Here is a 57,671-nt window from a genome sequence, read left to right as displayed (position 1 = left end):
CCTTCTACAATATAATTTGCTAGTCTTTCATCAAGCGTTAACGTTTCTTGCACAACGACATCTTTCTTTTTAGCAACTCGGTAAAAATTTGTAAATTCTTCCAATGTCTCTTTCGTCGTTTCAAACAGTAATGCATCTGCAAGTCGTTTTTCTTCCTCTGGAATCGACGCATAGCGTTCTAATTTTTCCGTATTCACAATCGCGTAATCTAATCCTGCTTTCGTAGCATGGTATAAAAAAACTGAATTTAATACTTCACGTCCAGCCGGTGGTAAACCAAATGATATGTTACTTACACCTAAAATCGTTAAACACTCTGGTAACGCTTCTTTAATAAGGCGAATTCCTTCTATAGTCGCTGCCGCTGAACCAATATATTCTTCATCACCTGTCCCTACTGGAAACACAAGTGCATCAAAAATAATATCTGACGGGCGTATCCCATACTTCTTTGTAAGTAATTCATAGCTTCTTTTCGCAATTTCTATCTTTCGTTCCGCACTAACCGCCATACCGTCTTCATCAATTGTTCCTACAACTATAGCGGCACCATACTTCTGAAGAAGCGGTGTCACTTTTTTAAATCGTTCTTCTCCATCTTCTAAATTAATTGAATTAATAACAGCTTTTCCTTGAATATAAGTAAGAGCTCGCTCCATCACATTTTCATCTGTTGAATCAATCATAATCGGTACTTTTAAAACTTTCGTAACTTCTGCTAAGAAGTTTTCCATATCTTCTATTTCATCGCGATCAGGATCTGCCATACAAATGTCAATAATATGAGCATTTTTCTTCACTTGCGCTCTTGCCACTTCAGCAGCCTCTTCAAATTTCCCTTCTGCTACTAATCGTTTAAATTTACGTGACCCAATAACATTCGTTCTTTCACCCACAAATAACGGTCTCATAGACTCATCATATTGCAGTGCTTCTAATCCACTAACTCCATGTCCTTCTCTCTCATGATGGTCACGAGGCTTAAGAGGTGCTAGCGCGGATTTCATTGCTTTTATATGTTCTGGTGTCGTGCCACAACAACCACCAATAATATTAACCCATCCTTCTTCAGCAAATCGCTTCACCTTTTCAGCAAGAGAAGATGGAGATTCATGATAATGTCCATCTTCATCAGGAAGACCTGCATTTGGATAACAAGAAATGTAACACTCCGATAAATCAGATAGTGAACGAATATGGTCCCTCATAAACTCCGGACCAGTCGCACAGTTTAACCCAACAGATAATGGTTTCATATGTTCTACTGATAAATAAAAAGCTTCAATTGTTTGCCCAGCCAGAGTCGTTCCCATTGGCTCAATCGTTCCTGAAATCATAATAGGAACCGTTTTTTTCAGTTCTTCAAATGCAGCTTGAATTCCAATATAAGCTGCTTTCACGTTACGCATATCTTGACTCGTCTCAACGAGTAATACATCAACTTCTCCTTTTAATAATCCTCGTGCTTGCCTTGTATAAGCCTCAATCAATTCTTCAAAAGTCACACCACCAGTAACACTAATTGCTTTCGTTGTTGGTCCCATCGCTCCCGCAACATATACTTCCTTCCCGCTTTCTTTAACAGCTTGCTTCGCCAAAAGTGCTGCCTTTTCATTTAGTTCTTCATCTAAATGAGACAGCTCATAATCACTTAGTACAATATTCGTTGCCCCAAATGTATTTGTTTCAATAATATCCGCTCCAGCTTCAATATAAGTTTTATGAATCTTTAAAATAACGTCTGGTCTTGTTTCTACTAAATATTCATTACAGCCCTCGTACTCTTCCCCTCCGAAATCTTCAGCAGTTAAATCCTCTTGCTGAATCATTGTCCCCATTGCACCATCTAATATTAAAATGCTATTTTTTAATTTTTCTTCTATACACTTCATCAATTAATACCTTCTTTCACTTCTTGCTTTTCTCTTACATATTTAATAAGATGTTCTGTAATTTCATACTTTAAAAATGGTGTAATAAGATAAATACCATTAAAATATTTCATCGCTGCGTCAATCAATTCTTGTGAAATGCGAATCCCTTCCTCAATTGCTGCCTCTTTCGTTTCATGTCCATCCATTCTCTCTCTTATTTCTTCAGGAAGAGTAATACCCGGCACCTCAAAATGAAGAAAATCTGCATTCCGCTTACTTACTAACGGCATAATTCCAATAAAAATAGGTTGTTCCAAATGCTTTGTCGCTTCATACACTTCTTCAATTAACTTGATATCATAAATTGGCTGAGTTAAAAAATACTCCGCTCCAGCATCTATTTTTCGTTCCATCCGCTTAACCGCTGCTTTTAAGTGCCTTACATGAGGATTAAATGCGCCGCCTACAGAAAACCTTGTCGCCGGTCCAATTGATTTCCCTAAAATTGAACGTCCACCGTTCATTTCTTTAATCATTTTAATAAGCTCAATAGAGGATAAATCATATACAGAAGTGGCACCGGGAAAATCACCAACGCGCGCTGGATCACCAGTTAAAGCTAACACTTCTTCCATCCCTAACGCCGATAAACCTAACAAATGAGATTGTAGTCCAATGACGTTATGATCTCTACACGTTAAATGCGTCAATACCGGGATATCATGCTTCGTTAATAACGCACCCATTGCCATATTAGAAACACGAGGTGATGCTAATGAATTATCTGCTAGAGTAATAGCATCTGCTCCCGCTCTTTTTAACGCTCTTGCTCCTTCAAAAAAACGCTGTGTATCTAACGTTTTCGGTGGATCTAATTCCACTACAACTGTCGTTTGTTTTTTCGCTTTCTCTGCTAGAGTGACGTGAGCCTTCGAGCGTTTCTCATGCGTATGAACGACTTTCGGCCTTTGAATCGTGTCTTTTTCTATTACAGGGGTAATATTCGCAACAGCGCGCTTCATACTTTGAATATGTTCTGGAGTCGTACCACAACAACCACCCAATAACCGAATACCTTGCTCAATAAATCTCGGTGTCATCGCTTCGAAATAAGCTGGGCTTCCCTCATATACGTAACGTCCCTCCACATAATTCGGGAGACCTGCATTTGGGTATGCTGATAAATAGCCATTTTGCGGAATCGATATCATTTTGAAAGCTTCCGTCATATGAAGCGGCCCTAGTTGACAATTCAATCCAACAACATTTGCACCGTAATCTATAAGTTGCTTTAATATTTCATTGACATCATTTCCATTTTGAGTCGTACCTGCTTCATGTAACGCTAATTGAGCAACAATTGGAATATTCGTTTGCTTACGCAATACTTTAACGGTATGAAGTAATTCAAATTCATCGTAAAAAGTTTCTAATAGTAATCCATCAACCTGTTCTTCTAGTAAAGCCTCCGCCTGTTCAAGTAACATAAACTCTCTTTCCATATCAGTCGTTGTAACAGCTCCGATATGTTTCATACCACCGATTGTTCCTAAAATTGCATTTTTATCTGCCACAGATGCTTTCGCCAGTTTTACTGCCGCTCTATTAATTTCTGTAACTTGATTTTCTAAACCATACATACGTAATTTCGCCTCATTTGCTCCATACGTATTCGTTTGAATTACATCTGCTCCAGCAGCTACATATTGTTTATGAATTGATATAATTAAGTCTGGATCAGATACATTCAATTCTTCAAAACTACTTTGCAAACCATGTGAATGCAATAACGTCCCAACCGCACCATCACCTATTACAATTCCTTTTGATAATAAATCTAGTAATTTCACGAATCTCCCTCATTTCTATCAATATAAAAAACCCCTCTTCACTTTGAAGAGGGGGACATAATCGTTCCTCCTCTTATTATGCAAAACATTCGTTTTGCAGGTATTAGCACCGTTTCAAACATTTCGTTTGAAGGTTGCCGGGTTTCACAGGGCCTTTCCCTCCACCGCTCTCAATAAGAGTTGTCTTTATTATTTTATTTATGTAGCTAAAAGGAAATGTGTTCCCCTTTTAACAATGTTTGTTAATTTTTTATAAATTTAGCATGCACAAAAGTAAAAGTCAATGACAATTGCGGAAAAATAAAAATTATTTAAAATAAAGTTGCAATTCAATTATCTTTTGTTGTAAAGTTAAAAACATAATAAAAATTTCATACGAACATTCTTATCTAGAGAGGTAGAGGGACTGGCCCTGTGACGCCTCAGCAACCATTAACATTTTGTTAATAAGGTGCTAATTCCAGCAAATTGTGAAAGATTTGACAGATGAGAAGAAGACTCTATTCAAACCGAAAGCCTTCTTCTTAGAAGGCTTTTTTTATTTTATATTCACTTAATGTTTCAATTTAAAAAGGAGGAATTTTCACATGTCAACAATCGAAACAAAACTAGCACAAATCGGAAATCGCAGTGAAACTAAAACTGGAACGGTTAATCCACCAGTTTATTTCTCAACCGCTTATCGTCACGAAGGAATTGGTAAATCTACTGGCTTTGACTATTCACGAACTGGCAATCCAACTCGCGGTCTTTTAGAACGGGCGATCGCAGACTTAGAATATGGCGAACAAGGTTATGCCTGTAGTTCAGGGATGGCGGCTGTTCTCCTCGTCCTTTCTCTATTCCGCTCTGGAGACGAACTTATTGTATCTGAAGATTTATACGGGGGAACGTATCGATTATTTTCTGAGCATGAAAAAAAGTGGAATGTTCGATGTAGATACGTAAATACACAGTCTATTAAACAAATTGAGCAAGCTATCACAACTGAAGTGAAGGCTATTTTCATAGAAACTCCAACTAATCCATTAATGCAAGTTACTGATATTGCTGCTGTCGCAACTGTAGCGAAAAGGCACGGACTACTTCTTATTGTAGACAACACATTCTACACACCTTATATACAGCAACCATTAACAGAAGGTGCTGACATTGTACTTCATAGCGCAACGAAATATTTAGGGGGACATAACGATGTACTAAGCGGGCTTGTCGTTGCAAAAGGAAAGGAACTTTGCGAGGAAATCGCTCATTATCATAATGCATCAGGTGCAGTTTTAAGTCCATTTGACTCATGGTTATTAATTCGCGGTATGAAAACGTTAGCGCTTCGCATGAGACAACACGAAGAAAATGCGAAAGCAGTTGTTGCGTATTTAAACGATGAAGACGGGGTAACAGATGTATTTTATCCAGGAAGAGGCGGCATGATTTCATTCCGCCTTAAAGATGAAGCTTGGATTAATCCATTCTTACAGTCTTTATCCTTAATTACATTTGCCGAAAGTCTTGGTGGTGTAGAAAGTTTAATGACTTATCCAGCAACGCAAACACATGCTGATATTCCTGAAGAAATTAGAACAGCAAACGGCGTATGTAATCGTCTTCTTCGATTCTCAGTTGGCATTGAAAATAGTAACGATTTAATTCAAGACTTAAAGCAAGCTATTAAACTCGTAAAAGAAGGTGTAAGAATATGAGCTATTCTATAGATACACTCTTACTACACAACCAATATAAACATGACTCGCAAACAGGCGCTGTGAACGTTCCTATTTATAACACATCAACTTTTCACCAGTTTGATGTAGATACGTTCGGAAAATATGACTATAGCAGGTCAGGAAACCCAACTCGTGAAGCTCTTGAAGATATCATTGCTTTATTAGAAGGCGGAACAAAAGGATTCGCCTTTGCATCAGGCATTGCAGCGATTTCCACTGCATTCCTCCTTCTTTCACAAGGTGATCACGTACTCATTTCTGAAGATGTATACGGAGGCACTTACCGAGTGATAACTGAGGTACTCTCCCGTTACGGTGTTTCACATACATTTGTTGATATGACCAATTTAGAAGAAATAAAACAAAACATTAAACCAAATACAAAGCTCTTTTATATAGAAACACCTTCTAACCCACTTTTAAAAGTGACAGATATTCGCGAGGTTTCTAAACTCGCAAAGTCTATTGGCGCTCTTACTTTTGTTGATAATACATTTTTGACACCACTATTCCAAAAACCATTTGAACTTGGAGCTGATGTCGTTCTTCATAGTGCTACAAAATTTATTGCTGGTCATAGTGATGTTACTGCCGGATTAGCAGTAGTAAAAGATGCAGAACTCGCTCAAAAGCTTGGATTTTTACAAAATGCATTCGGTGCTATTTTAGGGCCTCAAGATTGTTCTCTCGTACTTCGCGGTCTAAAAACATTACATGTACGCCTCGAGCATTCAGCTAAAAATGCCAATAAAATTGCACATTATTTACAAGAGCACGCTAAAGTACAAAATGTCTATTATCCGGGATTACAAACACATCTCGGATTTGATATTCAACAATCTCAAGCAACATCAGCTGGCGCGGTCTTGTCGTTTACTTTGCAGTCTGAAGATGCACTCCGCCAATTTTTATCAAAAGTAAAATTACCTGTTTTTGCAGTTAGTTTAGGAGCTGTAGAGTCTATTCTTTCTTATCCAGCAAAAATGTCACATGCAGCACTGTCGCAAGACGCTCGTGATGAAAGAGGAATCTCTAATTCATTACTTCGGTTATCAGTCGGTCTTGAAAATGTTAACGATTTAATATCCGATTTTGAAAATGCCCTTTCTTATGTAGAAGAACCTATAAATGCATAGAGAAAAAAGAAGATATGAGATTAGGTTTTCATATCTTCTTTTTATGTGGTTTAGTTATATTCATTTGAATTTCTTCTTTTCTTATAGTCCATAAAAAAATAAAAGTATATCATCTATTTCTAAATAATGGATTAATTGATATATTAAGAAATGAACAGGGGTGAAAATAATGGTTACTTGTGCAGATATTTTAATCGTTATCGATTTACAAAATGGCGTATGTTATAGCGGAGAGCATTTATTTGATTTACAGAACTTACTAACAAAAGTAAATAAAAGAATTTCTTCATACAGAAAATTAAATAAACCAATCCTTTTTGTTCAACATTGTGATGATGATTTAGTACCCGAGAAAGAACTTTGGACTATTCATACCGATCTAGATGTTCAAGAACAAGATTTTTTTGTAAGAAAAACACATGCAAATTCATTTTATAAAACAAACTTAAAAGAAATTTTAGATCAATTATCTGTAAATCGCATTGAATTTTGTGGTGCCCAAACAGAGTACTGTATGGATGCTACGATTAAGTTTGCCCACGGGCTGGGATACGAAAACTTTATGGAACAGAAAACAACCTCTACGTTGAATAATCCTTTTATGTCCGCAAAAGAGACAATTGATTTTTACGAGAACATATGGAATCACAGATTTTTAACGTTGCTAAAAGATGAATTTTAGAATAAATGACTACTGACTTGATTATCCTAAGATTTATCAGCCGTAATCAAATATTTCATTATCACCATAAAGAAGCGAATTACATTCAGCTTCTTTTCTTTTAACCTGTTTTATATTCTATATATATCATTATAATTCCTTTGTCATATTATTTTAAAAATTTAGTATATTCATTTGAAAGAATAAGAAAATCATGATAAAATTGTGTTACAAATATATTTATATCTTTCAATTTTTAAAACGCATCGAAATTTTCACCCAAAAATGTCATTTTACAAAAACGTGCTAATTTACCTATTTTATTTACATCAGGGTCTCTTTTCTTACAATTTCTTTACTTTAGGACTTTTTTTCTGCAACAACTATTTTCTTTTCTTTAAATTTTTGGTATGTATAGTATGGTATAATAGCTCACACGGAGGTGGAAAAGAACATGTTAGAAACCTTTCAAAAAGAATTAGAACTATATGAAAGTAATGCAGAATTATTAAAAGTGCTAGCTCATCCTGTTCGTTTATGTATCGTAAAAGGATTAATCGAGCGCGGTCCAAGCAACGTTTCTACAATGTATACTGGATTAAACATGCCACAATCTACAATTTCACAGCATTTAGCAAAATTAAAAAGCGCTAAAATCGTTTCTAGTGAAAGAAAAGGATTAGAAATTTATTACAAAGTAGAGAACGAAACAATAATTCAACTCGTTCGCGTATTATTAGGTTAGGGACTAATAATCGCAGAAAAAGAACGTATTCTATATTTTTTATCTCATATCTTTAATATAAATATATATCATGAGAGGAAATATATAATACTACATAAGTCGTATTAAAAAACAAGACACAGTATATACTGTGTCTTGTTTTTTATATTGTTACATACCGATCCAAATGTAAATGTTGCATATCTTTTGTATGTATAACAACATCAAACGAACTCCCTACTCCTCCATTTAAAATCATAGAACGAACTGCTCGATTTTGTTTTTGCGTTTCAGAAAAAGGATTCATATCTTGATGGCTCGTAAGCTGTTCTAATATCCCTGCAGCTAACAAGAACTCAGATTGTTTCTTATGCCATACTGCACTCATTCCTTGCATACTAAACATCTCCTTTAGCTCGTCCCAATGAATATGAGTAGTAAGATCCATTTCACCTGGATGCGCTAGTGGATTACGTATTAGCTTGTGCTGATAATACCCTCGCAAACTTCCTTCACGGTGTGCTGGATGCATCCATTCTTCTTTTGTGTATCCGTAATCAACTGTAATACATATACCTTTTTGAAACCATTTCGCAATTTCTTTTATATAATCCTCCATCACAATTGGTACTTCAAAACGTTGCCCTTCAGCAATATGAATATTATATTTCAATAAATAGCGACCAATTCTTTTATCTAACGGCCTACATACTTCCGAAAGGTTTCCTTCCTCTGTATATGTAATACGCACTTCATACAACATACCATTTCTTTTCTCAATTATTTCAACAGGAAATGCATCAAACAACTCATTCGAAAAAAGAATTCCCTCGAAAGAATCTCCCATTTCACTATAAGAGGTATAGTACGATACATTAGAAAATGAGCCAAGGTGCTCCTGCTGTAATTTTCTATGAAAAGGGCTCACTTCAATCATTGAATAGTTTAAATCAATAAAGGTTTTTGGAGATAATTGCTTCCATTCTTGTAAAACATCATAGGCAAACTTCCCTGTTCCTCCACCAATTTCACAAATATTCGGAGCAACTTCACCATTTTCAACAAGACGAATAAAAAGTTTAGCAAAAGTTTTTGCAAACACAGAGGATACGTTGCTACTTGTAAAAAAATCACCTTGTCTTCCAATCTTTTCACGTTCTTTCATATAATATCCATGACCTTCTGTATACAATACAAGGTTCATATACGTACTATATGAAATTGAATAATCCTTTTCTTTCCCCATCCATTCTCTTAAAATGAGATCCATTCCCATAATGACTCCTTATTGTAAAAACGGATTATTTTCTTTTTCAAAGCCAATGCTTGTTTCTGGACCATGTCCACATAGCACCGCTGTTTCATCTGGTAATACAAATAATTTCTCTTCAATACTTCCAATTAATTCAGCGAAACTTCCACCAGGTAAATCTGTTCTTCCAATGCTCATTTGGAACAATACATCTCCTGAGAATACAGCATTCGCCTCTTTACTATAATAAGAAATACTTCCTGGAGAATGTCCTGGTGTCTCAAAAATTTCAAAATTAAATGATCCAATTGTTAATGTACCTTCTGCATCAATAATATGATCCGCTGGTTTTGCTGTAATACTGCGGTTCATCATAAAAATTTGAGAGCCGTTTACAGTTGGATCTCCTAACCAATCTGCTTCTTCTTTATGTACGTACACAGGAATATGAAAAGCGTCTCTTACCGCATCAACAGCACCGATATGATCAAAATGAGCATGTGTTAATAAAACAGCCAATGGTTTTAATTGTTCTTCTTGTAAATATGTAACGAGCTTTTCACCTTCATGACCAGGGTCAAAGATAATGCACTCTTTTTGATCGTTCATTAAAATATAAGCATTTGTTTGTAATGGGCCTAACGGCATTTGTATCCATTTCATATGAAAATCTCCTCCAGTTATTAAACTTACTTTTAATGATACAACATTTCTTTCTCTGAGGAAAAGAAAGGCTGCTATCTCGACAATCATTTTTAAAACATGTACAATATAAAAGAGTAAATATTCCAAAAACTCATAATAAGAAATGGGTAGACAGAGGAGGATATTGTATGGGCCTTGTTATTATTTTTACACTTGTCACTCTGTTAGCTGTATTCGCTACGCTTAGAACACTTCGTGAAAAAAACTTTTTCGCAAGCGGCTTTGCAATTGCAACTGTACTCGTTTTCGGATGGTTTACGATCATGACTGTTCTATATAACGGGTATCCACCAGCAGCTTAATTCGTTTACACTTTATTCTTCATCGAGATTTCACACAAAAAGAGGAAGGGTTCCCCTTCCTCTTTTCATATTTCACAACTTATATCATCTTCGCTTCGTATTTGTGCTTTTTTACAAGCCAAGCTCCTCCGATAACACCTGCATCATTACCAAGTGTTGCAATAGCTAACTTCGTGCTCTTTACAGCACGTGAGAAAGCATATTGCTCGAAATAGCGTTGAATTGGTTCTAATAGCGCATCTCCAGCTTTAGACACGCCTCCACCAATAACAATTTTCTCTGGGTTCAACGTACTAGAAAGGTTCGCTACAGCTAATCCTAAATAAGAAGCTACTTTTTCTACTACTTCTCCTGCTAATTCATCACCTTGTCCAAGTGCTTCAAAGACATCTTTTGATGTAATACGTCCTTCTTCAGCTAACATAGAACGCAACATGCTCTCTTTATTAGTCTCTTGTATTTTTTGCATAGCAACACGTACAATACCTGTCGCAGATGCTACTGTTTCTAAGCAACCAGACTTCCCGCAATTACATGGGAAAGCATTTTCTGTAACTACTGTAATATGTCCAATCTCACCAGCAGCACCACTCACGCCGTGTACAATCTCACCATTGGCGATTACACCACCACCAACGCCCGTACCAAGTGTCATACAAATTAAATCTTTTGCACCTTCACCAGCACCTTTCCACATTTCACCAAGCGCTGCTAAGTTTGCATCATTATCAATAACAACAGGTAATCCTGTTTCTACTTCTAATAAATCTTTTAGTGGATAATTTTTCCACCCTAAATTAACCGCTTCATAAATCATTCCAGATGCCACATGTACAGGACCAGGAGCCCCCATACCAATACCAATTAACTTGCTCTTCAATTCGCCTAATTCTTCTAGCTTTTTATCAATTGCTTTCGCAACATCAAGTGTAATATGTTTTCCTTGCTCACCTGTATTCGTAGGGATTTCCCACTTATGTAAAATTTCACCGTATACATTAATAAATGCTAATTTAATCGTTGTACCACCAAGGTCAACACCAACTAACCATTTCTCTTCCATGTTGCTTACCTACCTTTATCTAATTCTTATTTAGCTCTTTTTGAATTTCTTGCTTCAATAAAAATAAAGCTGTTTGATAGTCTTGTGGATCGATTAGCTGTGATTGATTTAATTCACGCAATTCATCTTGCATTAATTGTAAATCTGCAATTCGATCTCCCGTATAAATAATCGTACCAAATTTCTTTAGCAATTGCTGAATATCATAAATAGATACCATTTCATCACCCTCTATACTCACTTACTATAAAAAATTATAATAAGAAAACGTTCACATATTTTATTATAATCAAGAAGAAAAAGTCTCGTCAATTTTTATTTGTCTATACAAGCTTATTTATAAGTATTGTTCCTTTTTCTGTAATAATTTTTTCTATGTTTTTATCAAATGGCTCTACCGGAATGTGTTTTACCATTTGAAAATCATACGCTAATGATAGCGTTTTCCCTTTATAATGCACGAGATAACGATCATAATAGCCACCGCCGTACCCAATTCGCTCTCCTCGTTCTGTATAAGCTACGCCCGGCACAATTTGAAGATCAATTTCATCCATATTCACTTCTTCCGTAAGCCCAGGAATCGGTTCACGTAAATTCATATACACCGTTTCTAATTGATCAAAATTATTAATTTGCCGGAAAGACATCGTTCTTGTTCCTTTATTACACTTAGGAACTACAACTTTCTTTCCTTCTTCCCAAGCTTTTTCGATAATAGGATATGTATTCACTTCATTTTCCATTGAAAGAGTAATTCCAATTGTTTTAGCTTCAACCCACTCTTTTTGCGCATACAACGAAAATGCAATCTGTTCTGATAAAGTTGTATACTGTTCTTCTGATAAAGAATTCATGTGTTCTATTATTTGTTTACGTAAACGTACTTTCTCTACTTTCACACACTCTCCCCCTTACAGTGACACTTTACTCTATGCTGATAGTGTATCACTTTTAACATAGGAATCGAATAAAAAAAGAAACAGTAGGAAAATATTCCTACTGCTTACTTTGTTTCACGGTGTAACGTAGACTTCTTGTCACGCTTGCAATACTTTTTAAGCTCGATACGCTCAGCGTTGTTACGTTTATTTTTCTTTGAGATATAGTTACGATCTCCGCATTCTGTACATGCTAGAGTAATATTCACACGCATTCTTATTTCCCTCCAGTACTAATAACTTAAATCAGACTATACTATAATACCACTTTTAAAATAAAAATTCTACACCTTTTGATATTGTCTAATTTTTTCTATAAGATTTTTCATGTTTTCCCTTGCTATTACTGGGTTTCTAGCATGTGAATACACCAAAAACTTTGGTTGTTTTGTGTCAGAAACGATATAAGACCACTCTTTTTCAGTATATTTGAACTGTACTCCTTCAAATATACCTTCTCCCTTCCTTTCCATATCATCCAATAATTTCCTCATAATTTCTCCTTTTTCATTCCATGAACATACCACTTCATCATAAAGTAAATAGAGCGGAGGTGATTGCTCTACTATGCTGAGAAACGTTTTTCCTTGCAATGCTATTAGCTCAAATAATTTTCCAATTCGATATAAAATATCTCGCTTCCACCTTACTTGAAACGACTTTCTTTCATCCTGCGTATAAAATAGAAGATAACATTCTCCTAACTTCAAAGACATTGGGTAAATATTTCCTGTCGATTCGAGTAAGAAATCCGGAATATCTACCTCTTCCAAATCTGTACCTTGGTAAATATTACTATGTTTATCGTATAACTCGAAATGATTTCCTTGCTCAGAAAACATAAGAGCCATATTCGCTTTACTTGATTTCATCAAAGCTTTCACATGATCTTTTTGTTCGCTTGCATAAATCCATGTAACTGTACAACCAAGTCTTTGCAGAAAGAGCATGAGTAAATGTTGCAACGTATCATTTCTCTTATTAATAAGAAGATGAAACTTCTGCATCTGTATTTTCTCGATATCAATATGCTCCAATATAACTTCTATATACTCATTCATAGAAACATGAACCAGCTTATTACGCCCCATTTCTTTCTCATGCACGTAATAAAACAATTCGGACATATATACTTGTTCTATCTCTTTTTGCTGCTTATACGTTAACGGCATGCCAGCTTGACCGTATAACTTTATAACAATCTCATTCCCATTCTCCACTTGAATGAAAACACCACCTGCACATTGCAAATGATGAACACTATATTGAAAAAGTGACTCGTTCATTTCTTTACATTCCATCGTATGAATCCCTATACCATGAATAGCATGTAAAAATAAATTTTTATAAGAGGTTGTTTCTATATTTTCTTGACTTCCAATTAATATACTTTCTCCTTTTGTAAAAAGAGAACCATACGCCATCGCAATCTTCACGATAAACTGGGGAGTAATTTCAACATTCCCTCTTCCTACAATGCGGCTTTTTTGTAACCACCCTGCACTCATTTCACTCTCTTGAATACCAGCCGCTCCTACTATCGAATGACTATCAATCGCCTTATAAGGCCATAGTTTTCCTTTTTGCTTAATTACCGTACTTCTCCCGATATGACAGTGATCCGCTACAACGCTTTTTTGAAACAGTGTAACATCATCTTCAACTATTGTACGCTCTCCTATTGTCGTTTCTAATAGTTCACAATACTTCCCAATGTGGGCATTTGCAAAAACAATACTCTTTTGAAGATGAGAATAATTTGAAACGATACTATTTTTCCCAATAATAGAATATGGCTCAATTACAGCTCCTGTACCAATCTTTGCTCCTTCTCCAATAAAAGAGGGGCCATGAATTTTCGTCCCTTTACCAATCGTCACCCCTTCTCCCATCCATACCATCGGTAATACTTCCGTATAAGGAATAGGTACTTGTAACTTTTTCGTTAACAAATCAAATTGTGCTTGTCGATATTGATTAAATGTGCCGATATCTAACCAATAACCTTCTGACAAATATGCGAATAACACATTTTTGTTTGCCAATAGCGGAAACACATCATGACTGAAATCAAAAAATTGCCTAGGCGGTATGTAAGAAAAGATTTCTGGTTCCATAATATATATGCCTGTATTCACAACATTAGATACTACCTCATTCCAGCCCGGCTTTTCTATATATCGTGTAACCTCCTGGTCTTTATTCATTACAACCAATCCAAATGAGAGTGGATTTTCTACTTCTTTCACAAACATTGTTACCATTCTTTTCTTTTGTTCATGAAACCCAATTCCTTCTGATAATTGAAAGTCAGTTAATGCATCCCCGCTTATCACAACAAATGTTTCATCTAAAAATTGTTCTGCTTGTTTAATACTCCCTGCTGTGCCAAGCGGAGGAGAGTCTTCAAAATAATACAAGTTAACTCCCCATTTACTACCGTCACCAAAATATTGCTTAATGGTCGTACTCATATATTGAACAGTAATTGCAATTTCACGAATACCATGCTGGCGTAATAACTCAATATTATATTCTAAAACTGGTTTTTCTAATAATGGTAACATCGGCTTTGGAGTATTACATGTTAATGGCCTAAGGCGTCTTCCTTTTCCTCCAGCTAAAATAACCCCCTTCATATACTTCAGCCTCCACTTATATAATGTTCAATAACTCCATATACCATATGTATATTCCCTATCCCACATGAACTAGCAGCATAAACTTGATTAGTTAAACAAATCCTCATTTAGAAGACCATATAATTAAATTTCTCACCTATAAAAACGTACGTTTCAAACAACAAGAAAGCGCTTACTATTAATTGTTAAATAATACTTATTAACGACAAACATATATACTAATTTTTCCATTATATTATGATACATCTTATCATCATAAACTAAAGGAAACAACGAGCTTTTTTTGTCATGTTTTGACTAAAAAAAGCAGGTGATTTCTCATCACCTACTTTAATTCCTACTCATTCAATAAATAATGCTTTCCTTTTACTAAATAAAAGACATTTTCAGCAATATTTGTAATATGATCTGCTACACGCTCAATATATCTCGCGACAAATGATAATTGTGTAATTTGCGTAATTGCTTCTGGTTGTTCCGGAACTGAAGATATAAACTCACGAATTGCTTTTCCATATATTTCATCAACGGAATCATCCATTTCAGCAATTTGTTTCGCAAAAGTTAAATTTTCTTGTTCATATGCTTCTAACGCTAAATGCAACATCTCATTTGCAACCGCAAACATTTCATCCAGGTTGTGCAAACTAACAGCCACTTCTTTTTCCCCAAGACGAATTGTAGCCTTTGCAATATTAACAGCATGATCTGCAATACGCTCTAAATCTGTCGCTGTTTTAATTGAAATAAAAATCCTTCTTAAGTCACTTGCTACAGGTTGCTGCTTCGTAATGAGCATAAGCGCAAGATCGTTTATTTCCTCTTCTAAATTATCCATGCGGTAATCACCATCAATGACCTCTAACGCTTTCTCTACATCCCTTGTATGCAGACCTTCCATAGCAATCAATAAAGCCGTATTTGCTAATTCTCCAAGCTCGATCACCTTTTGCTGTAACGCTTTTAAATCACCTTGAAACTGTTCTCTTACCATTTTTCTTCCCCCTCAATATTATGTGCCATTATATAAAAGTGAAACTTTAATCAACCCTCATCAATCGGGCTTTTATAGGCAGCAAGATCCCCTCCCTAACTTCTTTGCTTTCGCTAAATTTTAAGGTGGGGGCTTACTGCCTGCAAATAGCGGGGCAAATCTCCTACATAGCCTCTTGCGCTTGTAATAAACCTTAAGATAAGGAGAAGTATTACTTCTCTATTAACAGTAAGATAAAATAAGAAATGCCCTCTGTTAAGAGGGCATTTGCTCTTAGCTTTGAAACGATATCAACCAAAGCGACCTGTAATATAATCTTCTGTACGCTTATCTGAAGGAGTCGTAAATAATTTGTTTGTATCTGTATACTCCACAACTTCCCCGCTTAAGAAGAAAGCTGTTTTGTCTGAAATACGCGCTGCTTGTTGCATATTATGCGTTACGATAACAATACTAAAATCTTTCTTTAGCTCTTGAATTAATTCTTCTACTTTTAATGTTGAAATTGGGTCTAATGCCGATGTTGGCTCATCCATTAAAATAACGTCTGGCTCAATAGCTAAGCAGCGTGCGATGCATAGACGCTGTTGCTGTCCACCAGATAAACCATATGCATTATCGTGCAAACGATCTTTTAACTCATCCCAAATCGCTGCTCCACGTAAACTTTTTTCAACAATTTCATCTAATGCCTTTTTGTCACGAATACCATGGATTTTTGGACCGTATGCTACATTCTCATAAATAGATTTTGGAAATGGATTTGGCTTTTGGAACACCATTCCTACATGCGTTCTTAATTCTTCAACCGGATATGATTTATCAAATATATTGCGTTCTCTATACTCAATTACACCTGTAGTTCGAACGATCGGTACTAGCTCTACCATGCGATTTAATGTTTTTAAGTAAGTTGATTTACCACAGCCACTTGGACCGATAATGGCTGTAACTTCATTCTCATGAATACTTAAATTAATATCTTTTAAAGCATGGTCTTCCCCATACCATAAATTTAAGTTTTTCGTATCAAATACTACCTTCTTTGGCGCAGTCTCGATTTTCTCTTCGTTTTTCACCTGTACATTTACTACTGTTGCTACCATTTGAATTCCCCTTTCATCCACTTCCAACTTATTTTCGATTTCGTAACCATAAAACAAATATATTAATAAATAGCAACAAACCTAACAAAACAATCATCCCAGCTGCTGCTACATACTGAAATTCTTCTTTTGGCCTACTCATCCAATTAAAAATTTGAATTGGTAGAACTGTAAATCTATCAAACATACTAAATGGAACATAATTTGCAAACGCAAGTGCCCCAATAACTAATAGTGGTGCAGCTTCTCCAATTGCTCTTGATATCGCTAACGTACAGCCCGTTATAATCCCTGGGAAAGCATATGGCAATACAATTTGATACATCGTTTGCCACTTCGTAGCACCTAATCCGTAAGAACCCTCTAATAATACACTTGGTACTGATCGAATTGCTTCTTGACTCGCCACAACAACTGTTGGTAAAACGAGTAAACTCATCGTCAGTGCTGCTGCAACTATACTCTCTCCTAAATGAAGAGCATATACAAAAATAGTTAAACCAAGCAATCCAAATACAACGGATGGTACTCCTGCTAACGTTTGATTATTAATCACTATTATTTTTTTAAATAGAGATTCCTTCGCATATTGCTCTAAATAAAGTGCTGTTCCAACTCCAAATATAAAAGAAACAGGTATAACAATACTCATAAATAATATTGTCCCTGACAAAGCTGCAGCAATACCAGCTTCTTTCGGATTACGTGAAGCGAAATTTGTAAAGAAATCTATTGAAAGATAACTTATACCTTTTTCAACAATTTGAAACAGTAACAAAAACAAAATTACAATTGAAAATAAAATTGCTATATAAAATAACAATTTGTAAATTCGATCTTTTAAAAAGCGTGATGCCATGTTTTTTTGTATTTTTTTATGATTCAACATTCGCATATTATGTCATCCTCCTAAAACGGCGCATAATTGACTGCGAAATGATGTTCATAATAAAAGTAAACAAAAATAACGTTGCACCTACAGCATACATGCTGTAATACGTAATCGTTCCATGCGGAGCATCACCTAAACTTACTTGTACAATATAGGCTGTTAACGTTTGAATAGAATGTGTCGGATCAAGCGATACATTTGGTGTGGATCCTGCTGCAATTACAACAATCATCGTTTCACCAATTGCACGAGAAGCCGCTAATATAATTGCTGCCATAATCCCTGTAAAAGCGGACGGAAACACCACTTGTTTTACCATTTCAAACCGCGTCGCTCCGAGTGCTAATGAAGCTTCTTTCGTCCCTTTCGCCACAGCTCTCATCGCGTCTTCAGATAGAGATGCAACTGTAGGCATCATCATAAATCCGATAACGATTCCTGGACTAATCGCATTAAAAAACTGTAAGTCTGGTATAATCCTTTGTAAAAGTGGCGTAACAATTGTTAATGCAAAAAAACCATATACAATTGTCGGGATACCTGCTAATAGCTCTAACATCGGCTTTAATATTTTCCGTGCACTATTTGAAGCATATTCGCTTAAAAATACGGCACACGCTAAACCGATAGGAATTGCTACAAACATAGCAATTGCTGTTACAAGGAACGTTCCACATATAAGTGGTAATATGCCGAATTTAGGATCTTCAAAAAATGGTAACCATTCTTTCTCCGTCAAAAAGGAGTATAATGATATTTTTTGAAAAAACATGATTGTTTCATTAGAGAGCGTAAAAACAATTCCAAGTGTCGTCACAATAGAAACGCTAGCAATTATTTTTAGTAATAAAGGTACTATTCGATTGATTCGCTGCGTTTTTTTTCTTTGTTTTGTATTTCTTTCAATCAAATGTTGTACAGAAAATGTAATTTGACTTTTGTCATTATGAGCCAAAGATGAAAACCCCTTTCCACCCCGACATTACCTTTTTATTTCTGTTAACATACGCAGCTGTTCATTGTATTTTTCTTTTCGTAATTTTACATACCCGACCTCTTCAGCGAGGTTACCGACATGCTGAATCATAAACTCAACATAGTTTGCTACATTCATTTTATTTCGGATAGATGCATTATTCACATAAGCAAGTAGCGGCCTAGATAACGGCTTATACTTACCTGATTGAATGGTCTCTTTCGTCGGAAATACACCATTTACTTTTATTGCTTTCACCTTATCTCGATTAGCCATATAATAAGCATATCCTACAAAAGCAATGGCATGTTTATCATTCATTACCCCTTGCATAATAACTTGATCATCTTCAGACAAAGAGACTTTTTTTACAATGCGATGATTTTGTAAGATGACATTTTGAAAATAATCATACGTACCAGAGTCTACGCCTGGTGCATAAAACTTCACTTGTTCACGTGGCCATGTTGAATGAATTTGTGACCATCGCTTCTCTCTTCCATCTTCACTCCAAAGTAGTCGTAACTCGTCTACTGACATATCGTCTACCCATGTATTGTGGCGATTCACAACAATCGTAAGACCGTCGTTAGCAACCTCAAAAGGTGTGAACTGAATAGAGTTTTTCTTCATTTCATTTTTCTCGACTTGTTTCATTACTCTCGAAGCATTATTTATATCTACTTCTCCTTTACTGAAACGATTAAATCCTCCCCCAGTTCCAGAAATACTGATGGAAATTTTCACGTCTGGATGCACCTTTGTATATTCCTCCGCTACTGCTTCTATAATAGGAAAAACCGTTGAGGATCCATCAACTCTCACTTCTCCCGTATCATTTAAAGCAAATGCAGTAGACATTTCAAAACAGAGGAACCATATTGATAATACGAAAATTTTAATAGGTGTACGCATCCATTTCACGTGTTCTTCCTCCTAGAAGTAACCGGAAATAACAGGATTACAGATATAAGAATACTGCTAAACTATTAATTCGGTTTTAATTGTTTGTAAAAGTTTTGTAAAGTTCCACAAAAATCAATATACGATACAATTTTAATTCATTAGTAGCTATTCATTTCCTCTGATGATTTCCCTATAAAATATTTATCCCCTATCCCACCATATACAAGTATCATTTATACGGCCGCGCTTTTTCCAATGTTGTATACTTGTCCACATTTATTACACGATATGCATAAACCATAAAAAAAAGCACACTATCTTTTCAGATAGTGTGCTTTTTTACAACTTTTTTATTCATCATCTTAATCTTTATTTTTATTGTCTTTATCATCTTTTGAAGCTTGACCATTTACTTCTTTGTTTTTCAAATCAAAGTAAGCATCCATAATTTCACGACCAATATATCCATTAATACCAGTCTTATCATCATGTACCCACGGAACGACAACAGAGAATGCTACTTCTGGATCTTCAAGTGGCGCATAACCTACTAATGTTAAGTTATATGTTTCCACACGTTCACCGTTTGCCTTTCTACCAATCTCTTTATCTCCGCCATACACAGTTTGCGCGGTACCTGTCTTCCCTGCCGCTTTATATTTTGCACCTGTAAAGTATTTTGTAGCTGTACCACCCGAATCATTATACACTTGTCTAAATCCTTCTTGAACGCGTTTAATTTGCGATTCCGGCATATCAACACGATTTAATACTTTCGGTTCCATAGATTGAACAACTTTCCCAACTTCATCTGGTTTCACTGCCGGTTGACGAATTTCTTTTACAACTTGTGGTTGCATACGATATCCGCCATTGGCAATCGTCGAAATATATTGCGCTAATTGAAGCGGTGTATACGTATCATACTGTCCAATTGATAAATCTAGTAAGAAACCTGGTTGACTACTTCTACCCATCTGACCAGCAGATTCATTCGGTAAATCAATTCCTGTTTTTACACCAAGTCCAAACTGTCCGAAATAATAACGCATCGTATCAAATGCTTTTTGAGGTATATCTAACGTACCACCTCTCACATACTGAACACCGGCAATATTCATCGCTGTTTTAAACATATAAACGTTAGAAGACATTTTTAAAGCTGTAAGGTCATTAATATATCCCATCGTTTTCCAAGACGACTTCGTAGGTGTACCTTTTAATTTAATTGGTTCATCCAATTGTACTGCCCCTGGTTGAATCGCACCAGTTTGATATCCAGTAAGTACTGTTGCACCTTTTACAGTTGATCCCATCGGATAAGAACTTGTCATGGTACCTAATGCAAAGTCATTTACTTTCGTTTGGCCATCTTTGTTAACTAATTGTTTCCCCGCCATAGATAAAACTTCACCATTTTTTGGGTTCATCATTACAACGAATGCGCGATCTAAAAGAGGTTCGCTTCCTTTAAACCTCATTAAATTCTTCGCAAGAATATCTTCCACGCGCTTTTGTAATTCCATATCAATTGTTAAGTTCAGGTCATTACCACTTTGTCCTTTTGATACATTAATCGTTTCTAAAATATTACCGTTTTTATCTGTAACATTTCTAACTTCTGCTTTCGTACCGTGCAGACTATCTTCATACTGTTGTTCAAGATAACTTTTTCCTACTCGGTCATTTCGATTATAGTCACGAACAAGATAGTAATCTAGTCTTTCTCTCGGTAAGCCTTCATCAGATGTCGACACCCCACCAAGTACACTTCGGAATAAATCATCGTACGTATATTTTCGCTCCCAATCAACATTCGTATCTACACCTGGTAATGCTGCTAGGTTTTCACTAATAATCGAATATTCCTTTTCTGTAGCATCCTTTTTAATAACTTGAGGTGTCATTGCATATCCGCCGTCCATCTTACTTTTAATCGCTAGTATTTCTAGATCTTTTGCGGATAATTGATTAATCTCTTCTTCTGTTACACGACTTCTCTGACGCTCGTCTAATTCTTTATCATCAATTTTTTTATCTTTAAACTCTTGACGATCTTTATTCGTAATTTTTTCTTTAGCTTCCTCTTTATGCATAGCAAGCCAATAATCTTTTTTATCGCGATCTGTTAATTTATCTGTCGGTACTTCAATCAAATCTGCTAGCTTTTTCGCTGTTTCTAAGCGATCTTCTGCAGTTGATCCTTTCATTTTTGTAAATGTAATAGTACGAACGGCTGCATTATCTACTACAGGTCGCCCATAACGGTCAAATATTTTCCCACGCGGTACAGGATTACTTATCGTTGAGTTTTCTTTCTTCTCCACTTCATTCTTATATTCTTCACCGCGAACAATTTGTACATATCCGAGCCTTACAATAACCGCGGAGAACATTAAAAACACGCAGAAAAACAGCACGTTTAACCGAAAAGGAACGTGGGTCTTTTTCTTATTTTGCTTCTGCTTCTTGCTCATACAAACCCCCTCTACCAACAGCTATGTAATGTGAAAGGGACACCTTCTACAGGTGTCCTCACTGCTGTCTTACATCTTTTTCTATTCTAGCATAAAACAAACGAGAAGTTAACCTTCTGGTTCAGTTTGGTTTTGCGCGTTCCCTTGCGTTACAACACTTGTTTTACTCGCATTTCCCTCATCATATTTGACATTTTTAACTGCAAAATAAATAAGAAAATGTCCAGCACCTAAAATACATAATAAGTAAGGTAAACTTTTTTCAGGTGGAAAGAATAGTACAGCACATAAAAAACTTAAAATGGAACAGATTCTTCCGGCGTTTAACCACAGCTCCCGAACAACGACATATTCCACACGCCATTCTCTCGCATTTTTCGCTCTACCAATTACGTCATATGTCATTGATCCGTACGGAACAAGTAAAATAGGATATGCAACCGCAATACATGCCGCATAAATAAGTAATTTCGTGTATGTAACATTGAAAATGACTAAAAAGACGACAGCATATAAAATAATGCCCCCAAGTAAAATTGCTTTTTTTCGCCACTCTTTCTTTAACATACGAGCAACTAAGTAATAACATACAAAGGATACAGCAGAGTTAACTAAACTGTATTTTCCTAATGCGAACTCACTATTAGTTGCTAAATAAACATATACTGAAATGACAAAAATAAACGTTCCTTCTCTCAATCCTTGGAAAAAATGAGCTCGTGTAATCTTTCCCCAATTTTTATCAATCCGTCGTTCTTTCAATACTTGCACGATTTCATAACGCCCTTCACATTCTCTTTTAGATAAAAAGAAGCTTAAGACGACAGCAATTGCAAATAGAACTAATGAAAGAAAGAATATAACAGTATAACCACTCCATTTCTCCATACGTGAAATTGTGTATCCTGCTGCTATTGGTCCGATCATCCCAGAGAAGGATGTAAGAAGTCCAAGAAACCCATTAAAGAAATCTCTTGTTTCTGGTTCTGTAATTTCAAATGTCAATAAGTTAAAAGCCAACCAGTAAAAACCGTATCCTACTCCTAAAAGAGCCCCCATTAATAAAATATACTGAGAAGCACTTTTTCCTGCTACTAAGACAACGATAAAAAAAATTGCGAGCGTTCCTACCCCTATCCGTAATAAAATCGAGCGATCGATACGTTTCGCTAATTTCCCCCCTACAAGAAATGTGAGAGGCTGTAATACCACGCTGGCTAAATTATACAAGCCAAGATTCACATAATTTTGTGTTTGTTTCCATAAATAAATATTTACAAACGTATTCGATAAAGAAATTGCGAGCGTGTATAAACCTCCTATAAGGAGCAATAACACTAAATCCCGATTCACTTCAACGTCACCAATTATATGTTTCCATTTCATACACAACTCTCCTTTACTTCATGTTCTAGTCTTCCAAAGACAAGCCCAATTATGTAAAAGGAAAGCATAGAAAAAAGCTAGGGGCTCTCCCCTAGCTTTTTCTATATTTATTACAATTATTTTGCTTCTTGGTAACGTTTTTCAGCAGCGTTCCAATCTACAACGTTCCAGAATGCACCGATGTAGTCTGGACGACGGTTTTGGTAGTTTAAGTAGTAAGCATGCTCCCAAACATCTAAACCGATAACTGGCGTTTTACCTTCAGTTAAAGGAGAATCTTGGTTTGGAGTGCTTGTTACTTCTAACTCACCATTGTTTACTACTAACCAAGCCCAACCAGAACCGAAGCGAGTTGCGCCAGCTTTTGCGAATTCTTCTTTGAATGCATCGAAGCTACCGAATTTTGCTTCAATTGCAGTTGCAAGTTCACCTACAGGTTGTCCTCCGCCGTTTGGAGATAGGATTGTCCAGAAGAATGTATGGTTAGCATGTCCGCCACCATTGTTACGTACTGCTGTACGGATTGCTTCTGGTACTTCGTTTAAGTTCGCAACTAATTCTTCTACGCTTTTGTCAGCTAATTCTGCATGACCTTCTAAAGCAGCGTTTAAGTTTGTAATGTACGTGTTGTGATGTTTTGTATGATGGATGTTCATTGTTTCTTTGTCAAAGTGAGGCTCTAAAGCATCATACGCATAAGGTAAATTTGGTAATTCGTGTTTTGCCATTGTTATATTCCTCCCAGTTTATGTATTGCCACTTAAGTGACATACAACTTCATTCTACCCTAATTGCCATAGGGTGCAAACAAATAAATCACATTGTCTTGCTATCATTAAAGTAGCAAAATTCCCACTTCTTTTCAATTAAAATGCTCATATATTCCGTAAAAAAAGCTTCCTTCTACAAGGAAGCTTCCTGCTAACATAATAAACATGTGAAATGGATATGGACCCTGTAGGACTCGAACCTACGACCGGACGGTTATGAGCCGTCTGCTCTAACCAGCTGAGCTAAGGGTCCACAATTATGTATGTAACAACATATCAAATAAAGGAATTCCTATCGGATATGCCCTTTAAGAAAGGTAAGATAAATTTACCATATAGAAAAGAAAAGTGTCAATTGTATTTTTCTTATTTAAAAGAAGAAAGTTAATAAAAAGAAATTTAGTTATCTCCACTATATGTAAATATAATATATCTTGAGATTCTCTAGATTCCTACGTTACAATGATTTTATACATACATAAAGGAAGTGAATCTATGTCCATATTTACCCAATTCGTAAAAAGCATATACTCGCCTAAAGATATGGCGCTATTCCGTTTTCAAAAAATCGGTAAAACCATTTTGTATATTATGCTACTTTGCTTAATTACTACTATTCCAAGAACTTTTTTGTACGGTAGTTTTATCCAGGATGGTGTAGGCATGGTAAATCAAGTCATCGATAAAGATTTACCTGATTTTAAAATTGAAAATGGCGAACTAAAAGCCGATATTGATCAACCTATTGAAAAAGAAGAAGGAAATGCACTTTTCGTATTTGATCCAAATTCAACAGACCTAGAAAAATATCAAAATAAAACAGGTTTATTTGTTTTAAAAGATAAAGTAGTCTCTATGGGAAATGGTCAAACACAAACGTATTCTTATAACGATTTGTTAGGTGCATCTCTTGAGAAAAAAGATCTACAGGAATTTATTTCTTTATTCGATAATATTTACCCAATTTTATTATTTGTTATTGGATTTTTAGTGTACCTATTCCAATTATTCATCACTTTTGTAGGCGTGACTTTACTTGCGTTCATCGGTTCTGCTATGAGCGGTCAACGTAAACTATCCTATAAACAAGTTTGGACACTAACTGCATATAGCTACACAATCCCAACCATTTTCTTCATGATTATGGATTTATTCAAAATCGTCGTACCTGGGGCAACGTTCATTTATATCGCTGTTGTTTTAATCGTTCTATACTTAACGATTAAAGAGGTACCCAAACCGAAAGAAAAATAAAAAATGCCTAAATAGGCATTTTTTTTTTGGACAAGCATATATTCCTAGCAAAGGAGTGAAGAATATGAAGAGATTAGGTATATTCCTATTCGTGCTTGTTCTCGGTTATATATTTTATTACGATATAAAAATCGGTACTTTACCGATGTTAAGTGCATATAAAAAAACAACTACTGCTCAAACGATTAAAAAAGAAAACACAGACAGCCAACAAAATAAAGAGAACAAAACAGAAAAAGAAACGGATGTATCTTATAAAACAATTGAAGTAAAAACTGGTGAGACAGTTCTTTCTATTACAGAACAAATTAATAAGAAAAAAATTCCTTCCATAGAAAAAGTCATTGACGACTTTAAACAATTAAACAAAAGTACATCTGCTACAAAAATACAAATTGGAAAGTCTTATAAATTCCCCTTATATCAATAAGCTATCACTTAATCCTTGTCAATTACATAAAGGCGCTGATACAATAGTAAAAGTGAAACCGAGTACTTCGGTTTCTATAGCCCTATATCACGTATACTATCATTGATATGAGGGACTAAATAAGAAACTTCTTTTATAAGGAGAGCGATCTATTCGTGAATGAAATGACTCATCGTACAAAAACACGTCCAGTTAAAGTCGGTAATTTAACAATCGGCGGTAATAATGAATTAATTATACAAAGTATGACAACAACAAAAACACATGATGTTGAAGCAACAGTTGCTGAAATCAAGCGTTTAGAAGAAGCCGGCTGTCAAGTCGTGCGCGTTGCCGTTCCAGATGAACGCGCAGCAGATGCTATTGCTGATATAAAAAAACAAATCAACATTCCACTTGTTGCTGATATTCATTTTGATTATCGCCTTGCTTTAAAAGCAATTGAAGGTGGCATCGATAAAGTACGTATCAATCCAGGTAACATCGGTCGTCGCCATAAAGTAGAAGCTGTTGTAAATGCAGCAAAAGAGCGCGGTATTCCAATCCGTATTGGTGTAAACGCTGGTTCATTAGAGCGTCACATTTTAGAAAAGTACGGGTACCCAACTGCAGATGGTATGGTCGAGAGCGCGCTACATCATATTAAAATTTTAGAGGACTTAGATTTCCACGATATTATCGTATCTATGAAAGCCTCTGATGTTAACTTAGCAATCGAAGCATATGAGAAAGCTGCTCGCGCTTTTGATTATCCATTACATTTAGGTATTACAGAATCTGGAACATTGTTTGCCGGAACTGTAAAAAGTGCTGCTGGTCTTGGAGCAATCTTAAATAAAGGCATCGGAAATACATTACGTATTTCATTAAGTGCTGATCCAGTTGAAGAAGTAAAAGTTGCTCGTGAACTATTAAAATCATTCGGTCTTGCATCTAACGCAGCAACACTTATCTCTTGTCCAACTTGTGGTCGTATTGAAATCGATTTAATTAGCATCGCTAACGAAGTGGAAGAATACATCTCTACACTTCAAGTACCAATTAAAGTCGCGGTACTTGGTTGCGCTGTAAATGGCCCTGGTGAAGCTCGTGAAGCTGATATCGGTATTGCCGGTGCACGTGGAGAGGGATTATTGTTCCGTAAAGGGCAAGTCGTTCGTAAAGTACCAGAAGAAACAATGGTAGAAGAACTGAAAAAAGAAATCGACGTAATTGCTGCTGAAATGGCTGCTGAACGAGAAAAAGAAAAAGAGACGCAAGAACAATAAAAAGAAGGTTGCCACAATATTTGTGAGCAACCTTCTTTTCTACGTAAAAAAGCTCGTCAGTTATATAACCGACGAGCTTTTACTTTGCACATTTTGGACAACGACCATATATTTCAAACTTATGACCCGTTACTTCATAACCGGTAAAATCTTTATTCATAAAATCCATTGGGCAGGAAGTAATCTCTTTCGTTCCTCCACAATCCAAACAAATAAAATGATGATGATGTTCCATAATAGAACAAGTAAAACGAAAATGTTTTTCACCATTTAATTCCGTTTGTTCTAAAACACCAATCTCAGCAAAAACTGTTAAGTTACGATAAATCGTATCAAAACTAAGCCCTGGATAATCATCTTTCATATGCTCTAAAACATCTTTCGCAGTTAAATAACGATTATGTGCTGCAAATAATCTGAGCATCTCTTCTCTTTTTCCAGTATGTTTGTATCCTTTTTCTTTCATTAGGCGTAAAGCTTCTGTTAGATTCATACCTATCCCTACTTTATGCAGTTTTTTTCTTCTTCCATAAAATCGCACCGATTAAAATAAGAACTGCTATCATAACAATTGTACCACCTGGCGCTAGATCAAGTTGATACGAAGCAAACATTCCACCAATTACTGCAATTTCACCAAATAAAATGGAAAAGAAAATTGTTTGTTTAAATCCTTTAGCAATACGAATACTTGCTGCAACTGGTAACGTCATTAATGATGATACGAGAAGAACCCCTACTACACGCATTGATACTGCAATGACAAGAGCAACTAATATAATGAAAATAAAGTGAATCCATTTCGCTCTTAAACCAGTTGATACTGCGTATTCCTCATCAAATGATAATAGAAACAGCTCTTTATATAATAAAATAATTGTCGCAACAACAACAATTGCTACAATCCCAATAATAATTAAATCTGTACTTGTTACAGCACTGACACTACCAAATAAATAACTAAATAAGTCTGTGTTAAATCCATTTGCAAGTGAAATGAAAATAACTCCAACCCCCATCCCTGCCGAAAGGATAATCGGAATTGCTAATTCTTGATAGTGCTTATATACAGTTCGTAACTTTTCGATTAGTAGCGCTCCACCAATCGAGAAAATCATCCCCATATATAAGGGGTTTAAAAATCCACCTGTAAAAATGGTTTTTTCAAGTAATAAACTTGCTGCAATACCCGATAACGTCACGTGACTTAATGCATCCGCAATAAGAGATAAACGACGAATAACAACAAACACACCAATTAGTGGTGCAACAAGTCCAATTAAAATACCTGCGTATAAAGAATTACGTAAAAAGTCATATTGTAAAAAATCTTGTATCATTATATCCTCCCGTGATGCTCATGTTCGTGTTCTAAACGATGAACATGATGTCCATATAAAACGGACATTTCTGCATCTTCTAACTCTCGGAACTTCTCTACATTTCCATGAAAATGTAGATGTTGGTTTAGGCATGCAACATGTGTTACTTTTTCAGTAACAGCTCCCATATCATGAGTAACAAGAATTAATGTGATCCCGAGCCTTTTGTTTAAATCCTCTAATATTTCGTAAAAACTTTCCACATTTTTTACATCGATTCCAACAGTAGGCTCGTCCAAAATAAGCAATTCAGGATCACTAACGAGCGCACGAGCAATAAATACACGCTGTTGCTGTCCACCAGAAAGCTCTCCAATGTTACGACCTTGAAACTCACTCATCCCTACATCAGCAATTGCTTTTTCTACCTTTTTCTTATCCTCTTTTGTGAAAAAGCGAAAAAGCCCTTTTTTCGAAACAAGTCCCATTGACACAACTTCAGAAACAGTTGCTGGAAAACCAGAATTGAAACTATTTGCCTTTTGGGATACATAACCAACTTTGTTCCATTCCTTAAACTTCTTACTATCAACGCCAAACACGCGAATGCTTCCTTCTTTTGGCTTTAAAACACCTAATAAACACTTAAGTAAAGTTGATTTACCTGAACCATTCGGTCCCACTAAACCTAAAAAAGCTCCCTTCGGAACTTGCAAATTAATATTTTCTAACACATTCCGATCTTCGTATCGGAATGTTAAACCTTCAATTTCTAATATATTATTCATAGCATCTCACCTATTTTAATTCAGAATGATTCCGATTTATATCTATTTGAATTATAGTACAGCTTATTATAGTTGTAAACCAATCTGACTAAAATATATCTATTTTTTCAAGAAACCTTACTATTATAACAAAAAGCAGAGAAAAATTCTCTGCTTTCGAAAAATATTCCTATAAACTTTTTAGTGAATAGCCGATTTAAACTTACCACCATTTGTCTCTTGCGTGCTCATAATCGTAACAAACGCATTTTCATCAATTTCATGCACAATTGATTTTAACTTCGTCACTTCTAGACGCGTTACAACTGCATAAATAACTTCTTTTTCTTTATCCGTGTAACCACCTTTCGCTACAAGCTTTGTAGTTCCACGGCCAAGACGATGCAAAATCGCGTTTGATACTTCCTCATATTGATCAGATACAATTAAAACCGCCTTCGTTTCATCTAGCCCTTGAATTACTGTATCGATCGTTTTAAATGCGATATAGTACGTCATAACAGAATACATCGCTTGTTCCACACCAAACACAAATGCTGCCCATGCAAAAATAAATAAGTTCACAAACATTACGAATTCACCAACAGAGAACGGTAATTTCTTCGTTAATAAAATCCCCATAATTTCAGTTCCATCTAGCGATCCACCATGACGAATTACAAGTCCTACACCAAGCCCTAAAATAAGACCACCAAACACTGTCGCTAAAATAGGTTCTGTTGTAAATGGTGGTACCGCATGTAACGTTGACTCAATGAAAGCTAACGCTACAATACCAAATGTCGAAGATAACATAAATGTTTTTCCAATTTGCTTATAACCGGAATACATAAATGGGATATTGAGAACAACGACTAAAGTAGAAAAACTTAACCACCAAATGTTAGGAGTAAGATAATCTAATATAAGAGAAATACCAATAATTCCACCATCAATAATTTTATTTGGCATTAAAAATAGTTCAATTGCTACCGCCGCGCATGCTGCTCCAAAAATAATCATAACTAAACGATAAATGAGATGAATAACACTTTCTTTTCGATGTTGCTTTTGCTCCATAAGCCCTCCCTGTACTCTTTTTCTGTAGTTTCGTTCTTATATTATAACATACGCTTCTTTTCCTCATGAAAAAAGAAACTCCATACGAATATGTACAAGCTACATGCTCATATATTTCGATAGAAGAACGCGTGAAGGAGGATAACAAGATGAACCTCATTAAACAAATTGTTAATAAAAAATTAAATCATATTTCTACAAAAGAGTTATTAAAATATAGCAAAGAATACGAAGTTCCCATTACAGCAGCACAAGCTGATCAAATTGTTTTACTTATGAAGGGTAAAAATATTAATATTTACGATAACAACGAGCGACTAGAGCTCTTAAAACAGATCGCAAAAGTAACTTCCCCTGCCACTGCCCAACAAGTAAATACGTTATTTCAGCAACTACTAAAATAAGGAGGGGATTTCCCCTCCTTATTGCGCTTTAATTTTTTCAAGAAGCCCTTCATCAAAAGTGCCGTTTTTCAGCATTTCAATTTCCAATTTGTATGGTGGCTTCTTATCTTTTTTATCTTCCCCTACATACGGTGTTTCAAGAATTTTTGGTACATGCATTAACTGTGGATGATGTACAATGTGATGCAATGCTTTATACCCAATGTGACCAAATCCAATGTTTTCATGACGGTCTTTTCCTGCTCCGCGTACATTTTTACTATCATTAATATGAAGTACTTGTAAACGATCTATACCAACGATCTTATCAAATTCATTTAATACGCCGTCAAAGTCATTTACAATATCATATCCTGCATCGTGCGTATGACACGTATCAAAGCATACAGATAGCTTTTCATTATATTTCACACCATCAATAATCTTTGCAATTTCTTCAAAGCTACGACCGCATTCTGTTCCTTTTCCTGCCATCGTCTCTAACGCAATGTTAACCGTCTGTTCTGGCGTTAATACTTCATTAAGCCCTTTAATAATTTGTTGAATACCAGCATCTGCTCCAGCACCAACGTGCGCTCCTGGGTGAAGAACAATTTGTTTTGCTACACCTAATGCCGATGTTCTTTCAATTTCCATGCGAAGAAAGTCTACGCCTAATTGGAATGTTTCTGGCTTCGTCGTATTCCCAACATTAATAATATACGGTGCATGGACGATAATTTCCTCAATTCCGTTCAGCTCCATATGTTTTCTTCCTGCTTCTATGTTCAATTCTTCAATTGGTTTTCTTCGTGTATTTTGCGGTGCACCTGTATAAATCATAAACGTTGTTGCACCGTATGAAACAGCCTCTTCACTTGCTGCTAATAACATTTTCTTACCACTCATGGAAACATGAGATCCAATCTTTAACATACAATCACCTCTTCAATATACAATAGATATAATGATAGCATAATTTGTAGAAATATGTAGTGAATTGTTTGTTCACAAAAGACGCACTACACAAATTCATATGACTATTTAGACAGACTATACTCTTCATTTAAATTAGCAGGATAAAAAAAAGATAAGGGAAATCCCTTATCTTTTTTTATGGCTGTATTTTCTCTTCACTTTGTCACGTTCTGTTGCAAGTTTACGTTTATAGTTTGGTTTTACTTTTTTCGGTTTTTTAACAACTTTTGTTGCCATAACATCAAGTTCGTCATTTGGCTTTTTACGGCTCTTACGACGACGACGCTCACCTAAATCTGCCCACTCATCTCCACGTAAATCTACATGTTTAAACTCGATATGACGTTGTTTTTCTAAGCTATCTAACGCTTCTTCGTTTGCTGGATCATAAATCGTCACTGCAATACCAGAATGCCCCGCACGTGCTGTTCTTCCAACGCGGTGAACGAAGAAATCTAAATCTGATGGTAGCTCATAGTTAATAACATGGCTAATCCCTTCAATATCAATACCACGTGCTGCTAAATCAGTTGCAACAATATATTGGAATTCCAGGTCACGAATTTGTTTCATCATTTTTTTACGATCACGTGGTGATAAATCCCCGTGAATTCGTCCAACTTTTAAGCCACGTTCCATTAATCCATCAGCAACTTGGTCTGCCATCTTTTTCGTATTCGTGAAAACAACTGCTAAATACGGTTTAAATTGAAGTAGCATTTTATGCACTAAATCAATTTTATTACGATGTTTAGAAGGCACTAAATAGTGTTCAATGTTTCCAGCTGCAACTTGTTTTGGATTGATATGAATATGTTCTGGATTCTCCATATACTTCTTCAGAAACGGTTTTAGTTTTTGAGGAATTGTTGCAGAGAAAACTAACATTTGCAAGTTTTTAGGCATGCGTGCTGCAATTTTATCTACATCATGAATGAATCCCATATCAAGCATTAAGTCTGCTTCATCGACAATAATCGTATTTGCTTTATGAACAAATAATGCTTGCTCTTCTACTAAATCTTTAATACGTCCTGGTGTTCCAACTACGATATGAGGTTGTTTTTTCAACTTTTCAATTGAGCGTTGTTTATCAGTTCCACCAATTAAACAACGTGCTGTAATCATTTGGTCTTCCGCACAAAACTTTGTTAATTTCACGATTTCTTCGTAAATTTGTTGTGCTAACTCACGAGTAGGCGCTGTAATAACAAGTTGTACTTCTTCACGGCTTGCATTAATTCTGTTTAATGTAGGAAGTAAGTATGCATGTGTTTTCCCAGAACCTGTTTGGGATTGTCCAATTACACTTACACCTTTTTTCACAACCGGGAAAATTTTCTGCTGAATTCCTGTCGGCTCTGTAAAGCGTAGTTCACGAACTGCATCTATTAAAAATGGTTTAAAATCATACTGTGTAAAAGTTTGTTGTGTCATAAGTTACACCTTCTTTCTAAAATTTCTACTGCGCGCACAAATCAGTCAAGTCTACATTATATCGAAATCTACAAGTAAAATCCATCTTTAGTTTAGGTTTTCACTTCAAAAACTAACCTTCTTCCCTTTTATTGCATATTGTATGTGTATATACCTAACTGAAGAAAGGAGGATTTCTCACATGTTTCCGAAATCCCCTACAAGGCAAATGTATCCGAATCCAGGGCAGCAACCTTATACACCATATCCAATTCCACAACTACCACCAATGGTACAAAAAAAGAAAGGTTTTCTTGCCAAGCTTTTTAAAAAACACGATCCAACCGAGCCTTTTATGCAAATGGTTCCACCTTACCGACAAATGGAAGGGCAACCGATGATGCATCAGCAACCACCGTCGCCGCCGCAATATCAACAGCAATATCAGCAGCAATACCACCAACAATATCCGCAGCAACATCCACAATATCAACCATACATGCAGCAACACCCTGAGCAAATGATACCGCCTCAAATGTATGAATCAAATGAAACGCGCGGCGGCGCAACTACAGCTGCGGCAACAGCAAGCAGTGGCATCGGCAGTTTTTTTTCGAACTTAATTTCGAATCCAACTAATATGATAAATAACATCGAAAAAGTATCCCAAGTCGTTCAATCTGTAGGTCCTGTTGTCGAACAGTACGGTCCTATTATGCGTAGTCTACCAAGCATTGTTAAAATCCTCACCTCTGGAAAAAGCACGGAAGAAAATCAAACAGAAAATGTAACAGAGCCAGTTGAGGTAGAAAGTCCGCCTCCTGCACCTCAAAAAAAGAAACGAAAACGAAAGAAAATAGTGATTGAACCTGTAATACAAAAAGAGTTACCGAAAGAACCAGTCCAACAAACAGCAACAAAACCAAAACTATATGTGTAACAATCCTTTGTTTTCTATCCACTCCTCCTTTATAATGTAAAAGACTATGCACAAAAGTATCCCTTGTTTAGAAGGAGAGGATTACTCATATGAAAATTGTTAAAATTTCCCCTCGTGGTTATTGCTACGGTGTTGTCGATGCAATGGTAATTGCACGTAACGCCGCATTAGATAAATCATTGCCGAGACCCATTTATATTTTAGGTATGATTGTTCACAATAAACATGTTACAGACGCTTTTGAAGAAGATGGAATCATCACATTAGACGGTCCAAGTCGCTTAGAAATTTTAGATAAGATTGATTCTGGTACTGTTATTTTCACAGCACACGGTGTTTCTCCAGAAGTTAAACAACGCGCAAAAGAAAAAGGTTTAACAACAATCGATGCCACTTGCCCAGATGTTACCAAAACGCATGATCTTATCGAAGCTAAAAAAGCGGAAGGATATCATGTCATTTATATCGGTAAAAAAAATCATCCTGAGCCAGAAGGCGCAGTTGGTATTGCACCTGACATCGTTCACCTTATCGAAAGAGCCGATGATTTAAAAACATTAGAAATCCCAACAGATAAAATTTTAGTAACGAATCAAACAACGATGAGTCAATGGGATGTTCAACATTTAATGGAGGACATTCAAAAAAAATTCCCAACAGCAGAATTCCATAAAGAAATTTGTTTAGCAACTCAAGTTCGCCAAGAAGCTGTCGCTAAACAAGCTGATGTTGCAGACTTAACAATTGTTGTTGGTGATCCGAAAAGTAACAATTCAAATCGCCTAGCACAAGTATCACAAGAAATCGCGGGTACAAAAGCATATCGAGTTGCTGATGTAAGCGAAATTCAATTAGAGTGGCTACAAGGTGTAGAAAACGTAGCTGTCACAGCAGGTGCTTCTACACCAACGCCGATTACAAAAGAAGTTATCGCGTTCTTAGAGCAATATAATCCAATGAATCCCGCTACATGGGAAAGAGTTCGAAAAGTACCGTTACAAAAGATATTACCTCGCGTAAAGGTGAAAAAAGAACAATAATAAAAACCGTTGCCCTAATGGAGCAACGGTTTTTATTTTTCTTATACAAATGTGAATGGATCTGTATGTAACTGCGAAGCATGAATTTGAACATTGAATTTCTTTGCATCCACTTTTTCTTGCAGTTGCTTTTGTACACCTTGCTTCATTACTTTTTCAACATTATGTCCTGGGTCAACTATATTTAAACCAAGCATCATCGCATCATGAGCAACATGATAGTACATGTCACCAGTTACATATACATCTGCTCCTTTAAATTTCGCTTGGTTTATATATTTATTACCATCTCCACCAAGTACAGCTACTTTACGCACTTTATCATCTAACTTACCGACAACTCTTGCACCCTTAACATCTAATGATTGTTTCACATGTTCTGCAAATTGACCAAGCGTCATTTCTTCTTGTAAATATCCTATTTTTCCTAAGCCTAACGTTTCACCTTTATTATCAAGCGGATACACATCGTATGCTACTTCTTCATAAGGGTGCGCCGTTACCATTGCTTTAATCACTTTTCGCTGTAATGAAGCTGGAATAATCGTTTCGATTCGCACTTCTTCTACACGTTCTAACTGTCCAGTTTCCCCGATATAAGGATTTGTCCCCTCTTGAGGTACAAATGTGCCTGTACCCTCGCTACTAAACGTACAGTGGCTATAATTGCCGATATGACCAGCACCTGCGTCTCCTAATGCTTTCCTTACTTCTTCTGCATGAGTGACTGGCACAAACACAACAACTTTTTTCATTTCTTCTGCATATATTGGTGCCAAAACTTCTGTATTTTGCAATCCTAACGCCTCAGCAAGTAAATCATTTACCCCGCCCTTAGCAACATCCACATTTGTATGCGCTGCATAGATTGCAATATCATTTTTAATACACTTTTCAATAATTTTCCCATACGCCTTATCTGTATGAATCGCTTTTAACGGGTTAAAAATTAAAGGGTGATGAGCAATAATGACATTTGCCCCTAATTGAATCGCTTCTTCCACAACTTCCTCCGTTACATCTAAAGCAATCAATACGTGCTGCACAGGTTGATTAAGCGCTCCAATCTGCAAACCAATCTTATCACCTTCCATCGCTAAATGCTTTGGATACATACTTTCAAATAAAGAAATTATTTCATGACCATTCGGAATTTTACTCATGATAAAATCTCCCCTATCATTTTCATTTTCGCTTCTACTTCTTCACGTTTCGCTTTTGTTTCTTCAGAATCAGTCGCACGTTCTAACTGTTTTAAAATATTTTGGAAGTTTTTTAATTCTCCTTCCCATTTTTCAACAAAAGCTTCACTTTTTTCTTTTATTAAAAATGGTCCCATAAACAATTCAGCTTGTTTATTTTCAGAATAAGGCAACGCGATGTTTCCCCGCTCCCCTACTAGAATTTCATAAATTTTTCCATCTTCTTTTACGATTTTTTCATGGATAAGCTCCCATCCATTCTCAATAAACCATTCACGAATGTGATGCGCTGCAATATTCGGCTGTAAAATTAAACGCGTTACACCTTTTAATTTTTCTTTACCACTTTCTAAAATATCACGAATTAACGCTCCACCCATCCCAGCAACCGTAATTACATCTACTTCTCCTGGCGCGATAACAGCTAATCCATTCCCTTTACGCACATCTATCTTATCTTGTAAGCCACTTTCAGCTACAGTTGCTTGTGCAGAGCGGAATGGTCCATCTACAACTTCTCCTGCAACTGCTTTTGTAGCAATATTATTTATAATTGTATAACACGGTAAATACGCATGATCCGATCCAATATCAGCAACTGTAGATCCTACTGGTATTTCACGCACAACTTCTTCTAATCGTTTTGAAAGCTTTACTTCATTCATGTATTTCCATTACTCCTTCTCTTGTCAGTCTGTCTCCATGATAATGAATTTATAGTAGTTGTTGCAAGCCCATAACAACAATTCACCACTCTATCATTCATCGTATTTTAGAAAATATAGAAAAACAAGCCCTTTGCATAAGCAAAAGGCTTGTCATACGGAACTTTATTTTTTCTTCGATAACCAATCAGCTACTTTAGCAGCTTGATCAGCTGGAACTATATTGGCAGGCATATTGCCTTTTCCTTTCGAAAGAATTTCTTTAATTTCATCCTTTGAAAGTTTCCCACCAATTTTTTGTAAGTTAGGTCCAACTGCCCCTTGTAACTGATCACCATGGCAGCTCGTACAGCTTTGCTTCACAATATCCTCTGGTTTTGATGCTGTTTGTGCTGGCTTCCCGCCATTTTTTGCATCAGCTAACTCTTTAGATTTATTTAGCCCCTGAAATGAAAATACAAACATAACGATAATACCCAATGCTGCAATAAGAGCGAACGGAATCAGCGGATTACGTTTCATATCTCTTCTCCCCCCTCTATACCCCTAAATAGTTAGATGATTCAGTCATTTATATTGTACTTGAAAACGCTCTATCAGAAAAGAGCAAACTACTACTTGTTAAAAATATTCCATAAATTCAGTTTATTGTTTTTTATTGTCATATCGCTTATTATTTCGATAATTATTAACGTTTCTCATCATATTTTTCGCTTTTCTACATATATTTTTGTATATAATAAACAAAATTAATCGAAAAATCGAAAAATGAGCATTTGCAAATCAAAAGACAATTCTGTAAAATAAATTACAAGAAATTGTAATCGTTGCCCACAGCTAAATTTTAACAAAAATTAACAAAATAAAAAAGTTTACTTCACAAAGGTGAAGTAAACTTAAAAAATAACCTATTCTAAGAAATCCTTAAGACGCTTACTACGGCTTGGATGTCTTAATTTGCGAAGTGCTTTTGCTTCAATTTGACGGATACGCTCTCTCGTTACGCCGAATACTTTCCCAACTTCTTCAAGCGTACGAGTTCGTCCATCATCTAAACCGAAACGAAGACGTAGAACATTTTCTTCACGATCTGTTAGCGTATCTAACACATCTTCTAATTGTTCTTTTAGCAATTCATAGGCTGCATGGTCCGCAGGCGATGTTGCTTCTTGGTCTTCAATAAAGTCACCTAAATGGGAGTCATCTTCTTCACCAATTGGTGTTTCAAGAGAAACTGGCTCCTGTGCAATTTTTAAGATTTCACGTACTTTTTCTGGAGCAAGATCCATTTCCTCACCAATCTCTTCAGGAGACGGTTCGCGACCTAAATCTTGTAATAATTGACGTTGTACACGAATTAACTTATTAATCGTTTCAACCATATGAACTGGAATACGAATTGTTCGCGCTTGGTCTGCAATGGCACGTGTAATAGCTTGGCGAATCCACCAAGTTGCATACGTACTAAATTTGAAACCTTTACGATAATCGAACTTTTCAACAGCTTTAATTAGACCCATATTACCTTCTTGAATTAAGTCTAAGAAAAGCATACCACGGCCTACATAGCGCTTTGCAATACTTACTACAAGACGTAAATTTGCTTCTGCAAGACGACGTTTCGCTTCTTCATCGCCTTCTTCAATACGCGTTGCAAGTCGAATTTCTTCTTCTGCAGATAGTAAGTCTACACGACCAATTTCTTTTAAATACATACGAACAGGATCGTTGATTTTAACCCCAGGTGGTACACTTAAATCATTGAGGTCAAACTCTTCTTCTGTTTTTGAAATTTGGCGATTATTAGGGCCTTCTTCGTTGTCATTATCACCAACTAAGTCAATGCCTTGTTCACCTAAATATTCATAGTATTCATCCATTTGATCGGATTCAATTTCAAATCCATTCATGCGTTCTGCAATCTCTTCATATGTAAGAACGCCACGTTTTTTTCCGAGCTCAGTGAGTTGTTCTTTCACTTGCTCAAGGGTCATTTCAGTTTCAATTTGTTTAGAACGAGCTGGTTTGTCAGCCATCTGTTCCCCTCCTTACGCGAGATACAAACATTCATTATACTAAAAATTTATCAAAAAAGCTATTTTCTCGCTTTTTGATTTTGTAAATATGCTACATAATATTTAGCAGCCTCTACAGGATCTGTTTTTTCCATTTGTTTCACTTTAAAGATGATCTCCATCTTTTCAAGTTTTTCCTGATGCCGTCTAAGCGTCTCCAAATGGCCTTGCAACACTTCTTCAGTGTATTCTGGATTAATAAATTCATCCGTCGAAATATCAGTGATAATATTTTTCAACTTTTCATCAGAGAGCCAACTTAAAAATGTTCCAACTGAAGGTTCATTTCCCTTTTCATAATATGCGTATAGTTCATATAAAATCCCTTTATGTTCTTCTGTATGAAAATCTTCTATATGGGATTCCATACGAACAGCTACTTCTGCACTTTGCAACATATGGTAAATAATTTCTCTTTCCGCTCTTTCAAAACCTGTTAACTTAGGTTTTGTTTGAACGACTTGAGACGGTTTAGCAACCTGCTTTATTTGTTTTTGCTGTACCTTTTGTTCTTTGCGATATTGGTGCAATTGGTTCAAAAGTGTTTCCATTGAATACGAAAATTCTTGCGATAATGACTTCAAATATGACTCTGCCTGCATCGCATCTTGTAACAACGATAACTCTTTTAAAACACTTTTCACATATTCTTCTTTGCCAGACTCATCTTGCAAATTTTTCCCTAAACGCAAATAATTTATTTTAAAACCAACAAAACTCACACTTGATTTCACAAGATTTTCAAAAGCAGTAGTGCCATATTGTTGCACATATTCATCAGGATCAAGCTTATCTGGCAAGGATGTGACTTTCACTTGGCAACCAACTTTTAGCAATAATTGCCCTGCTTTTATCGTCGCTTCTCGCCCTGCTTTATCACCATCATAGCAAAGAACAACAGTTTCAACGTTACGTCGCAGAAGTTTTGCTTGTTCTTCAGTTAAAGCTGTTCCCATTGTCGCAACAGCTTCTTCCACACCACTTTTTACCGCAGCTAGCACATCGGCATATCCTTCAAAAAGAACCACTTGCCCACGCTTTCTAATAAACGGTCTTGCTTGGTGAAAGTTATACAACAATTTACTTTTGTGAAAAATCGGCGTTTCAGGGCTATTTAAATATTTCGGAGTGTCATCTCCTAACGCCCTTCCACTAAATGCTATTACCTTACCTTGTAACGTATAGATCGGGAACATAACTCTTCCGCGGAAGCGATCGTAATGACTACCATCCTTCTCACTTCTTATTAGAAGGCCAGCTTGTTCCATACTAGACAGCGATAAACCTCTTTTTTGTAAAATTTTCGTCGCTGCGTCCCAAGCAGGTGATGCATAACCAATTTCAAACTTCTCAATCATTTCTTTCGTAATACCACGGTTTAATAAATATGAAAGTGCTTCATTTCCCTCTTCCGTATTTACTAATAAATGATGATAATACTTTTTCAACAATTCATGAGCTTGCTGCATGATGACAGTGTCATCAGATATGTCTTCTTGTTGTCCTTGCCCTGATGTGTACTCTGCAACCGCAATTCCATTTCTTTCGCCTAGCTTTTGAACAGCCTCGGTAAAAGCCAGTCCTTCCATTTTCATTAGAAAGGAAAATACATTTCCACCTTCTCCACATCCGAAGCAATGAAAAATTTGCTTATCGGATGAAACAGAGAATGAAGGAGAGTTCTCACCATGAAATGGACAAAGGCCGAAATAGTTACGCCCCTGTTTTCTAAGTTGAACGTATTCACCAATGACTTCTACAATATCGGATGATGTCCGAATTTGTTCAACAACTTCTTCGGGAATTCTGTTCCCCATAACTCCATCTCCGTGTCGTATTTTGTATTCGATATAAATTAAAAAATTCCTTTATAATTCGACAATATTTTTCTAAACTTGTTAGAAAATGTTGCCGATTACATTGTATAAACGATTTTGAACCTTCCTATAGGTCCTTTATATGCATAAATCGCATATACATACTTGCTATATAAAATTGTATACATTTGCTCATCTGTTACAAATGTATCTCTTAGAAACAATACATATAGACCTTTTTACAAGAACAGTAGCAAGCCACATATACTGTTTGACCTTGAGATCTGTAACTTTTCCATGTTGATCCATATAACAATCAACTACATTTTGTTCAGTATCTACAAAGATCCAATTGCCTTGCTATTTTCCAAAAGGATGAGCATATGATGCGACAAACAAAATTCCGACATGAAATTCCGCTCCAACTTGCACAACTTCAGCCTTCACGGGACATACATATACACCAACTGATATGTTGTTGATGTTTTGCATATTTCTGTATTCTACATCCCTTCTGTGAATCCTTCCATAATGTGCGTTTTCTTGTATAGATTTTGTCGATTTAACGTAATTACATGTCTTTTTCGTAAATCCTATCCCTAGTTTATTCTGAAAAATTAAAGTCTAAACGTAAAATATAGGTTTTTATCACAATTTTTTATTATAATATATTTTCTTCAACTACGCTACATATCCCTTTATTTTTTCATCTTACATTTCAGGATGACAAACTCACACCTTGAATATACTAAAAGACAAAGGAGTATAAGTATAACCATTACAATACAATCTATTACAAAATCCATAGGTGTCATATTTCACACGAGCGAAAAAAGCACATTCACCTTTGGTAAATGTGCTAAAACATTTTTTGGTTTTGCACTGCATTCACAATAATATTTGCTGTTTCTTCAATCGCTTTATTCGATACATCGATTACTTGGCAATTTATTTTACTAATTACTTCCTCAAAGTGATCAATTTCTTCTTGAATACGATTAATATTTGCATATGTTGCTCCGTCACTTAATCCAAGTGATTTTAATCGCTCTTTTCGAATATGATTTAACTTATCTGGCGTAATTTTCAAACCGAAACATTTTTCTTTTGCCACTTGATATAGTTCTTCAGGTGGGTCAACTTCTGGCACGAGTGGTACATTCGCAACTTTCAAGCGTTTGTTATGAGCTAAATATTGGGAAAGTGGTGTTTTTGATGTACGCGAAACACCGATCAACACGATATCTGCTTTTAAAATACCTCGTGCATCTCTGCCGTCATCATATTTCACAGCAAACTCAATCGCTTCAATCTTTTTAAAGTATTCTTCATCTAACCTACGGACAACACCTGGCTCATATCTCGGCACTTGCCCCGTAATTTCTTCAATTTGATCAATAAGAGGGCCAATAATATCGTATGCCTCTACCCCTTCTTTTGCAGCCTCTGTTACTAAATACTGGCGCATATCAGGCTTAACTAACGTAAAACATATAAGTGCTTGATTACTCTTAGCAATCGAAATCACTTCTTTTAATGTCCCTGTATCTTCTACATACGGTACACGTCTAATATCAGGAGCAAACGGGAATTGCCCCATTGCTGCTCGAACAACCAAATCAGCCGTTTCCCCTACAGAGTCAGATACGACATATACGATTTTATTATCCATTACATTACCTCACTTTAAACAAATTACACTTATTCGTTATTTACTAAATTTACAAACGCACGTGTAATATTTGTTTTTGTAATTCGCCCAATCACTTCTAAACCTTGTTTCGTATCTTTTACAACTGGCATTGCATCAATCTGTCTTTCTATTAATTCCATCGCAATATCATATAAAGAATCCTCTCTACGACACATCGCAATGTTTGGCATCCTTGTCATGATAATATTAACCGGAAGAGAGGTTAAATCCTGCTTTCCTAAGCTCGCTCTTAATAAATCTTTACGAGACACAACACCAACTAATAGAGTCATCTGATCTACAACGAACAATGTACCAACGTCCTCTAAAAACATCGTACAAATTGCATCGTATACGGAAACATTTTTATCAATTACAACCGGTCTAGATTGATAATCTTGTACTTTAATTTTCTTAACAGCTTCAGATAATAGCTGCCCCCCAGTTTTACCCGTATAAAAATAACCTACGCGTGGACGTGCTTCTAAATAACCAGCCATCGTTAAAATTGCTAAGTCTGGTCTTAGCGTCGCACGTGTTAGACCCAATTGTGCTGCAATTGATTCCCCTGTAATAGGACCGTGATCTTTTACAATCTGAATGATATGTTCTTGCCGTTTATTCAGCTCTATGATAATCACCACCTTTAATGCACAACGAAAAAAGTTATACTATCTCTTAAATATTATATACTAAATATGCTATTCGAAAAAGAAAGTATGTAAAAAGGACCGTATACGGTCCAAAATTATATTTGAAACTTATCAAGTTGTTCTAAAAAACGTCTTGATTTCAAATAAATTCCGCAATATTCATCATAATATGTATTCAATACTAAACGCATTTGTTTTTTTGTGCTATCCTTTACCGATACATTTCCGAGCCTATGTAAATCGAAATGGAAGAAAAGACGTAATAATTTATGAACAGCTTCTCCTACCGGTATACGATATGGGTCTTGCTCTGCATGACGTGAGCACAGAAAACCGCCTTCCCTGACGGAGAAGGCGACAAAGTCTGTTTCTTGATGACAAATCGCACAAGTATCAAAGTACGGGCGCATCCCTAATACTGGAAGCATTTTCGTTTGATAAATTAATGATAATACTTCTGAATCAACACCCTCACACATATAATGCAACGTTTGATATAACATTTCAAATAAGTACGGATTATGTTTTTTATCTTCTGTTGCTTTATCAGTTAACTCAACAATAAATGATGCATAAGCAGTTAAAAATATATCCTCGCGAATTTCTTTCATAGTTGAAATAATCTCGCCTTGTTGCAATGTTCCAAGCCCAGATCCCATTTGAATAAGAAAATGGCCATGTGTCATTAATTGCGACACAGATGCTAATCGGCTTTTCGGTTTTTTTGCTCCTCGTGCCATTGCACTTACCTTACCAAGTTCTCTTGAGAATATTGTAACAATCTTGTTCGTTTCTCCGTAATCTGTCGTACGGATAACGATGCCCTCAACTTTTTGAAACATGTTCGTCACCATCCAAGGTTTGAACAAAACGGGTCAAGAAATTGGAGAGTCTAGATGCGCTAGCTCCTCTTCATGTTGATCCATCTCATCGTTTACGTCTTTTTCCATTTCTTTCAAAAGCAAGTACGTTTCAATGCTTCCTGTTTTGGAGAAAAACTTCCAGGTAAAATCTAGCATAAGAATCCACCTTTCTCAATAAGCGTAGCCTATAAACCAATTTCCTTTGTTGTTATTAAATTGACCCATTTTGTCCATTTTCATGTGAGAAAAATTTTTCCTAATTTATCAAAGTTCATAAAAACCAATAATCAGCGGATGAACCAACCATCCACTGATTACAGCTTGACTCTATTTTAGTACTCATCCTCGCGGAAACCTAGGTCACGAAGCTGAGACATTTTATTACGCCAATCTTTTTGCACTTTTACCCATACTTCTAAAAATACTTTAGAACCAAGTAGCGCTTCAATATCAAAACGAGCTCGTTTACCAACTTCTTTTAACATTTTTCCTTGTTTTCCGATGATGATTCCTTTTTGTGATGCACGTTCAACAACAATCGTTGCATTTATATAAACTGCCCCACCCTCACGCTTTTGAATCGCATCGATAACAACAGCCACAGAATGCGGTACTTCTTCACGTGTTAAATGTAGTACTTTCTCACGAATAAGCTCTGCAATAATAAATCTCTCCGGATGATCCGTTACTTGATTATCTGGATAGTATTGTGGTCCTTCTGGTAAATACTTTTTAATTGTTCCAATTAAAGCGTCCACATTATTACCGTCTAACGCAGAAATTGGTACAATCTCTGCAAACTCATGTAGTTTACGATATTGATCAATTAACTCTAGTAATTGCTCTGGATGAAGTTGGTCAATTTTATTAATTACTAAAAATACTGGTTGTTTCGTTTCTTTTAATTTCTCAATGATGAATTCCTCACCACGACCAAAGCCTTCGACAGCATTAACCATAAACAGAACGATATCAACTTCTTTTAATGTCGTTTGCGCCATCTTCACCATGAAGTCGCCTAGTTTATGTTTAGGTTTATGTATTCCTGGTGTATCAATGAAAATAACTTGTGCATCATTTTCTGTATATACACCTTGAATTTTATTACGAGTCGTTTGTGGCTTATCACTCATAATAGCAATTTTCTGGCCGATAATACGATTTAAAAATGTAGATTTTCCAACATTCGGTCTGCCAATAATAGAGACAAAACCTGATTTATAACCTTTTCTATTCATGTAAATCCTCCGCTAAAAATGCTCCTGGTAACAATTCTCCGACTGTCGTCTCTTGAACGTCACCATGTAAATTTGATAAGTATACTTTCGTATCCTGTTTACATAATTCTACCATAACTTGTCGACATGCTCCACAAGGAGGTACTGGGCGCTTTGTATCTGCTACAACCGCAATGGCTACAAATTCTTTATCTCCTTCAGAAACCGCCTTAAATAAAGCTGTTCTTTCAGCACAATTACATAAGCCATATGATGCATTCTCAACATTACACCCACGATATACTTTTCCACCGCGCGTTAATAATGCTGCACCTACTTGAAATTTAGAATATGGTACGTACGCTTGTTTACGCGCTTCGATTGCTTCTAGAATTAATTGTTTACTATTCATATTCCCGCATCCTTCCTGTTCACAGCTATGAAGAGATACACTCTCTCATTAAAGGCCCTTACGGCACTTCCAAAGCTTAATAAAAGCTTCGGAATGCAACTATACCATATACGGTAAAAAGATAATAGCACCAATTATAACAGCTATAATTGTAAATAATAAAACCGCTCCTGCCGCAACATCCTTTGCAATTTTTGCAAACGGATGAATATCGGCAGTCGCTAAATCTACCGTTTTTTCCACAGCCGTATTTACCATCTCTAAACTCATTACAATCCCTATTACAATAAGTAATATCATCCACTCTATTTTCGTAATATGGAAATAAAAGCCGCAGCATATAACAATGACTGCGGCTAAATAATGGATTTTCATATTTCGTTCATGACGAAAACAAAAGAATATACCAGCTATAGCATATCCAAAACTATCTATAAGTTTTCCTTTTTTCATCTTCCTAATCCAAAAGCTTCTAAAATTTCTTTTTGTCTTCCGAACATTTCTTTTTCATCTTCTTCCGTCATGTGATCATAACCAAGTAAATGTAAAAAGCCATGTAACGCCAAAAATCCAAGTTCACGATCGAAAGAATGTCCGTACTCTTCAGCTTGCTCTTTCGCCCTTGGAATAGAGATAATAAGATCACCTAACATGCGCGGCATCTCTGCACCAACGATCTCCATTTCTCCTTCTCCCATCTCTTCCATGGCAAAAGATATTACATCTGTAGGTTGATCTTTATCTCGGTAATCACGATTAATTTCTCTAATGCGCTCATTATCTACAAATGTCACCGATACCTCCACGCCATCCTCGATATTTTCCATTTGAGCTGCTTTTTCTAACACTTCACGAATTAAACTCATATACGCTTCTTTTACTTCTTCTGTTTCATCAATAAAATCAATTAACAAACTCATTCTTTCTCCTTTTCTTCCGGAAGTTCCGGATATGTAATACGCGAATGGAAAATACCATTTAACGTTTCACACAACGTTTTCCCAACGATTTGTAGTTCTTTAAACGTCAAATCACATTCACTAAATTGACCGTCTTGCAATCGATCTTTAATAATACTTTGCACTAAATTATTAATTTGTTCTGGCGTTGGGTGATTCATAGAACGTACCGCAGCTTCTACACTATCAGCAATACCAACAATTGCCGATTCTTTCGAAGTTGCTTTTGAACCTGGATAACGGAACATCTCTTCTGTATATTTTTCTTTATCTTCTTTAATTGCTTTATAATAAAAATATTTCAGTAACGTTGTACCGTGATGTTGCCCAGCGATATCAATAATTTCTTGTGGAATATGATATTCTTCGAGCATTCTTACTCCATCCGTTACGTGAGCAATTATAATATCTTTACTCGTTACAGGATCTAATTTATCATGCGGGTTTTCAATTCCCATTTGGTTTTCAATAAAGAATTGCGGTTGTACTGTTTTTCCTACATCATGATAATATGCACCTACACGTGCTAATACACCATTTGCCCCGACTGCTTCACACGCAGCCTCAGAAAGATTCGCTACCATTACACTATGATGATATGTCCCTGGCGCTTCTAACAAAATTCTACGTAAAAGCGGATGATTTGGACTTGATAGTTCCATAAGCTTCATACTTGATACGATTCCAAGTCCACTTTCTAAATATGGTAAAATCCCCATAGCCAAAACGGACGATATAATCCCTGAAAGTGAAGCCATTAATAATTGCGTACCAATTTCAAGAGGCGAAAAATTCCCATTACGTAATAATAAGAGCGCCGCCAATACGACTACATTTAATACAGAAACGAGTATACCAGCTTGTAAGATCATTGTACGACGATTTTTTTCTCGCAAGAAAATACTAACCGATAATGAACTTAACAATACGTAAATCCCTACACTATAATTTAACGTACTCGTTACTCCTTCATTAAACATAATACTTCCGCATACAGAAAAAATCATACTCGTTAAAAAGACAAATCGATCACCAATCATTAGTTTTACAAGTAATGTTCCCATCGCAATTGGGACAACATATGCAATCCCTGCGTATTCAAGTTTTTGAAACAAACTAATGATTTTCATTAAGACGATTGTGATAGACAAAATTGTAATATACGCTAAAACATACGGTCTATCTTCTCTTTTTCTCTTTAAAAACAATTCAAATTGTTTATGCATAAAGTATAGTAACACACTAATGAGTACCGCTAATCCAACATAAGGTTGAAAGCCATTCCCTTTTTCTAACAAACCAACTAATTTCAACTGATTATACACATCACTTGAAATTGTTTCACCTTCTCTAACAAGAACTTGTCCTTGAAGAATATAAACAGGTGGAACTAAATCTTCCTCTGCTTTTCTCTTCTCTTTCGTTAAGATCGGGTCATAAAAATAGTTCGCTGAAATTGCATATCTTCCTAGCGCCTTAATTGACTCTTTTAAACCATTATCAACATTAACACTATTCATCTCACTTACATATCGTTCTTTCGCATCTTTCAATTCGTCCATTTTAATATGCTCAGTCATGATACTATTAATCGCTGTGACCGCAGCATCTTTCGCTAATACTAATTGGCCCGAATCTGCATTAATCAAATTTAGTAAGTTTGAATCAGATAATTCTTTCGTTAAGTCAGCAGGTAGTTTCTTTTTTAACTTATCCACTTTCTCAGCATCAGTAATCTTTTTTTGATCATCCGGTCCAACAGCTTTAATCTCTTGCACCACTTCATCCACTTTAGCGAAGACGTCATTCACAATATCAACTTTATTTTGTTTATACTCACTTTTATATGTATATTGATCTTCAACTTTTGTAGCGGCTTCTTTTTTCTTTTTATCCGTTGTAACTTTATCTTCAATTTTTATAGGAGAATGGATTGTCTTTTTCGCAATAGAATACATGTTAACATCTAATTGCTCTGGTTTTACATTATTCATAAGCGCAAAAAACAGCACTGCTCCTAATACAACGTAAGAAATCCAACTTAGTTTTTTCGAATGTTGTAAATTACGAAACCACTTAGAAATTTCTTGAGATCTTGACATGATTTCAATACTTCTCCTCTCCAGAAATAAAGTGAAACTATTTATAGCTTTCATTTCTTCTACCCAACGATACTTTGAGGCAACATTTTATACACCAGTACCTATAGTTTATTTTCCTTATCTTTCATGATAGTAAAAAATATGACGTTCGCCAACCTTATCATACAAAAAGAAATGATCCTGACAAATAGGATCATTCCATTTTATCATATGCCTCAATAATACGTTGCACCAATGGATGTCTCACAACGTCTGTTTGTTCTAATGTAATAAATGACAGACCTGATACACCAGATAAAATATTAGAGGCTATAGATAGCCCTGATTTTACCCCTTTTGGCAAGTCTACTTGTGAAGGATCCCCTGTAATAACCATTTTAGAACTAAAACCTAATCTCGTTAAAAACATTTTTATTTGAGCACCCGTTGTATTTTGAGCCTCATCTAAAATAACAAATGAATCATCAAGCGTACGTCCCCTCATATAAGCAAGTGGCGCGATTTCAATTACTCCTCGCTCCATCATACGCTGCGTATATTCTTGTCCAAGAATATCATGTAAGGCATCATATAATGGACGTAAGTATGGATCAACCTTCTCTTTCAGATCCCCTGGTAAAAAACCTAAGTTTTCTCCAGCTTCTACAGCAGGTCTTGTTAAAATAATTTTCTTTACATATCCTTGTTTTAAAGCCCTCACAGCCATTACTACAGCTAAGTATGTTTTTCCAGTTCCTGCTGGCCCTATTCCAAAGACAATATCATTCTTCTTCATCGCATGAATATATCGTCTTTGCCCCATTGTTTTTACACGAATGGATTTACCTTTTGCAGTCTTGAAAATTTCTTCTTCATATAACTCTTCAAATTGAGCAATTTTCCCTTGTTGTGCGAGCTGAATTGCATACGCAACATCTCTCTCCGAAATTGATATACTTTTACGAATTACAACAAGTAATTGCTGTAAGATTTTTTCTACGAGTGTTACCGTTTCAACTGCCCCAGATACATGAACAGTTTCTCCTCTAGTTACGATCGATACATTGAGTTCTCGTTCAATTACTTTTAAATGCGCATCATTGACTCCAAAAAGAGCGATTGCTTCGTTAGTATTTTCCAATTGTTGGTTCATTTCTACTAATTGTTCTGCCATTACTCAGTCTCCTTGAATATCGGATTCAGATATTGGTTGTGGCTCTGCAATATTTTCAACTACAGTATAATGCAATGTGACCTTTAGTTGATCCGCCTCAACCTCTTTACTCAAAATCTTATCACTTACAATCATAGCATGTTCATCCAATTTTTTCTTTAGTTCTTTTTCGGCCATCTCTTTCGCTACTTTTAACGCTTGCTTTTCTGTATATTCTCGATTCGCTTCTTCCTCTTCTCTCACAACATCTTTTTCATATGCAATCGGCAGTGTAAAACCAAATAATTTCACATCGTGCTTTACACTTTCAGTACGAGAGCGTTTATACTTATCATGTTGAAATCCCCATATTTTTATTTTCGTATCCCCAAATTTAAGAAAATGTTCATTGTATACATTACCAGTATACACTTGAAATTGCGTCTTTAACGGGACATTCACTTTAGAGGTATACCACGTTTCGCCATACACAATACCTTTCGCTGAAACAATTGTCGGGCTTTCCTCATTACCATATATTCCAGATACGAGAATCTGCCCTTTTTCCACATGATCATTTTTCAGTACAACCGGTTTTCCAACTTCTACAAACGTTTTTGTAATAATCGCTTCTTTTTTTGCTACTAAATTTTGTGGCCTTTGTTCCTTTTCTTTTTTCGGTTCGTTTTTTTCAACAATTTTAAAATGATACGTCGTTCCTCTTACTTCTAGTCCCGCCCAAGTAATGGCATTAATATTATCTGTCAAATGGCGTTGTACATCCTCTACATTCGGCATTTGAAACTGTAGTTTCCCTTTTTTAATACCCATTTTATCCAATTCTTTCATTAATATATATTCTGTTTCAGGTTTTGCTCCTGTAATTTCAATTTTCCAAACCATATTTGACATTGCAATCACACCAAAAAAGAAAATTAAAAACCCAATTAAAAATCCACTATTTTTAATTAAACGCTTATTCCAAAAAGGAAAACCATAACGTCCAATAAAATATAATTTACATTCATTTTTTCTATAAATTGGTTTTATTTTTTTCACATCGCGTAACAATATACAAAAAACTAACGTTTCATCAGCTATCTTCTTAACATCCCAAACTAATAAATTCCTCCGTACACATTCATTAACAAACCGTTCTGCCCCTCTACCTTCAATTCGCACTTTTACATACCCAAGCCACTTTATAAACCATTTATTTTTCATTTACCACCTTCACTACCTTTCTAAAAGTAGGTATACGACTTTTTATTTGAAGCATTAAAATAGCTCGTACTAAAATGAAACAGAGTAAAACTGTAATCAGTCTCTATCAACGGAACTTTTACAGGATAAAGAAGAAAAACTTCACAAATGGAAGTTTCACTTCAATCACCTTTTTTTTCATTTTCTAAAAATGTTACTTGCTCAATTATACCTTCGAGTAAAAGCTCTTCTGGAAGAATCGTTTTAATAACAAAGGATTGTCCTTTAATTAATAATTGACCATGTTTTAAAAGTAATCGCACTTCTTTATCTGAAAACACTAATAACCCCCGATGATTTTCTATATAAATATGTATTTGCCCAACAAGAGTAATCCGAGGCAGATCCATTAATACATCCACTGGTAGATCTACTTGTTTTGTTAACCAATTTTTCATTTGTTCTAATTTCTTCATCTCGAAAGACCCCCTCCTCATCCCATATATATATATGTATTTCTTCACAAGTGCCTATCGTGTTATAACGACTTCACTAACATAACTATATTCTGTAAGAGTTCATATCATGTTAATTAAAACAGTCGCTATATGAAATCATATTTGTCAGGACAATGATGGATCAGAGGATATTACCTTTAATAATAGAAGTATTAATACAAGAATATGCGCCCCTACAGGATATCAGTACAAGTTACATTAAGAAATTGAGCCTAGCGAGAAGTTGGAAACTTGAAAAAACCTGTTACAATTCGTTCTGGACGTGACATACTGACCATAGAATAAGTAGTTGTCATTTATTGGACAAATGAGGTAAAGTGAAACTTTAATCAACCCTCACCAATCGGGTTGCCTGTTAATGCGGGATAAAATTCAAAAAAGAAAATTTCCCCGCTCTGAATGTTACGTTGTAAGTAAGAATATTTTATAGATGGTTGTTATATGAATTTCAAAAAATATTAGGGTTCATTAAAAGATGAATTAATAAATGAGGAAATACGAAAGTAAATTGGCTTTGGTCAAGAAATTTTGAATGCTATAAAACAAGTTATCGACAGTCATATCCGGCCATTTTATGCAACTGATGCAAAATCTAATATAGTTAGAATCTCTTTTGTTACCTTCGAGGATTATGCTGAAGAGCACGCTATAAAACTTCAATCTGAGTTTCAGAAGGCTCGGTACTTAGCTTTTATTTGCGAAAGAAGTTTTAGTCAAGGAAGTAAGAACAGGTGTAGAATCAGAATTATACAAGGAAATAATAAATTGAAACTTTAACTAGAGGGGTTTCTATCACTTACAGAAACGCTTTTTAAGCAATATAGCGTTTCTCCTTAATAAGAACAATAAAAAAACGTCTCATACGAAATGAGACGTTTTTTTATGCTAATAGCTGGATAACCAGCTTATTCACAAGTGATCCGTCTGTTTTACCTTTTACTTTCGGCATAACAGCAGTCATCACCTTACCCATATCTGCTTTAGAAGTCGCACCAACTTCAGAAATAACTTGCTTGATTACATCAACTAGTTCTTCTTCAGTTAATTGCTCTGGCAAATATGCGCTTAAAATCTGAATTTCACTTTGCAGTTTATTAACAAGGTCTTCACGACCAGCTTTTTTAAATTCAAGGAGGGAGTCCTTATACTGTTTTACTTCACGAGCTAAAACTGTTATTTCCTCTTCTTCAGTAAGAGTATGTTGCAGTTTAATACCTTCATTTTGTAAAGCAGCCTTAACCATACGAATAACGGTTAATTTTTCTTTTTGTTTATTCTTCATCGCTTGTTTCATATCATCGTTTAAACGACCGAGAAGACTCATAACTTACACCCTCTCTTAGAATTTACGCTTTCTTGCCGCTTCAGATTTCTTCTTACGTTTTACACTTGGTTTTTCATAAAACTCGCGCTTTCTTGCTTCAGCAAGTGTACCAGTTTTAGAAACCGATCTTTTAAAACGGCGAAGTGCATCCTCCAAAGACTCGTTTTTACGAACGACTGTTTTTGACATTCTCTTTCCCTCCCTCCGAAACATCACACTTACATACTAACTTCAGCATGCAAAAAGAAACACTTCTTCAGCATGTCTTTTACGATTATAATACATTTTATCACTTCAGGTCAACTATTTGGCAGAATAAAAGAAGAATAGAAGCATTTCCTTTTCAAAAGTTATGGCAAATAGCTAGTATCCTTCACTGATGAAGACAACTATATTTTTATCATTTCATCTTTTTTCATACAGGGATGCATGAAACGCCTCCACGCCCTCTAGTACTTAACCGATTCAAATAAAGAAAGCATGCAAACCGTTTCCGGTTGCACGCTCTTTTTATGCACTAGCTGATTCTTTTTTTACATCATCTTCAAGAACACGAACAAATTGCGCTTCGTTATATGGATAACCAGCTTTCGTAATTTTCACTTTCACTAGCTTACCAATTAATTCTTCTGATCCTTCAAATACAATTTTCAAGTAGTTATCTGTATAACCTACATATAACCCTTCACGGTCGCCCTCTTTAAATTGCTCTTCCGGAATGATTTCAAGCACTTCACCTTCAAACCCTGATGCGTACTCTTTCGCTAATTGATTAGATAGCTCAATTAAACGATGAACACGATCGTTCTTCACATCTTCAGGAACTTGATCTTCCATGCGTGCTGCAGGTGTTCCTGTACGTTTTGAGTAAGGGAACACATGTAACTCAGAGAAGCGGTTCTCTTTAATGAAATTGTATGTTTCCATGAATTCTTCTTCTGTTTCACCTGGGAAACCAACGATTACATCAGATGTAATCGCAAGGCCTGGTAACGCTTCTTTCAAACGATCTAAACGCTCTTGGAAGAACTCCATCGTATATTTACGACGCATACGTTTTAATACAGTATTAGAACCAGATTGCAACGGAATATGCAAGTGGCGTACAACTACTTCAGATTTATCTAACACTTCAATTACTTCATCTGAAATTTGACTCGCTTCAATAGAAGAAATACGAAGACGTTTTAATCCGCCTACTTCCGCTTCCATATCACGAAGTAATCCAGCTAAGTTATAATCTTTTATGTCTTCGCCGTATCCACCTGTATGAATACCCGTTAATACGATTTCTTTATAGCCTGCATCCACTAATTGTTGTGCTTGTTTAATAACTTCTTTTCCATCACGAGAACGCATTAAACCACGCGCCCAAGGAATGATACAGAATGTACAGAAGTTATTGCAACCCTCTTGTATTTTTAAAGACGCACGTGTACGATCCGTGAAATAAGGTACATCAAGTTCTTCGTACACGCGTGTTTTCATAATATTGCGGACAGCATTAATTGGTTGACGCTCTTTACGAAATTCTTCGATGTAACCTAACATCTTTTCACGATCCTGTGTACCAACTACAATATCCACACCTGGGATTGCCATAATTTCCGCTGGAGATGTTTGTGCGTAACATCCCGTTACACAAATAACTGCATCTGGATTTTGACGCACAGCACGTCTAATTACTTGACGACTTTTTTTGTCCCCAGTATTCGTTACTGTACATGTGTTAATAACATATACATCAGCTTTCTTTTCATATTCTGTTCTTTCATAACCACCTTGTTTAAACAATTGCCAAATGGCTTCTGTTTCATAGTGGTTTACTTTACAACCTAACGTATGGAACGCAACAGTTGACATTGATCATCACCCCATCAATTCAAAATGATACGAAGCAGCACTTAACGCGTATAATGGCGCCGTTTCTGTTCTTAAAATTCTTGGTCCTAAACTACATGGTACAAATTTATGTTCACGAAGCGCTGTAATCTCTTCCTCAGCTAAACCGCCTTCTGGGCCAAATACAATCAATAGCTTTTGACCTGGTTTCATTGTCGTTAAAGCTTTCGCAAAATTAGATTTCTCGCCTTGTTTTGCTTCCTCTTCGTAAGCAACAAGACAAACATCATACTCACCACTCATTGAAAGCAATTGCTTAAATGATGCCGGAGCATGTACTTCTGGAATTTCACTTCTATGTGATTGTTCCGCAGCTTCTTTCACAATTTTTCTTAAACGCTCAACTTTTTTATCAGCTTTTTTCGCATCCCATTTTACGATAGAGCGAGATGCTTGAAATGGTAAGAATGCAGCTGCCCCAAGCTCAGTTCCTTTTTGAAAAATTAACTCTAGCTTGTCTCCTTTTGGCAGTCCACTTGCAATCGTCACGAAAACAGGAAGTTCACTTGACGCCTCTACCCATTCTACAATAGTCGTATTAATAAATTCACTGGTAATTTCATCAATTGAACATACTGCTGTTTTTCCGTTTACACAGCAATAAATATGATCTCCAGCTGACATACGCATCACTCTTGCGATATGATGTACGTCATCACCTACAATGCGAATACTTGTCTCATTTACATATTTCTCTTCTACAAAATAACGTTGCATATAATCACCTTAGTAGAGTTTCGTTCCTTTCGTAAGTCAACACTTACGAAAAGAACGAAACGTTGTCATTTTTCATATAACAAACGGCAAGTCCCTCACCTTATAGTGAGAGACTCCCCTTTTCATTATAGACTAAAATCTATATTACGCATTTCGTGCAATAATTGCTACCCAATCTTCCATTCGTAACACTTCTTCAATTGTAAATCCAGCTTTTTCTAGCGCCTCAGAAATTACTTTTTCCTTCGTAGCAATAATGCCCGATGTAATAAATAATCCACCTGATTTCACAACTCTTGCTGCATCTTCAGGGAATAATAGAATGATTTCTGCTAATAAGTTAGCTACGATTAAATCAACAGGACCTTCAATACCTTCTAAAAGACTATTTTGTCCAACAGACACGATATCATCTGTTTTATTTAAACGTACATTCATTTCTGCACTTTCAACCGCAACCGGATCTAAATCATATGCTTGAACAGAAGACGCACCTAATTTTGCCGCTGCAATACTAAGTACACCAGAACCTGTTCCTACATCAATAATAGTGTCACCTGGCTGTACTGTTTTTTCTAAAGCACGTATACACATCGTTGTTGTTGGATGAGTTCCTGTACCAAACGCCATACCCGGGTCTAATTCAATGATTTTTTCATCAGGAGAAGATGGTGTATATTCTTCCCAAGTCGGTACGATTGTGAATGTATCAGAAATTTGTACTGGATGGTAATATTTTTTCCAAGCAGTAGCCCAATCTTCTTCATTGACTTCGTTAACGGTAATATTTCCAGTACCAATTTCGATGTCGTAAGATGGAAGCACATCAATAGATGATTTTACACCTGCAATCGTTTCATGTAAAGAATCGGTTTGCGGGAAATATGCTTTTATTAATACACCTTCCGCTGGATATTCATCGGGATTCAATGCATAAATTTCACCATATTGTTGCTCGCGCTCTTTCGTTAACTCCGCTGGGTCCTCAATCGCAACTCCGCTAGCACCAGCTTCGTGTAAAATATGAGAGACAGCTTCTACTGCTTCTTCTGTTGTATGAATACTAATTTCTGACCATTTCACAATTTACCAACTCCATTTTTTATTTCCATTATTCCCCTTTGAAAGCACGTTTAAGCTTTCCGAATAAACTATCATCCTGCTCTTCTTGTCCTGCAAATTCACGTAATAAATCTTTTTGCTGTGAAGTCAATTTCGTTGGTACAACAACACGAACGACTACATATTGATCTCCTTGGCCGTATCCACGTACGTTCGGAGCACCTTTTCCTTTTAAGCGGAATTCAGTTCCAGTTTGTGTTCCTGCTGGAATTTTCAGCTTCACTTTACCATGAACAGTAGGAACTTCCACTTCATCACCAAGCGCCATTTGCGCAAATGTTAATGGCATTTCGCAAATAATGTGATCTCCTTCACGCTCGAAGAATTCATGATTTCTTACATGAACGACAACATATAAGTCTCCTGCCGGTCCGCCATTTACGCCGGCTTCACCTTTTCCAGACACACGAATTTGTTGACCATTATCAATACCCGCTGGAATTTTAACATTAATTTTTTTACGTTTACGAACTTTACCTGAACCGTGACATGTCGTACATTTTTCTTTAATAATTTGTCCAGTTCCTGAACAATGACCACAAGCTTGACGGTTTACGATACGACCAAATGGTGTGTTTTGTTCAACACTCACTTGACCAGAACCTGAACAATGTTTACATGTTTCTTTTGAAGTTCCTGGTTTTGCTCCACTACCTTTACAAGTATCACATGGATCTTCTACTGGAATTTCCACATTTAATTCCTTACCAAAAATAGCTTCTTCAAAATCTAAAGTGACTTGATATTGTAAGTCAGCACCTTGGCGCGGAGCATTTGGATCACGACGTCTGCCGCCGCCACCGCCAAAGAAAGAACTAAATATATCTTCAAAACCG

58 protein-coding genes, 1 tRNA gene and 2 riboswitches (2 of these 61 running past the window's edge) are annotated in these 57,671 nt (G+C 35.9%); of the genes, 11 read left to right on the top strand and 48 right to left on the bottom strand.

Annotated features, from left to right (window positions below; all coding sequences use genetic code 11):
- Positions 1 to 1,892 carry the 5' portion of a methionine synthase gene (metH, locus tag ACTFRH_RS15280; protein ID WP_000649690.1) on the bottom strand. It extends 1,507 nt beyond the left edge of the window, so 1,892 of the gene's 3,399 nt are visible here — the first part of the coding sequence; it begins with the start codon at positions 1,890 to 1,892; its stop codon lies off the left edge, out of view.
- Positions 1,892 to 3,724 carry a bifunctional homocysteine S-methyltransferase/methylenetetrahydrofolate reductase gene (locus tag ACTFRH_RS15275; RefSeq protein ID WP_000770351.1) on the bottom strand — a complete coding sequence of 611 codons (1,833 nt, stop codon included), beginning with the start codon at positions 3,722 to 3,724 and terminating at the stop codon, positions 1,892 to 1,894. Before ACTFRH_RS15275 ends, metH begins: the two co-directional genes overlap by 1 nt.
- A gap of 70 nt (positions 3,725 to 3,794) precedes the next feature.
- Positions 3,795 to 3,904, bottom strand: a riboswitch (SAM riboswitch).
- Positions 3,905 to 4,106: 202 nt separating this feature from the next.
- Positions 4,107 to 4,217, top strand: a riboswitch (SAM riboswitch).
- Between the two features lie 94 nt (positions 4,218 to 4,311).
- Here ACTFRH_RS15275 and metI point away from each other — a divergent pair.
- From metI to ACTFRH_RS15255, 4 genes are all read left to right on the top strand, one after another.
- Positions 4,312 to 5,424, top strand: coding sequence for a cystathionine gamma-synthase/O-acetylhomoserine thiolyase (metI, locus tag ACTFRH_RS15270; protein WP_000103871.1), 1,113 nt, complete (start codon positions 4,312 to 4,314; stop codon positions 5,422 to 5,424).
- Positions 5,421 to 6,584: a cystathionine beta-lyase gene (gene metC, locus ACTFRH_RS15265; protein WP_000122294.1), complete on the top strand. Its 1,164-nt coding sequence runs from the start codon at positions 5,421 to 5,423 to the stop codon at positions 6,582 to 6,584. The genes metI and metC overlap by 4 nt, the downstream gene beginning before the upstream one ends.
- 169 nt (positions 6,585 to 6,753) lie before the next feature.
- Entirely contained in the window at positions 6,754 to 7,266 is a 513-nt protein-coding gene (locus ACTFRH_RS15260; protein WP_000255614.1) for a cysteine hydrolase family protein, read from the top strand.
- 433 nt (positions 7,267 to 7,699) lie between these two features.
- The gene (locus ACTFRH_RS15255) at positions 7,700 to 7,990 is read left to right on the top strand and encodes an ArsR/SmtB family transcription factor (protein WP_000894377.1); all 291 of its coding nucleotides are present in this window, start codon (positions 7,700 to 7,702) and stop codon (positions 7,988 to 7,990) included.
- A 142-nt stretch (positions 7,991 to 8,132) separates the two neighbouring features.
- Here the strand turns inward: ACTFRH_RS15255 and ACTFRH_RS15250 are convergent, their stop codons facing one another.
- Together ACTFRH_RS15250 and ACTFRH_RS15245 are read right to left on the bottom strand one after the other, a co-directional pair.
- Complete coding sequence (locus tag ACTFRH_RS15250; RefSeq protein ID WP_000525092.1) at positions 8,133 to 9,245, bottom strand: class I SAM-dependent methyltransferase; 1,113 nt, start codon at positions 9,243 to 9,245, stop codon at positions 8,133 to 8,135.
- Positions 9,246 to 9,254: 9 nt separating this feature from the next.
- Complete coding sequence (locus ACTFRH_RS15245) at positions 9,255 to 9,884, bottom strand: MBL fold metallo-hydrolase (protein ID WP_440048763.1); 630 nt, start codon at positions 9,882 to 9,884, stop codon at positions 9,255 to 9,257.
- A gap of 170 nt (positions 9,885 to 10,054) precedes the next feature.
- Between ACTFRH_RS15245 and ACTFRH_RS15240 the strand changes: the two genes are divergently transcribed.
- A complete protein-coding gene (locus tag ACTFRH_RS15240) occupies positions 10,055 to 10,228 on the top strand; it encodes a DUF2759 domain-containing protein (RefSeq protein WP_000524852.1) in 174 nt (57 codons plus the stop codon).
- Between the two features lie 79 nt (positions 10,229 to 10,307).
- On the opposite strand, the gene glcK is transcribed toward ACTFRH_RS15240, so the two are convergent.
- The 14 genes from glcK to ACTFRH_RS15170 all read right to left on the bottom strand — a co-directional run bounded on the left by glcK (position 10,308) and on the right by ACTFRH_RS15170 (position 24,634).
- Complete coding sequence (gene glcK / locus ACTFRH_RS15235; protein ID WP_000391701.1) at positions 10,308 to 11,291, bottom strand: glucokinase; 984 nt, start codon at positions 11,289 to 11,291, stop codon at positions 10,308 to 10,310.
- A gap of 19 nt (positions 11,292 to 11,310) precedes the next feature.
- A complete protein-coding gene (locus ACTFRH_RS15230) occupies positions 11,311 to 11,511 on the bottom strand; it encodes a YqgQ family protein (protein WP_000253699.1) in 201 nt (66 codons plus the stop codon).
- Positions 11,512 to 11,614: 103 nt separating this feature from the next.
- Entirely contained in the window at positions 11,615 to 12,193 is a 579-nt protein-coding gene (locus tag ACTFRH_RS15225) for a 5-formyltetrahydrofolate cyclo-ligase (protein WP_000861927.1), read from the bottom strand.
- Between the two features lie 104 nt (positions 12,194 to 12,297).
- Positions 12,298 to 12,447, bottom strand: coding sequence for a 50S ribosomal protein L33 (gene rpmG, locus ACTFRH_RS15220; RefSeq protein ID WP_001265616.1), 150 nt, complete (start codon positions 12,445 to 12,447; stop codon positions 12,298 to 12,300).
- 69 nt (positions 12,448 to 12,516) lie between these two features.
- A complete protein-coding gene (locus ACTFRH_RS15215; protein ID WP_000679325.1) occupies positions 12,517 to 14,871 on the bottom strand; it encodes a sugar phosphate nucleotidyltransferase in 2,355 nt (784 codons plus the stop codon).
- 340 nt (positions 14,872 to 15,211) lie between these two features.
- On the bottom strand, positions 15,212 to 15,868 hold the full coding sequence (gene phoU, locus ACTFRH_RS15210; RefSeq protein ID WP_000251244.1) for a phosphate signaling complex protein PhoU: 657 nt from the start codon (positions 15,866 to 15,868) through the stop codon (positions 15,212 to 15,214).
- 290 nt (positions 15,869 to 16,158) lie between these two features.
- Positions 16,159 to 16,974 carry a phosphate ABC transporter ATP-binding protein gene (gene pstB, locus ACTFRH_RS15205; RefSeq protein ID WP_000226680.1) on the bottom strand — a complete coding sequence of 272 codons (816 nt, stop codon included), beginning with the start codon at positions 16,972 to 16,974 and terminating at the stop codon, positions 16,159 to 16,161.
- A 28-nt stretch (positions 16,975 to 17,002) separates the two neighbouring features.
- Positions 17,003 to 17,869: a phosphate ABC transporter permease PstA gene (pstA, locus tag ACTFRH_RS15200; protein ID WP_001242558.1), complete on the bottom strand. Its 867-nt coding sequence runs from the start codon at positions 17,867 to 17,869 to the stop codon at positions 17,003 to 17,005.
- A 1-nt stretch (position 17,870) separates the two neighbouring features.
- Positions 17,871 to 18,821: a phosphate ABC transporter permease subunit PstC gene (gene pstC / locus ACTFRH_RS15195; RefSeq protein ID WP_000940914.1), complete on the bottom strand. Its 951-nt coding sequence runs from the start codon at positions 18,819 to 18,821 to the stop codon at positions 17,871 to 17,873.
- 27 nt (positions 18,822 to 18,848) lie between these two features.
- Positions 18,849 to 19,766: a PstS family phosphate ABC transporter substrate-binding protein gene (locus ACTFRH_RS15190; RefSeq protein ID WP_000871823.1), complete on the bottom strand. Its 918-nt coding sequence runs from the start codon at positions 19,764 to 19,766 to the stop codon at positions 18,849 to 18,851.
- Positions 19,767 to 20,110: 344 nt separating this feature from the next.
- Positions 20,111 to 22,225, bottom strand: coding sequence for a peptidoglycan D,D-transpeptidase FtsI family protein (locus ACTFRH_RS15185; RefSeq protein WP_000038993.1), 2,115 nt, complete (start codon positions 22,223 to 22,225; stop codon positions 20,111 to 20,113).
- A gap of 108 nt (positions 22,226 to 22,333) precedes the next feature.
- Complete coding sequence (locus tag ACTFRH_RS15180; RefSeq protein WP_000871387.1) at positions 22,334 to 23,611, bottom strand: MFS transporter; 1,278 nt, start codon at positions 23,609 to 23,611, stop codon at positions 22,334 to 22,336.
- Between the two features lie 116 nt (positions 23,612 to 23,727).
- Positions 23,728 to 24,339 carry a superoxide dismutase [Mn] gene (gene sodA, locus ACTFRH_RS15175; protein WP_001052031.1) on the bottom strand — a complete coding sequence of 204 codons (612 nt, stop codon included), beginning with the start codon at positions 24,337 to 24,339 and terminating at the stop codon, positions 23,728 to 23,730.
- Between the two features lie 221 nt (positions 24,340 to 24,560).
- Positions 24,561 to 24,634 (bottom strand) — tRNA-Ile (locus tag ACTFRH_RS15170).
- A 242-nt stretch (positions 24,635 to 24,876) separates the two neighbouring features.
- On the opposite strand from ACTFRH_RS15170, the gene yqgB reads away from it, so the two are divergent.
- The 3 genes from yqgB to ispG all read left to right on the top strand — a co-directional run bounded on the left by yqgB (position 24,877) and on the right by ispG (position 27,333).
- The gene (gene yqgB, locus ACTFRH_RS15165) at positions 24,877 to 25,635 is read left to right on the top strand and encodes a protein YqgB (protein WP_000021894.1); all 759 of its coding nucleotides are present in this window, start codon (positions 24,877 to 24,879) and stop codon (positions 25,633 to 25,635) included.
- Positions 25,636 to 25,699: 64 nt separating this feature from the next.
- The gene (gene yqfZ / locus ACTFRH_RS15160; RefSeq protein ID WP_000825404.1) at positions 25,700 to 26,065 is read left to right on the top strand and encodes a protein YqfZ; all 366 of its coding nucleotides are present in this window, start codon (positions 25,700 to 25,702) and stop codon (positions 26,063 to 26,065) included.
- 164 nt (positions 26,066 to 26,229) lie between these two features.
- A complete protein-coding gene (gene ispG / locus ACTFRH_RS15155; protein WP_153577907.1) occupies positions 26,230 to 27,333 on the top strand; it encodes a flavodoxin-dependent (E)-4-hydroxy-3-methylbut-2-enyl-diphosphate synthase in 1,104 nt (367 codons plus the stop codon).
- Positions 27,334 to 27,412: 79 nt separating this feature from the next.
- Here ispG and ACTFRH_RS15150 read toward each other — a convergent pair whose 3' ends face one another.
- The 4 genes from ACTFRH_RS15150 to ACTFRH_RS15135 form a co-directional block, all read right to left on the bottom strand.
- Complete coding sequence (locus ACTFRH_RS15150; RefSeq protein WP_001054516.1) at positions 27,413 to 27,826, bottom strand: Fur family transcriptional regulator; 414 nt, start codon at positions 27,824 to 27,826, stop codon at positions 27,413 to 27,415.
- Between the two features lie 13 nt (positions 27,827 to 27,839).
- Complete coding sequence (locus ACTFRH_RS15145) at positions 27,840 to 28,673, bottom strand: metal ABC transporter permease (RefSeq protein ID WP_000613815.1); 834 nt, start codon at positions 28,671 to 28,673, stop codon at positions 27,840 to 27,842.
- The gene (locus ACTFRH_RS15140; RefSeq protein ID WP_001059662.1) at positions 28,673 to 29,443 is read right to left on the bottom strand and encodes a metal ABC transporter ATP-binding protein; all 771 of its coding nucleotides are present in this window, start codon (positions 29,441 to 29,443) and stop codon (positions 28,673 to 28,675) included. The genes ACTFRH_RS15145 and ACTFRH_RS15140 overlap by 1 nt, the downstream gene beginning before the upstream one ends.
- A gap of 180 nt (positions 29,444 to 29,623) precedes the next feature.
- A complete protein-coding gene (locus tag ACTFRH_RS15135) occupies positions 29,624 to 30,502 on the bottom strand; it encodes a YitT family protein (RefSeq protein ID WP_000435963.1) in 879 nt (292 codons plus the stop codon).
- Positions 30,503 to 30,651: 149 nt separating this feature from the next.
- Here ACTFRH_RS15135 and ACTFRH_RS15130 point away from each other — a divergent pair, with 149 nt between their 5' ends.
- Positions 30,652 to 30,906: a DUF2624 domain-containing protein gene (locus ACTFRH_RS15130; RefSeq protein ID WP_001048954.1), complete on the top strand. Its 255-nt coding sequence runs from the start codon at positions 30,652 to 30,654 to the stop codon at positions 30,904 to 30,906.
- An 18-nt stretch (positions 30,907 to 30,924) separates the two neighbouring features.
- Here the strand turns inward: ACTFRH_RS15130 and ACTFRH_RS15125 are convergent, their stop codons facing one another.
- Entirely contained in the window at positions 30,925 to 31,821 is an 897-nt protein-coding gene (locus tag ACTFRH_RS15125; RefSeq protein ID WP_000912460.1) for a deoxyribonuclease IV, read from the bottom strand.
- A gap of 168 nt (positions 31,822 to 31,989) precedes the next feature.
- A complete protein-coding gene (locus ACTFRH_RS15120; RefSeq protein WP_000194018.1) occupies positions 31,990 to 33,300 on the bottom strand; it encodes a DEAD/DEAH box helicase in 1,311 nt (436 codons plus the stop codon).
- Between the two features lie 181 nt (positions 33,301 to 33,481).
- Here ACTFRH_RS15120 and vrrA point away from each other — a divergent pair, with 181 nt between their 5' ends.
- Both vrrA and ACTFRH_RS15110 read left to right on the top strand, forming a co-directional pair.
- A complete protein-coding gene (gene vrrA, locus ACTFRH_RS15115) occupies positions 33,482 to 34,219 on the top strand; it encodes a VrrA/YqfQ family protein (RefSeq protein ID WP_000484172.1) in 738 nt (245 codons plus the stop codon).
- An 89-nt stretch (positions 34,220 to 34,308) separates the two neighbouring features.
- A complete protein-coding gene (locus tag ACTFRH_RS15110; RefSeq protein WP_000706662.1) occupies positions 34,309 to 35,259 on the top strand; it encodes a 4-hydroxy-3-methylbut-2-enyl diphosphate reductase in 951 nt (316 codons plus the stop codon).
- 41 nt (positions 35,260 to 35,300) lie between these two features.
- On the opposite strand, the gene ACTFRH_RS15105 is transcribed toward ACTFRH_RS15110, so the two are convergent.
- The 24 genes from ACTFRH_RS15105 to dnaJ all read right to left on the bottom strand — a co-directional run.
- Positions 35,301 to 36,422: a Nif3-like dinuclear metal center hexameric protein gene (locus ACTFRH_RS15105; protein ID WP_000036252.1), complete on the bottom strand. Its 1,122-nt coding sequence runs from the start codon at positions 36,420 to 36,422 to the stop codon at positions 35,301 to 35,303.
- On the bottom strand, positions 36,419 to 37,126 hold the full coding sequence (locus tag ACTFRH_RS15100) for a tRNA (adenine(22)-N(1))-methyltransferase (RefSeq protein WP_001006535.1): 708 nt from the start codon (positions 37,124 to 37,126) through the stop codon (positions 36,419 to 36,421). The genes ACTFRH_RS15105 and ACTFRH_RS15100 overlap by 4 nt, the downstream gene beginning before the upstream one ends.
- Before the next feature lie 165 nt (positions 37,127 to 37,291).
- A complete protein-coding gene (gene cccA, locus ACTFRH_RS15095; RefSeq protein WP_000828141.1) occupies positions 37,292 to 37,648 on the bottom strand; it encodes a cytochrome c550 in 357 nt (118 codons plus the stop codon).
- Between the two features lie 386 nt (positions 37,649 to 38,034).
- Positions 38,035 to 39,162, bottom strand: a complete 1,128-nt coding sequence (gene rpoD / locus ACTFRH_RS15090) for an RNA polymerase sigma factor RpoD (RefSeq protein ID WP_000764065.1) — start codon at positions 39,160 to 39,162, stop codon at positions 38,035 to 38,037.
- Positions 39,163 to 39,221: 59 nt separating this feature from the next.
- Entirely contained in the window at positions 39,222 to 41,018 is a 1,797-nt protein-coding gene (dnaG, locus tag ACTFRH_RS15085; RefSeq protein WP_000528220.1) for a DNA primase, read from the bottom strand.
- A 360-nt stretch (positions 41,019 to 41,378) separates the two neighbouring features.
- On the bottom strand, positions 41,379 to 41,510 hold the full coding sequence (locus tag ACTFRH_RS15080; RefSeq protein ID WP_003302665.1) for a hypothetical protein: 132 nt from the start codon (positions 41,508 to 41,510) through the stop codon (positions 41,379 to 41,381).
- 367 nt (positions 41,511 to 41,877) lie between these two features.
- On the bottom strand, positions 41,878 to 42,690 hold the full coding sequence (locus ACTFRH_RS15075) for a pyruvate, water dikinase regulatory protein (RefSeq protein ID WP_000368944.1): 813 nt from the start codon (positions 42,688 to 42,690) through the stop codon (positions 41,878 to 41,880).
- A gap of 29 nt (positions 42,691 to 42,719) precedes the next feature.
- The gene (locus tag ACTFRH_RS15070) at positions 42,720 to 43,352 is read right to left on the bottom strand and encodes a helix-turn-helix transcriptional regulator (RefSeq protein WP_000583756.1); all 633 of its coding nucleotides are present in this window, start codon (positions 43,350 to 43,352) and stop codon (positions 42,720 to 42,722) included.
- Positions 43,353 to 43,459: 107 nt separating this feature from the next.
- Positions 43,460 to 44,206 (bottom strand): DNA repair protein RecO, encoded by a 747-nt coding sequence (recO, locus tag ACTFRH_RS15065; RefSeq protein ID WP_000487011.1) that lies wholly within the window; start codon positions 44,204 to 44,206, stop codon positions 43,460 to 43,462.
- A 33-nt stretch (positions 44,207 to 44,239) separates the two neighbouring features.
- On the bottom strand, positions 44,240 to 44,383 hold the full coding sequence (locus ACTFRH_RS15060; protein ID WP_000883924.1) for a YqzL family protein: 144 nt from the start codon (positions 44,381 to 44,383) through the stop codon (positions 44,240 to 44,242).
- A 176-nt stretch (positions 44,384 to 44,559) separates the two neighbouring features.
- Positions 44,560 to 45,465 carry a GTPase Era gene (gene era / locus ACTFRH_RS15055; RefSeq protein ID WP_001080229.1) on the bottom strand — a complete coding sequence of 302 codons (906 nt, stop codon included), beginning with the start codon at positions 45,463 to 45,465 and terminating at the stop codon, positions 44,560 to 44,562.
- Positions 45,458 to 45,856, bottom strand: a complete 399-nt coding sequence (locus tag ACTFRH_RS15050) for a cytidine deaminase (protein WP_001086285.1) — start codon at positions 45,854 to 45,856, stop codon at positions 45,458 to 45,460. The genes era and ACTFRH_RS15050 overlap by 8 nt, the downstream gene beginning before the upstream one ends.
- A gap of 99 nt (positions 45,857 to 45,955) precedes the next feature.
- The gene (locus tag ACTFRH_RS15045; protein WP_000715462.1) at positions 45,956 to 46,309 is read right to left on the bottom strand and encodes a diacylglycerol kinase family protein; all 354 of its coding nucleotides are present in this window, start codon (positions 46,307 to 46,309) and stop codon (positions 45,956 to 45,958) included.
- Positions 46,306 to 46,776 carry an rRNA maturation RNase YbeY gene (gene ybeY, locus ACTFRH_RS15040; RefSeq protein ID WP_000054682.1) on the bottom strand — a complete coding sequence of 157 codons (471 nt, stop codon included), beginning with the start codon at positions 46,774 to 46,776 and terminating at the stop codon, positions 46,306 to 46,308. Before ybeY ends, ACTFRH_RS15045 begins: the two co-directional genes overlap by 4 nt.
- Positions 46,773 to 48,917 carry an HD family phosphohydrolase gene (locus ACTFRH_RS15035; protein ID WP_440048764.1) on the bottom strand — a complete coding sequence of 715 codons (2,145 nt, stop codon included), beginning with the start codon at positions 48,915 to 48,917 and terminating at the stop codon, positions 46,773 to 46,775. Before ACTFRH_RS15035 ends, ybeY begins: the two co-directional genes overlap by 4 nt.
- Positions 48,918 to 49,110: 193 nt before the next feature.
- Entirely contained in the window at positions 49,111 to 50,070 is a 960-nt protein-coding gene (locus ACTFRH_RS15030; RefSeq protein ID WP_000840521.1) for a PhoH family protein, read from the bottom strand.
- A gap of 3 nt (positions 50,071 to 50,073) precedes the next feature.
- Positions 50,074 to 51,273 carry a sporulation protein YqfD gene (yqfD, locus tag ACTFRH_RS15025; protein ID WP_000792494.1) on the bottom strand — a complete coding sequence of 400 codons (1,200 nt, stop codon included), beginning with the start codon at positions 51,271 to 51,273 and terminating at the stop codon, positions 50,074 to 50,076.
- A 161-nt stretch (positions 51,274 to 51,434) separates the two neighbouring features.
- Complete coding sequence (gene yqfC / locus ACTFRH_RS15020; protein WP_000732269.1) at positions 51,435 to 51,728, bottom strand: sporulation protein YqfC; 294 nt, start codon at positions 51,726 to 51,728, stop codon at positions 51,435 to 51,437.
- Positions 51,729 to 52,650: 922 nt separating this feature from the next.
- Positions 52,651 to 53,094: a GatB/YqeY domain-containing protein gene (locus ACTFRH_RS15015; RefSeq protein WP_000054562.1), complete on the bottom strand. Its 444-nt coding sequence runs from the start codon at positions 53,092 to 53,094 to the stop codon at positions 52,651 to 52,653.
- A 15-nt stretch (positions 53,095 to 53,109) separates the two neighbouring features.
- Complete coding sequence (rpsU, locus tag ACTFRH_RS15010; protein ID WP_000048061.1) at positions 53,110 to 53,283, bottom strand: 30S ribosomal protein S21; 174 nt, start codon at positions 53,281 to 53,283, stop codon at positions 53,110 to 53,112.
- A 321-nt stretch (positions 53,284 to 53,604) separates the two neighbouring features.
- Complete coding sequence (gene mtaB / locus ACTFRH_RS15005) at positions 53,605 to 54,957, bottom strand: tRNA (N(6)-L-threonylcarbamoyladenosine(37)-C(2))-methylthiotransferase MtaB (RefSeq protein WP_000108683.1); 1,353 nt, start codon at positions 54,955 to 54,957, stop codon at positions 53,605 to 53,607.
- A gap of 6 nt (positions 54,958 to 54,963) precedes the next feature.
- On the bottom strand, positions 54,964 to 55,713 hold the full coding sequence (locus ACTFRH_RS15000) for a 16S rRNA (uracil(1498)-N(3))-methyltransferase (protein ID WP_001190164.1): 750 nt from the start codon (positions 55,711 to 55,713) through the stop codon (positions 54,964 to 54,966).
- A 144-nt stretch (positions 55,714 to 55,857) separates the two neighbouring features.
- Entirely contained in the window at positions 55,858 to 56,796 is a 939-nt protein-coding gene (prmA, locus tag ACTFRH_RS14995; RefSeq protein ID WP_000872104.1) for a 50S ribosomal protein L11 methyltransferase, read from the bottom strand.
- A gap of 28 nt (positions 56,797 to 56,824) precedes the next feature.
- Positions 56,825 to 57,671 carry the 3' portion of a chaperone protein DnaJ gene (gene dnaJ, locus ACTFRH_RS14990; RefSeq protein ID WP_000043947.1) on the bottom strand. The gene runs 269 nt beyond the window's last position, so 847 of the gene's 1,116 nt are visible here — the last part of the coding sequence; the start codon falls outside the window, past its right edge; it ends in the stop codon at positions 56,825 to 56,827.

This window comes from Bacillus cereus group sp. MYBK216-1, from assembly GCF_051916495.1.
GTDB classification, from domain to species: Bacteria; Bacillota; Bacilli; order Bacillales; family Bacillaceae_G; genus Bacillus_A; species Bacillus_A thuringiensis_K.
Note: the sequence above shows the minus strand (reverse complement) of the source record. Positions and strands in the feature narration are given on the sequence as shown.

Excerpts from the sequence above, each read along its gene's own strand:
- metI (WP_000103871.1), top strand. The coding sequence starts at position 4,312 with ATGTCAACAATCGAAACAAAACTAGCACAAATCGGAAATCGCAGTGAA.
- metC (WP_000122294.1), top strand. The coding sequence starts at position 5,421 with ATGAGCTATTCTATAGATACACTCTTACTACACAACCAATATAAACAT.
- ACTFRH_RS15260 (WP_000255614.1), top strand. The coding sequence starts at position 6,754 with ATGGTTACTTGTGCAGATATTTTAATCGTTATCGATTTACAAAATGGC.
- ACTFRH_RS15255 (WP_000894377.1), top strand. The coding sequence starts at position 7,700 with ATGTTAGAAACCTTTCAAAAAGAATTAGAACTATATGAAAGTAATGCA.
- ACTFRH_RS15250 (WP_000525092.1), bottom strand. The coding sequence starts at position 9,245 with ATGGGAATGGATCTCATTTTAAGAGAATGGATGGGGAAAGAAAAGGAT.
- ACTFRH_RS15245 (WP_440048763.1), bottom strand. The coding sequence starts at position 9,884 with ATGAAATGGATACAAATGCCGTTAGGCCCATTACAAACAAATGCTTAT.
- ACTFRH_RS15240 (WP_000524852.1), top strand. The coding sequence starts at position 10,055 with ATGGGCCTTGTTATTATTTTTACACTTGTCACTCTGTTAGCTGTATTC.
- glcK (WP_000391701.1), bottom strand. The coding sequence starts at position 11,291 with ATGGAAGAGAAATGGTTAGTTGGTGTTGACCTTGGTGGTACAACGATT.
- ACTFRH_RS15230 (WP_000253699.1), bottom strand. The coding sequence starts at position 11,511 with ATGGTATCTATTTATGATATTCAGCAATTGCTAAAGAAATTTGGTACG.
- rpmG (WP_001265616.1), bottom strand. The coding sequence starts at position 12,447 with ATGCGTGTGAATATTACTCTAGCATGTACAGAATGCGGAGATCGTAAC.
- ACTFRH_RS15215 (WP_000679325.1), bottom strand. The coding sequence starts at position 14,871 with ATGAAGGGGGTTATTTTAGCTGGAGGAAAAGGAAGACGCCTTAGGCCA.
- phoU (WP_000251244.1), bottom strand. The coding sequence starts at position 15,868 with ATGGTAAGAGAACAGTTTCAAGGTGATTTAAAAGCGTTACAGCAAAAG.
- pstB (WP_000226680.1), bottom strand. The coding sequence starts at position 16,974 with ATGGTAGCAACAGTAGTAAATGTACAGGTGAAAAACGAAGAGAAAATC.
- pstA (WP_001242558.1), bottom strand. The coding sequence starts at position 17,869 with ATGCGAATGTTGAATCATAAAAAAATACAAAAAAACATGGCATCACGC.
- ACTFRH_RS15185 (WP_000038993.1), bottom strand. The coding sequence starts at position 22,225 with ATGAGCAAGAAGCAGAAGCAAAATAAGAAAAAGACCCACGTTCCTTTT.
- ACTFRH_RS15180 (WP_000871387.1), bottom strand. The coding sequence starts at position 23,611 with ATGAAATGGAAACATATAATTGGTGACGTTGAAGTGAATCGGGATTTA.
- sodA (WP_001052031.1), bottom strand. The coding sequence starts at position 24,339 with ATGGCAAAACACGAATTACCAAATTTACCTTATGCGTATGATGCTTTA.
- yqgB (WP_000021894.1), top strand. The coding sequence starts at position 24,877 with ATGTCCATATTTACCCAATTCGTAAAAAGCATATACTCGCCTAAAGAT.
- yqfZ (WP_000825404.1), top strand. The coding sequence starts at position 25,700 with ATGAAGAGATTAGGTATATTCCTATTCGTGCTTGTTCTCGGTTATATA.
- ispG (WP_153577907.1), top strand. The coding sequence starts at position 26,230 with ATGACTCATCGTACAAAAACACGTCCAGTTAAAGTCGGTAATTTAACA.
- ACTFRH_RS15150 (WP_001054516.1), bottom strand. The coding sequence starts at position 27,826 with ATGAATCTAACAGAAGCTTTACGCCTAATGAAAGAAAAAGGATACAAA.
- ACTFRH_RS15145 (WP_000613815.1), bottom strand. The coding sequence starts at position 28,673 with ATGATACAAGATTTTTTACAATATGACTTTTTACGTAATTCTTTATAC.
- ACTFRH_RS15140 (WP_001059662.1), bottom strand. The coding sequence starts at position 29,443 with ATGAATAATATATTAGAAATTGAAGGTTTAACATTCCGATACGAAGAT.
- ACTFRH_RS15135 (WP_000435963.1), bottom strand. The coding sequence starts at position 30,502 with ATGGAGCAAAAGCAACATCGAAAAGAAAGTGTTATTCATCTCATTTAT.
- ACTFRH_RS15130 (WP_001048954.1), top strand. The coding sequence starts at position 30,652 with ATGAACCTCATTAAACAAATTGTTAATAAAAAATTAAATCATATTTCT.
- ACTFRH_RS15125 (WP_000912460.1), bottom strand. The coding sequence starts at position 31,821 with ATGTTAAAGATTGGATCTCATGTTTCCATGAGTGGTAAGAAAATGTTA.
- ACTFRH_RS15120 (WP_000194018.1), bottom strand. The coding sequence starts at position 33,300 with ATGACACAACAAACTTTTACACAGTATGATTTTAAACCATTTTTAATA.
- vrrA (WP_000484172.1), top strand. The coding sequence starts at position 33,482 with ATGTTTCCGAAATCCCCTACAAGGCAAATGTATCCGAATCCAGGGCAG.
- ACTFRH_RS15110 (WP_000706662.1), top strand. The coding sequence starts at position 34,309 with ATGAAAATTGTTAAAATTTCCCCTCGTGGTTATTGCTACGGTGTTGTC.
- ACTFRH_RS15105 (WP_000036252.1), bottom strand. The coding sequence starts at position 36,422 with ATGAGTAAAATTCCGAATGGTCATGAAATAATTTCTTTATTTGAAAGT.
- ACTFRH_RS15100 (WP_001006535.1), bottom strand. The coding sequence starts at position 37,126 with ATGAATGAAGTAAAGCTTTCAAAACGATTAGAAGAAGTTGTGCGTGAA.
- cccA (WP_000828141.1), bottom strand. The coding sequence starts at position 37,648 with ATGAAACGTAATCCGCTGATTCCGTTCGCTCTTATTGCAGCATTGGGT.
- rpoD (WP_000764065.1), bottom strand. The coding sequence starts at position 39,162 with ATGGCTGACAAACCAGCTCGTTCTAAACAAATTGAAACTGAAATGACC.
- dnaG (WP_000528220.1), bottom strand. The coding sequence starts at position 41,018 with ATGGGGAACAGAATTCCCGAAGAAGTTGTTGAACAAATTCGGACATCA.
- ACTFRH_RS15080 (WP_003302665.1), bottom strand. The coding sequence starts at position 41,510 with ATGCAAAACATCAACAACATATCAGTTGGTGTATATGTATGTCCCGTG.
- ACTFRH_RS15075 (WP_000368944.1), bottom strand. The coding sequence starts at position 42,690 with ATGGATAATAAAATCGTATATGTCGTATCTGACTCTGTAGGGGAAACG.
- recO (WP_000487011.1), bottom strand. The coding sequence starts at position 44,206 with ATGTTTCAAAAAGTTGAGGGCATCGTTATCCGTACGACAGATTACGGA.
- ACTFRH_RS15060 (WP_000883924.1), bottom strand. The coding sequence starts at position 44,383 with ATGCTAGATTTTACCTGGAAGTTTTTCTCCAAAACAGGAAGCATTGAA.
- era (WP_001080229.1), bottom strand. The coding sequence starts at position 45,465 with ATGAATAGAAAAGGTTATAAATCAGGTTTTGTCTCTATTATTGGCAGA.
- ACTFRH_RS15050 (WP_001086285.1), bottom strand. The coding sequence starts at position 45,856 with ATGAATAGTAAACAATTAATTCTAGAAGCAATCGAAGCGCGTAAACAA.
- ACTFRH_RS15045 (WP_000715462.1), bottom strand. The coding sequence starts at position 46,309 with ATGAAAAAAGGAAAACTTATAGATAGTTTTGGATATGCTATAGCTGGT.
- ybeY (WP_000054682.1), bottom strand. The coding sequence starts at position 46,776 with ATGAGTTTGTTAATTGATTTTATTGATGAAACAGAAGAAGTAAAAGAA.
- ACTFRH_RS15035 (WP_440048764.1), bottom strand. The coding sequence starts at position 48,917 with ATGTCAAGATCTCAAGAAATTTCTAAGTGGTTTCGTAATTTACAACAT.
- ACTFRH_RS15030 (WP_000840521.1), bottom strand. The coding sequence starts at position 50,070 with ATGGCAGAACAATTAGTAGAAATGAACCAACAATTGGAAAATACTAAC.
- yqfD (WP_000792494.1), bottom strand. The coding sequence starts at position 51,273 with ATGAAAAATAAATGGTTTATAAAGTGGCTTGGGTATGTAAAAGTGCGA.
- yqfC (WP_000732269.1), bottom strand. The coding sequence starts at position 51,728 with ATGAAGAAATTAGAACAAATGAAAAATTGGTTAACAAAACAAGTAGAT.
- ACTFRH_RS15015 (WP_000054562.1), bottom strand. The coding sequence starts at position 53,094 with ATGAGTCTTCTCGGTCGTTTAAACGATGATATGAAACAAGCGATGAAG.
- rpsU (WP_000048061.1), bottom strand. The coding sequence starts at position 53,283 with ATGTCAAAAACAGTCGTTCGTAAAAACGAGTCTTTGGAGGATGCACTT.
- mtaB (WP_000108683.1), bottom strand. The coding sequence starts at position 54,957 with ATGTCAACTGTTGCGTTCCATACGTTAGGTTGTAAAGTAAACCACTAT.
- ACTFRH_RS15000 (WP_001190164.1), bottom strand. The coding sequence starts at position 55,713 with ATGCAACGTTATTTTGTAGAAGAGAAATATGTAAATGAGACAAGTATT.